This is a genomic window from Enterobacter cloacae complex sp. HYC074_NIDB, assembly GCF_056673345.1.
Genome location: NZ_CP114214.1, coordinates 1486997 through 1543629 on the forward strand (window position 1 = coordinate 1486997; position 56633 = coordinate 1543629).

Annotated in this window: 55 protein-coding genes, 1 pseudogene and 1 riboswitch (2 of these 57 running past the window's edge); of the genes and pseudogenes, 28 read left to right on the plus strand and 28 right to left on the minus strand. The window is 56.9% G+C overall.

The annotated features are described in order from the left end of the window. The 3 genes from O1724_RS07320 to hutH form a co-directional block, all read left to right on the plus strand. Positions 1–134, plus strand: partial view of a histidine utilization repressor gene (locus O1724_RS07320; RefSeq protein WP_003858534.1) — the final stretch only. 601 nt of this gene lie to the left of the window's left edge; the window shows 134 of its 735 coding nt (coding positions 602–735); its start codon lies off the left edge, out of view; its stop codon occupies positions 132–134. Between the two features lie 127 nt (positions 135–261). Then, positions 262–1950, plus strand: a complete 1689-nt coding sequence (gene hutU / locus O1724_RS07325; RefSeq protein WP_003858533.1) for a urocanate hydratase — start codon at positions 262–264, stop codon at positions 1948–1950. Further along, positions 1947–3467 carry a histidine ammonia-lyase gene (gene hutH, locus O1724_RS07330; RefSeq protein ID WP_126296951.1) on the plus strand — a complete coding sequence of 507 codons (1521 nt, stop codon included), beginning with the start codon at positions 1947–1949 and terminating at the stop codon, positions 3465–3467. Before hutU ends, hutH begins: the two co-directional genes overlap by 4 nt. A gap of 66 nt (positions 3468–3533) precedes the next feature. Here the strand turns inward: hutH and O1724_RS07335 are convergent, their stop codons facing one another. Together O1724_RS07335 and bioA are read right to left on the minus strand one after the other, a co-directional pair. After that, complete coding sequence (locus O1724_RS07335) at positions 3534–4010, minus strand: kinase inhibitor (protein ID WP_003858531.1); 477 nt, start codon at positions 4008–4010, stop codon at positions 3534–3536. A gap of 47 nt (positions 4011–4057) precedes the next feature. Then, positions 4058–5347: an adenosylmethionine--8-amino-7-oxononanoate transaminase gene (gene bioA / locus O1724_RS07340; RefSeq protein ID WP_032628176.1), complete on the minus strand. Its 1290-nt coding sequence runs from the start codon at positions 5345–5347 to the stop codon at positions 4058–4060. Between the two features lie 86 nt (positions 5348–5433). On the opposite strand from bioA, the gene bioB reads away from it, so the two are divergent. The 4 genes from bioB to bioD are packed head-to-tail and all read left to right on the plus strand — an operon-like array spanning position 5434 to position 9061. Next, complete coding sequence (gene bioB / locus O1724_RS07345) at positions 5434–6474, plus strand: biotin synthase BioB (protein WP_479983950.1); 1041 nt, start codon at positions 5434–5436, stop codon at positions 6472–6474. Continuing rightward, positions 6471–7628 carry an 8-amino-7-oxononanoate synthase gene (bioF, locus tag O1724_RS07350; protein WP_032608892.1) on the plus strand — a complete coding sequence of 386 codons (1158 nt, stop codon included), beginning with the start codon at positions 6471–6473 and terminating at the stop codon, positions 7626–7628. Before bioB ends, bioF begins: the two co-directional genes overlap by 4 nt. Beyond that, positions 7612–8367 carry a malonyl-ACP O-methyltransferase BioC gene (gene bioC, locus O1724_RS07355; protein ID WP_058658425.1) on the plus strand — a complete coding sequence of 252 codons (756 nt, stop codon included), beginning with the start codon at positions 7612–7614 and terminating at the stop codon, positions 8365–8367. Before bioF ends, bioC begins: the two co-directional genes overlap by 17 nt. Further along, positions 8360–9061 (plus strand): dethiobiotin synthase, encoded by a 702-nt coding sequence (bioD, locus tag O1724_RS07360; RefSeq protein ID WP_003858523.1) that lies wholly within the window; start codon positions 8360–8362, stop codon positions 9059–9061. Before bioC ends, bioD begins: the two co-directional genes overlap by 8 nt. Here bioD and O1724_RS07365 read toward each other — a convergent pair. After that, a complete protein-coding gene (locus O1724_RS07365; protein WP_023315665.1) occupies positions 9024–9746 on the minus strand; it encodes an ABC transporter ATP-binding protein in 723 nt (240 codons plus the stop codon). The genes bioD and O1724_RS07365 overlap by 38 nt on opposite strands. Positions 9747–10495: 749 nt before the next feature. On the opposite strand from O1724_RS07365, the gene uvrB reads away from it, so the two are divergent. Continuing rightward, positions 10496–12511, plus strand: a complete 2016-nt coding sequence (gene uvrB / locus O1724_RS07370; protein ID WP_003858519.1) for an excinuclease ABC subunit UvrB — start codon at positions 10496–10498, stop codon at positions 12509–12511. Positions 12512–12590: 79 nt separating this feature from the next. Here uvrB and yvcK read toward each other — a convergent pair whose 3' ends face one another. After that, positions 12591–13499: a uridine diphosphate-N-acetylglucosamine-binding protein YvcK gene (gene yvcK, locus O1724_RS07375; protein WP_023299636.1), complete on the minus strand. Its 909-nt coding sequence runs from the start codon at positions 13497–13499 to the stop codon at positions 12591–12593. Between the two features lie 226 nt (positions 13500–13725). Beyond that, a riboswitch (molybdenum cofactor riboswitch) is annotated at positions 13726–13859 on the plus strand. On the opposite strand from yvcK, the gene moaA reads away from it, so the two are divergent. The 6 genes from moaA (at position 13847) to O1724_RS07405 (ending at position 17320) form a co-directional block, all read left to right on the plus strand. Continuing rightward, complete coding sequence (gene moaA / locus O1724_RS07380) at positions 13847–14836, plus strand: GTP 3',8-cyclase MoaA (protein ID WP_003858516.1); 990 nt, start codon at positions 13847–13849, stop codon at positions 14834–14836. (Overlaps the previous riboswitch by 13 nt.) 24 nt (positions 14837–14860) lie before the next feature. Next, a complete protein-coding gene (gene moaB / locus O1724_RS07385) occupies positions 14861–15373 on the plus strand; it encodes a molybdenum cofactor biosynthesis protein B (protein ID WP_126296949.1) in 513 nt (170 codons plus the stop codon). A gap of 3 nt (positions 15374–15376) precedes the next feature. Then, the gene (gene moaC / locus O1724_RS07390; protein WP_003858511.1) at positions 15377–15862 is read left to right on the plus strand and encodes a cyclic pyranopterin monophosphate synthase MoaC; all 486 of its coding nucleotides are present in this window, start codon (positions 15377–15379) and stop codon (positions 15860–15862) included. Continuing rightward, positions 15855–16100, plus strand: coding sequence for a molybdopterin synthase sulfur carrier subunit (gene moaD / locus O1724_RS07395; RefSeq protein WP_003858510.1), 246 nt, complete (start codon positions 15855–15857; stop codon positions 16098–16100). The genes moaC and moaD overlap by 8 nt, the downstream gene beginning before the upstream one ends. A gap of 1 nt (position 16101) precedes the next feature. Next, positions 16102–16554: a molybdopterin synthase catalytic subunit MoaE gene (moaE, locus tag O1724_RS07400; RefSeq protein WP_003858509.1), complete on the plus strand. Its 453-nt coding sequence runs from the start codon at positions 16102–16104 to the stop codon at positions 16552–16554. 58 nt (positions 16555–16612) lie between these two features. Next, complete coding sequence (locus O1724_RS07405) at positions 16613–17320, plus strand: Bax inhibitor-1/YccA family protein (protein ID WP_003858508.1); 708 nt, start codon at positions 16613–16615, stop codon at positions 17318–17320. Positions 17321–17414: 94 nt separating this feature from the next. Here O1724_RS07405 and O1724_RS07410 read toward each other — a convergent pair whose 3' ends face one another. The 3 genes and pseudogenes from O1724_RS07410 to O1724_RS07420 form a co-directional block, all read right to left on the minus strand. Further along, positions 17415–18377, minus strand: a complete 963-nt coding sequence (locus tag O1724_RS07410; protein WP_003858505.1) for a lysylphosphatidylglycerol synthase domain-containing protein — start codon at positions 18375–18377, stop codon at positions 17415–17417. Then, positions 18377–19614: pseudogene (gene clsB, locus O1724_RS07415) on the minus strand (cardiolipin synthase ClsB). The gene O1724_RS07410 and the pseudogene clsB overlap by 1 nt, the downstream one beginning before the upstream one ends. Continuing rightward, positions 19611–20372 carry an endonuclease/exonuclease/phosphatase family protein gene (locus tag O1724_RS07420; RefSeq protein WP_023315668.1) on the minus strand — a complete coding sequence of 254 codons (762 nt, stop codon included), beginning with the start codon at positions 20370–20372 and terminating at the stop codon, positions 19611–19613. Before O1724_RS07420 ends, clsB begins: the two are co-directional and overlap by 4 nt. Positions 20373–20505: 133 nt before the next feature. On the opposite strand from O1724_RS07420, the gene O1724_RS07425 reads away from it, so the two are divergent. Further along, positions 20506–20916: a YbhQ family protein gene (locus O1724_RS07425; RefSeq protein WP_126296948.1), complete on the plus strand. Its 411-nt coding sequence runs from the start codon at positions 20506–20508 to the stop codon at positions 20914–20916. Here the strand turns inward: O1724_RS07425 and O1724_RS07430 are convergent. From O1724_RS07430 to cecR, 5 genes are read right to left on the minus strand one after another with little or no spacing between them, the layout of a single operon-like run. After that, positions 20878–21984 carry an ABC transporter permease gene (locus O1724_RS07430; protein ID WP_008501150.1) on the minus strand — a complete coding sequence of 369 codons (1107 nt, stop codon included), beginning with the start codon at positions 21982–21984 and terminating at the stop codon, positions 20878–20880. The two genes, O1724_RS07425 and O1724_RS07430, sit on opposite strands and share 39 nt — an antisense overlap. Positions 21985–21993: 9 nt before the next feature. Next, a complete protein-coding gene (locus O1724_RS07435; RefSeq protein WP_063158611.1) occupies positions 21994–23127 on the minus strand; it encodes an ABC transporter permease in 1134 nt (377 codons plus the stop codon). After that, the gene (locus O1724_RS07440) at positions 23117–24856 is read right to left on the minus strand and encodes an ATP-binding cassette domain-containing protein (protein ID WP_126296947.1); all 1740 of its coding nucleotides are present in this window, start codon (positions 24854–24856) and stop codon (positions 23117–23119) included. The genes O1724_RS07435 and O1724_RS07440 overlap by 11 nt, the downstream gene beginning before the upstream one ends. Beyond that, positions 24849–25844, minus strand: coding sequence for a secretion protein HlyD (gene hlyD, locus O1724_RS07445; protein WP_023315672.1), 996 nt, complete (start codon positions 25842–25844; stop codon positions 24849–24851). The genes O1724_RS07440 and hlyD overlap by 8 nt, the downstream gene beginning before the upstream one ends. Further along, positions 25841–26518, minus strand: coding sequence for a transcriptional regulator CecR (gene cecR, locus O1724_RS07450; RefSeq protein ID WP_003858489.1), 678 nt, complete (start codon positions 26516–26518; stop codon positions 25841–25843). The genes hlyD and cecR overlap by 4 nt, the downstream gene beginning before the upstream one ends. A gap of 204 nt (positions 26519–26722) precedes the next feature. Here cecR and rhlE point away from each other — a divergent pair, with 204 nt between their 5' ends. Then, entirely contained in the window at positions 26723–28105 is a 1383-nt protein-coding gene (gene rhlE / locus O1724_RS07455) for an ATP-dependent RNA helicase RhlE (protein WP_003858487.1), read from the plus strand. A gap of 97 nt (positions 28106–28202) precedes the next feature. Then, complete coding sequence (gene dinG / locus O1724_RS07460) at positions 28203–30380, plus strand: ATP-dependent DNA helicase DinG (protein ID WP_414539642.1); 2178 nt, start codon at positions 28203–28205, stop codon at positions 30378–30380. Here the strand turns inward: dinG and O1724_RS07465 are convergent. From O1724_RS07465 to O1724_RS07485, 5 genes are all read right to left on the minus strand, one after another. After that, complete coding sequence (locus O1724_RS07465) at positions 30367–30870, minus strand: fimbrial protein (RefSeq protein WP_109948654.1); 504 nt, start codon at positions 30868–30870, stop codon at positions 30367–30369. The two genes, dinG and O1724_RS07465, sit on opposite strands and share 14 nt — an antisense overlap. A 5-nt stretch (positions 30871–30875) precedes the next feature. Continuing rightward, positions 30876–31865 carry a fimbrial protein gene (locus tag O1724_RS07470; protein WP_023292952.1) on the minus strand — a complete coding sequence of 330 codons (990 nt, stop codon included), beginning with the start codon at positions 31863–31865 and terminating at the stop codon, positions 30876–30878. 22 nt (positions 31866–31887) lie between these two features. Then, the gene (locus O1724_RS07475) at positions 31888–34431 is read right to left on the minus strand and encodes a fimbria/pilus outer membrane usher protein (protein ID WP_139158032.1); all 2544 of its coding nucleotides are present in this window, start codon (positions 34429–34431) and stop codon (positions 31888–31890) included. Between the two features lie 26 nt (positions 34432–34457). Continuing rightward, positions 34458–35132: a fimbrial biogenesis chaperone gene (locus tag O1724_RS07480; RefSeq protein WP_126296945.1), complete on the minus strand. Its 675-nt coding sequence runs from the start codon at positions 35130–35132 to the stop codon at positions 34458–34460. Between the two features lie 69 nt (positions 35133–35201). Next, positions 35202–35738, minus strand: a complete 537-nt coding sequence (locus O1724_RS07485) for a fimbrial protein (protein WP_003858476.1) — start codon at positions 35736–35738, stop codon at positions 35202–35204. A 255-nt stretch (positions 35739–35993) separates the two neighbouring features. On the opposite strand from O1724_RS07485, the gene ybiB reads away from it, so the two are divergent. Beyond that, a complete protein-coding gene (gene ybiB, locus O1724_RS07490) occupies positions 35994–36956 on the plus strand; it encodes a DNA-binding protein YbiB (RefSeq protein ID WP_023315678.1) in 963 nt (320 codons plus the stop codon). Between the two features lie 116 nt (positions 36957–37072). Here the strand turns inward: ybiB and ybiJ are convergent, their stop codons facing one another. The 3 genes from ybiJ to mcbA form a co-directional block, all read right to left on the minus strand. Continuing rightward, positions 37073–37333 carry a DUF1471 family protein YbiJ gene (ybiJ, locus tag O1724_RS07495; protein WP_003858474.1) on the minus strand — a complete coding sequence of 87 codons (261 nt, stop codon included), beginning with the start codon at positions 37331–37333 and terminating at the stop codon, positions 37073–37075. Between the two features lie 285 nt (positions 37334–37618). Next, positions 37619–37885 (minus strand): DksA/TraR family C4-type zinc finger protein, encoded by a 267-nt coding sequence (locus tag O1724_RS07500; RefSeq protein ID WP_060579544.1) that lies wholly within the window; start codon positions 37883–37885, stop codon positions 37619–37621. Between the two features lie 123 nt (positions 37886–38008). Next, positions 38009–38272 carry a DUF1471 family periplasmic protein McbA gene (gene mcbA, locus O1724_RS07505; protein ID WP_023315679.1) on the minus strand — a complete coding sequence of 88 codons (264 nt, stop codon included), beginning with the start codon at positions 38270–38272 and terminating at the stop codon, positions 38009–38011. A 242-nt stretch (positions 38273–38514) separates the two neighbouring features. Between mcbA and rlmF the strand changes: the two genes are divergently transcribed. After that, entirely contained in the window at positions 38515–39426 is a 912-nt protein-coding gene (gene rlmF / locus O1724_RS07510) for a 23S rRNA (adenine(1618)-N(6))-methyltransferase RlmF (protein ID WP_023315680.1), read from the plus strand. Between the two features lie 43 nt (positions 39427–39469). On the opposite strand, the gene ybiO is transcribed toward rlmF, so the two are convergent. The 6 genes from ybiO to rhtA all read right to left on the minus strand — a co-directional run bounded on the left by ybiO (position 39470) and on the right by rhtA (position 46067). Next, positions 39470–41680 carry a mechanosensitive channel protein gene (ybiO, locus tag O1724_RS07515; protein WP_023315681.1) on the minus strand — a complete coding sequence of 737 codons (2211 nt, stop codon included), beginning with the start codon at positions 41678–41680 and terminating at the stop codon, positions 39470–39472. A 120-nt stretch (positions 41681–41800) separates the two neighbouring features. Beyond that, complete coding sequence (gene glnQ / locus O1724_RS07520) at positions 41801–42523, minus strand: glutamine ABC transporter ATP-binding protein GlnQ (protein WP_126296944.1); 723 nt, start codon at positions 42521–42523, stop codon at positions 41801–41803. After that, complete coding sequence (gene glnP, locus O1724_RS07525; protein ID WP_003858462.1) at positions 42520–43179, minus strand: glutamine ABC transporter permease GlnP; 660 nt, start codon at positions 43177–43179, stop codon at positions 42520–42522. Before glnP ends, glnQ begins: the two co-directional genes overlap by 4 nt. A gap of 93 nt (positions 43180–43272) precedes the next feature. Next, positions 43273–44016 carry a glutamine ABC transporter substrate-binding protein GlnH gene (gene glnH / locus O1724_RS07530; protein WP_003858455.1) on the minus strand — a complete coding sequence of 248 codons (744 nt, stop codon included), beginning with the start codon at positions 44014–44016 and terminating at the stop codon, positions 43273–43275. 361 nt (positions 44017–44377) lie between these two features. Beyond that, entirely contained in the window at positions 44378–44881 is a 504-nt protein-coding gene (dps, locus tag O1724_RS07535) for a DNA starvation/stationary phase protection protein Dps (protein WP_000100801.1), read from the minus strand. A 298-nt stretch (positions 44882–45179) separates the two neighbouring features. Then, a complete protein-coding gene (rhtA, locus tag O1724_RS07540) occupies positions 45180–46067 on the minus strand; it encodes a threonine/homoserine exporter RhtA (protein WP_022650655.1) in 888 nt (295 codons plus the stop codon). Between the two features lie 354 nt (positions 46068–46421). Here rhtA and ompX point away from each other — a divergent pair, with 354 nt between their 5' ends. Next, positions 46422–46940 (plus strand): outer membrane protein OmpX, encoded by a 519-nt coding sequence (gene ompX, locus O1724_RS07545; RefSeq protein ID WP_003858450.1) that lies wholly within the window; start codon positions 46422–46424, stop codon positions 46938–46940. A gap of 115 nt (positions 46941–47055) precedes the next feature. Here ompX and O1724_RS07550 read toward each other — a convergent pair whose 3' ends face one another. Beyond that, positions 47056–48639 (minus strand): phosphoethanolamine transferase, encoded by a 1584-nt coding sequence (locus O1724_RS07550; protein WP_032608903.1) that lies wholly within the window; start codon positions 48637–48639, stop codon positions 47056–47058. A 268-nt stretch (positions 48640–48907) separates the two neighbouring features. Next, positions 48908–49036, minus strand: a complete 129-nt coding sequence (gene mntS / locus O1724_RS07555; protein WP_017384915.1) for a manganase accumulation protein MntS — start codon at positions 49034–49036, stop codon at positions 48908–48910. Positions 49037–49219: 183 nt separating this feature from the next. On the opposite strand from mntS, the gene mntR reads away from it, so the two are divergent. The 8 genes from mntR to O1724_RS07595 all read left to right on the plus strand — a co-directional run. Beyond that, entirely contained in the window at positions 49220–49693 is a 474-nt protein-coding gene (gene mntR / locus O1724_RS07560) for a manganese-binding transcriptional regulator MntR (protein WP_022650657.1), read from the plus strand. Next, a complete protein-coding gene (locus O1724_RS07565; protein WP_023315683.1) occupies positions 49690–50799 on the plus strand; it encodes an anion transporter in 1110 nt (369 codons plus the stop codon). Before mntR ends, O1724_RS07565 begins: the two co-directional genes overlap by 4 nt. Before the next feature lie 101 nt (positions 50800–50900). Then, the gene (locus O1724_RS07570; protein WP_023324361.1) at positions 50901–51995 is read left to right on the plus strand and encodes an HlyD family secretion protein; all 1095 of its coding nucleotides are present in this window, start codon (positions 50901–50903) and stop codon (positions 51993–51995) included. Further along, positions 51992–53563, plus strand: coding sequence for a DHA2 family efflux MFS transporter permease subunit (locus O1724_RS07575; protein ID WP_015571056.1), 1572 nt, complete (start codon positions 51992–51994; stop codon positions 53561–53563). Before O1724_RS07570 ends, O1724_RS07575 begins: the two co-directional genes overlap by 4 nt. Then, positions 53563–55086, plus strand: coding sequence for an efflux transporter outer membrane subunit (locus O1724_RS07580; RefSeq protein ID WP_023324362.1), 1524 nt, complete (start codon positions 53563–53565; stop codon positions 55084–55086). The genes O1724_RS07575 and O1724_RS07580 overlap by 1 nt, the downstream gene beginning before the upstream one ends. A 164-nt stretch (positions 55087–55250) precedes the next feature. After that, entirely contained in the window at positions 55251–55619 is a 369-nt protein-coding gene (locus O1724_RS07585) for an NlpC/P60 family protein (RefSeq protein ID WP_126296942.1), read from the plus strand. After that, complete coding sequence (locus O1724_RS07590) at positions 55619–56116, plus strand: YqhG/Tai3 family protein (RefSeq protein ID WP_022650661.1); 498 nt, start codon at positions 55619–55621, stop codon at positions 56114–56116. Before O1724_RS07585 ends, O1724_RS07590 begins: the two co-directional genes overlap by 1 nt. A 150-nt stretch (positions 56117–56266) precedes the next feature. After that, positions 56267–56633, plus strand: the start of a protein-coding gene (locus O1724_RS07595) for a glycoside hydrolase family 1 protein (protein WP_045894927.1). It continues 1010 nt past the right edge of the window; 367 of the gene's 1377 nt are visible here — the first part of the coding sequence; the start codon lies at positions 56267–56269; the stop codon falls past the right edge of the window.

Below are 56633 nucleotides of genomic sequence, written 5' to 3' on the forward strand. Positions count from 1 at the left end.
TGTTGCGTATTAAAGAGCACGATCCCTGCCTGCTGATCCGCCGTCGTACCTGGTCGTCCTCACAAATTGTGTCGCATGCGAAGCTGCTGTTCCCGGGAAATCGCTACCGGTTGCAGGGCCACTTTATGTCATAAGTTTTATAAGCGTGATCGCTAACGCAATATAGCAAAATTGTATCTTTTTTGTTAAATCCGACCTTGTGTGTGCTTGTCTATACAAGTATATCTAAATGCATCATCTGTCCCTTATGAGGAACACACAATGTCGTCAGATAAATACCGCAAGCAGGATGTCCGCGCCGCGCGCGGCACCACGCTCACCGCAAAAAGCTGGCTCACCGAAGCACCGCTGCGCATGTTGATGAACAACCTTGATCCTGAGGTAGCAGAAAATCCCCACGAGCTGGTGGTCTACGGCGGCATTGGCCGCGCCGCACGCAACTGGGCGTGCTATGACGCGATTGTCGAGTCTTTGACGAATCTCGAAAACGACGAAACGCTGCTGGTGCAATCCGGCAAACCGGTTGGCGTATTCAAAACCCATAAAAATGCGCCCCGCGTGCTGATTGCCAACTCCAACCTGGTGCCGCACTGGGCGACGTGGGAACACTTCAACGAGCTGGACGCAAAAGGGCTGGCCATGTACGGCCAGATGACCGCCGGTAGCTGGATCTACATCGGCAGCCAGGGGATTGTGCAGGGCACCTATGAAACCTTCGTGGAAGCGGGCCGTCAGCACTATAACGGCTCACTGAAAGGCCGCTGGGTGCTCACCGCCGGACTGGGCGGCATGGGCGGCGCGCAGCCGCTGGCCGCGACGCTGGCGGGCGCGTGCTCCCTGAACATTGAGTGCCAGCAGAGCCGCATCGATTTCCGTCTGCGTACCCGCTATGTCGATGAACAGGCCGACAACCTCGATGACGCGCTGGCGCGCATCAAAAAGTACACCGCTGAAGGCAAAGCCGTGTCGGTTGCCCTGTGCGGCAACGCGGCGGATATTCTGCCGGAACTGGTGGCGCGCGGCGTGCGTCCGGATCTGGTCACCGACCAGACCAGCGCTCACGATCCGCTCCACGGCTATCTGCCAAAAGGCTGGACATGGGAAGACTACCAGCAAAAAGCAGAAACCGATCCTGAGGGCACGGTACTGGCGGCTAAACGCGCCATGGCGGAACATGTCTCCGCGATGCTGGCCTTCAGTAAGATGGGTATTCCGACCTTTGATTACGGGAATAACATCCGCCAGATGGCGAAAGAGATGGGTGTGAATAACGCCTTTGACTTCCCCGGCTTCGTGCCCGCCTATATTCGTCCGCTGTTCTGCCGCGGCATCGGGCCGTTCCGCTGGGTTGCCCTGTCCGGCGATCCGGAGGATATCTACAAAACCGATGCCAGAGTGAAAGAGATTGTCGCCGATGACGAACACCTGCATCGCTGGTTGGATATGGCGCGCGAGCGCATTAACTTCCAGGGCCTGCCGGCGCGTATCTGCTGGGTCGGGCTGGAGTGGCGGCAAAAACTCGGCCTCGCCTTTAACGAAATGGTGCGCAGCGGCGAAGTCTCCGCGCCGATCGTCATTGGCCGCGACCACCTGGACTCCGGCTCTGTCGCCAGTCCGAACCGTGAAACCGAAGCCATGCGCGACGGCTCGGATGCGGTCTCCGACTGGCCGCTGCTGAATGCCCTGCTGAACACCGCCAGCGGCGCGACCTGGGTGTCGCTGCACCACGGCGGCGGCGTCGGGATGGGCTTCTCCCAGCACTCCGGGATGGTCATCGTCTGTGACGGAACTGATGAAGCGGCCGCGCGTATCGCTCGCGTGCTGCACAACGACCCGGCAACCGGCGTGATGCGTCACGCGGATGCGGGTTACGAGATTGCCATTGATTGTGCCAAAGAGCAGGGCCTGAACCTGCCGATGATCCCCGCCACACAAGGAAAGCCTGCATGAACGCGTTAACACTTACTCCCGGCTCGCTGACGCTCAAACAGCTGCGTCACGTCTGGCGTCAGCCGGTGACACTCTCCCTTGATGAAAGCGCCCACCGTGCCATTAACGACAGCGTGGCCTGCGTGGAGGCGATTGTGGCGGAGGGGCGCACCGCCTACGGCATCAATACCGGGTTTGGCCTGCTGGCGCAGACCCGCATCGCCACGCACGATCTGGAGAATTTACAGCGTTCGCTGGTGCTGTCGCACGCGGCGGGGGTTGGCCAGCCGCTGGACGATGAGATCGTCCGCCTGATGATGGTGTTGAAAATCAACAGCCTGGCGCGTGGGTTTTCCGGCATTCGTCTGAGCGTGATCCAGGCGCTGATGGCGCTGGTCAATGCGGAAGTTTATCCGTGGATCCCGGCGAAGGGCTCCGTCGGCGCCTCCGGCGATCTGGCGCCGCTGGCGCATATGTCGCTGCTCCTGCTGGGTGAAGGCCAGGCGCGCTGGCAAGGGGAGTGGCTGCCTGCGAAAGAGGCGCTGAAAAAAGCCGGTTTAACGCCGATCACCCTCGCGGCAAAAGAGGGGCTGGCGCTGCTCAACGGCACGCAGGCGTCGACCGCTTTCGCGCTGCGCGGTCTGTTTGAAGCGGAAGATCTGTTCGCCTCGGCGGTGGTGTGCGGTGCACTGAACACTGAGGCGGTGCTCGGCTCGCGTCGTCCGTTCGATGCCCGCATCCACGAGGTGCGCGGCCAGCGCGGTCAGATTGATGCCGCTGCCATGTACCGCCACGTACTTACCGATACCAGCGACATTGCCGAATCACACCATAACTGCGAGAAGGTGCAGGATCCGTATTCCCTGCGCTGCCAGCCGCAGGTGATGGGCGCATGCCTGACTCAGCTGCGCCAGGCGGCAGAAGTGCTGCTGGTGGAGGCCAATGCGGTGTCCGATAACCCGCTGGTGTTTGCCCAGGAAAACGAGGTGGTTTCTGGCGGCAACTTCCACGCCGAGCCGGTGGCGATGGCGGCAGATAATATCGCGCTGGCGATTGCCGAAATCGGGGCGCTGTCTGAGCGTCGAATCGCGCTGATGATGGATACGCACATGTCCCAGCTGCCACCATTCCTGGTGCGTAACGGCGGCGTGAACTCGGGCTTTATGATCGCCCAGGTCACCGCCGCGGCACTGGCAAGCGAGAACAAGGCGCTGTCGCACCCGCACAGCGTGGACAGCCTGCCAACCTCAGCCAACCAGGAAGATCACGTGTCGATGGCCCCGGCTGCCGGGCGTCGTCTGTGGGAGATGGCCTCTAACACCCGCGGCGTGCTGGCGGTGGAGTGGCTGGCGGCGTGTCAGGGTATTGATTTGCGCGAAGGGCTAACATCCAGCCCGCTGCTGGAGCAGGCGCGTCATACGCTGCGCGAGCACGTTACGCACTACGATGACGACCGCTTCTTTGCGCCGGATATTGATAAGGCGATGCAGCTTCTGGAAGAAGGGCGGCTGGTGGGGTTATTGCCTTCCGTGCTGTGATTTTTACCCTCACCCTAACCCTCTCCCTGTGGGAGAGGGCCGGGGTGAGGGCATCAGCCCGCACGATTACGAATACATCGCCGTAATCGACGCGCTACCCAGCGAATGGAAATGCACGTTAAAGCCTACCATCGCGCCGCTCGCCCCTTCGTCGACCTCAATCTTGTCCACATCCAGCGCGTGCACGGTGAAGATATAGCGGTGCGTTTCCCCTTTTGGCGGCGCCGCGCCGCCGTAGCCCGCTTTGCCAAAGTCAGTGCGCGTCTGAATCGCACCGTCAGGCAGAGCAACCAGATCGGAACCGGAGCCCTGCGGTAATACGCGCGTGTCGGCGGGCAGGTTTGCCACGATCCAGTGCCACCAGCCCGACCCGGTTGGCGCATCCGGATCGTAGCAGGTCACAACAAAACTTTTGGTTCCCGCTGGCACATCGTCCCACGCCAGATGGGGAGAGATATTATCCCCCTGATAACCCATCCCGTTAAACACGTGACGTTCCGGCAGCTTTTCGCCGTCGCGCAAATCTTTACTGATGATTTTCATCCGATTTTCCTCGTTACTCACTCATTCAGAAAGTGTAACGCATGGGGTTAAATCGCGAAATGCGCTGAAGTGTTAACGGCTTCAACCACTGCCCCGGTCAGCTTGCGGAGCTGATCCGCAGAAATGCTGTACGGCGGCATGAGGTAAATTAGCTTACCGAAAGGTCGCACCCACACGCCCTGGTCAACGAAGAAGCGCTGCAACGCGGCCATGTTCACCGGATGCGTTGTCTCGATTACCCCGATGGCGCCCAGTACGCGGACGTCCGCGACGTATTCCGCCTCCGCCGCCGCGCTTAACTGCTGCTTCAGCTGCGCCTCAATCGCCGCCACCTGCGTCTGCCACGCGCCGCTCTCCAGAATGGCGAGGCTTTCGCTTGCCACGGCGCAGGCCAGCGGGTTGCCCATAAACGTCGGGCCGTGCATAAAGCAGCCCGCGTCACCGTCGCTGATGGTGTCGGCAACCTGGCGCGTGGTAAGCGTGGCGGAGAGCGTCATGGTGCCGCCGGTGAGCGCTTTCCCCAGGCACAGAATATCCGGCGCGATCCCCGCATGCTCGCAGGCAAACAGCTTCCCGGTACGGCCAAAGCCGGTGGCGATCTCATCGGCAATCAGCAAAATTCCTTCGCGGTCGCACATCTTCCGAATGCGCTTCAGCCACTCGGGGTGATAGATCCGCATTCCGCCCGCGCCCTGCACAATCGGTTCGAGAATAACGGCGGCAATCTCGTGGCGATGGGCCGCCATCAGCCGCGCGAAGCCCACCATGTCCATCTCGTCCCATTCGCCGTCGAAGCGGCTCTGCGGGGCTGGCGCAAACAGGTTTTCCGGCAGGTAGCCTTTCCACAGGCTGTGCATGGAGTTGTCCGGATCGCACACCGACATCGCCCCGAAGGTGTCGCCGTGATAGCCGTTGCGGAAGGTGAGGAACCGCTGGCGCGTTTCGCCCTTCGCATGCCAGTACTGCAACGCCATTTTCATCGCTACTTCCACGGCCACCGAGCCGGAGTCGGCCAGGAAAACACACTCCAGCGATTCAGGCGTCATCGCTACCAGGCGACGGCATAAATCCACCGCGGGCTGGTGCGTGATCCCGCCAAACATCACGTGTGACATCTGGTCAATCTGCGCTTTCATCGCCGCGTTCAGACGCGGGTGGTTGTAGCCATGGATCGCCGCCCACCAGGAGGACATCCCGTCAACAAGCCGCTCGCCGCTGGCGAGATGCAGCTCGCAGCCGTGGGCAGAGGCTACCGGATAGACGGGAAGGGGGCGGGTCGTGGAGGTGTAAGGGTGCCAGATATGCTGCTTGTCGAAGGCGAGATCGTCCTGGGTCATAATCGACTTGTAAACCATTTTGAAAAGTTTTAGGTTTACAAGTATAAACCGAACCGACAATTAACAAAACCCTTTGGAGAAGCCCGATGGCTCACCACGCACGCTGGACGATGTCGCAAGTCACTGAATTATTCAATAAACCTTTCCTGGAGCTGATGTTTGAGGCGCAACAGGTGCACCGCCAGCACTTCGATCCGCGTCATGTTCAGGTCAGCACGCTGCTGTCGATCAAAACCGGGGCTTGCCCGGAAGACTGCAAATATTGCCCGCAAAGCGCGCGCTATAAAACCGGTCTCGAATCCGAGCGCCTGATGGAAGTCGAGCAAGTGCTCGACTCCGCGCGCAAGGCCAAAAACGCTGGCTCGACCCGCTTCTGCATGGGCGCGGCGTGGAAAAATCCGCATGACCGCGACATGCCCTATCTGGAGCAGATGGTGAAGGGGGTGAAGGAGATGGGGCTTGAAGCCTGCATGACCCTGGGTACGCTGAACGAAGAGCTGGCGCAGCGTCTCTCGGCGGCGGGGCTGGATTACTACAACCACAACCTTGATACCTCGCCGGAGTTCTACGGCAACATCATCACCACGCGTACCTATCAGGAGCGTCTGGACACGCTGGATAAAGTGCGTGATGCGGGGATCAAGGTCTGTTCCGGCGGGATCGTGGGACTGGGCGAGACGGTAAAAGATCGTGCCGGCCTGCTGTTACAGCTGGCAAACCTGCCGACCCCGCCGGAAAGCGTGCCCATCAACATGCTGGTGAAGGTAAAAGGCACGCCGCTGGCGGATAACGAGGACGTGGATGCCTTCGATTTCATCCGCACCATCGCGGTGGCGCGCATCATGATGCCGACCTCTTACGTTCGCCTCTCTGCCGGTCGTGAGCAGATGAGCGAGCAGACCCAGGCGATGTGCTTCATGGCCGGGGCCAACTCCATCTTCTACGGCTGCAAACTGCTGACCACGCCAAACCCGGAAGAGGACAAAGATGTCCAGCTGTTCCGCAAGCTGGGGCTGAACCCACACCAGACCGGGGTACAGGTGGGGGATAACGAGCAACAGCAGCAGCTGGAGCAGCAGATTTTTAACGCCGACACCGACCAGTTCTACAACGCGGCAGCCGTATGACCTGGCAGGCACGTATCAGGACCGCGCTCGACGAGCGGCGGGCGGCGGATGCGTTTCGGGTGCGCAGGGTAGTGGAAAACGGTGCAGGCCGTTTTCTCACCCGGGAAGGAGAGCGGTTCTGTAATTTCTCCAGCAACGATTATCTGGGACTGAGCCAGCACCCGCAGATCGTTCGCGCCTGGCAGCAGGGCGCGGATCGTTACGGCGTGGGCAGCGGCGGCTCCGGGCACGTCAGCGGCTACACCACGGCGCATCAGGCGCTGGAGGAAGAGCTGGCCGACTGGCTGGGCTACCCGCGGGCGCTGCTGTTTATCTCCGGTTTTGCCGCGAATCAGGCGGTGATTGCCGCCCTGATGGGCAAAGATGACCGCATCGTCGCGGACCGCCTGAGCCACGCGTCTCTGCTTGAAGCGGCCAGTCTCAGCCCGGCGCAGCTGCGGCGTTTTGCCCATAACAATGCCTCTCAGCTGAACGTTCTGCTGGGTAAACCCTGTTCTGGGCTTCAGCTGGCGGTGACGGAAGGGGTATTCAGCATGGACGGCGACAGCGCGCCCCTTGCCACCTTGCATGACGTCGCAAAACAGCAGAACGCCTGGCTGCTGGTCGACGATGCCCACGGCATTGGCGTCACCGGCGAGGAGGGGCGCGGAAGCGCGCACCAGCAACGCGTCAGGCCGGAACTGCTGGTGGTCACCTTCGGCAAAGGCTTCGGCGTCAGCGGCGCCGCGGTGTTGTGCAGCGAGCCGGTGGCCGATTACCTGGTGCAGTTCGCCCGTCACCTGATCTACAGCACCAGCATGCCCCCGGCGCAGGCCGTGGCGCTCTCTGCGTCGCTTGCGGTGATCCGCGGCGAAGACGGCGCTGAACGCCGGGCGCGCCTGGCCGACCATATTCAGCGTTTTCGCCGGGGGATAAGCGAGCTGTCTTACCGGCTTACCGACTCGCACAGCGCCATTCAGCCCGTAATTGTGGGTGAAAACCATCGGGCGCTGATGCTGGCACAGGCGCTACGAGAACGCGGGCAGTGGGTCACGGCGATCCGCCCACCCACCGTGCCACCAGGCACCGCGCGCTTGCGTCTGACGCTCACGGCAGCGCATGAACCGCAGGATATCGATACGCTTCTGGAGGCACTGTATGTCTCCCGTCAATAAACAGGCCGTTGCCGCCGCGTTTGGCCGGGCAGCGCAAAGCTATTCACAGCACGATGAGCTGCAACGCCTGAGCGCCCGCGGGCTGCTGGCCGCGCTCGGTGACGGGCGTTTTGCGCAGGTGCTCGACGCAGGCTGCGGGCCAGGCGGCAATAGCCGTTACTGGCGCGCAACAGGTAGCCACGTCACGGCGCTGGATTTATCCGCGCAGATGCTGGATGAAGCCCGCCAGCAGCAGTCAGCAGACCGTTATCTGGTGGCCGATATCGAGGCCATCCCGCTGGAGGATGCGCTGTTTGACCTCGTCTGGAGCCATCTGGCGGTGCAGTGGTGCGCCAGCCTGCCGCAGGCCCTACGCGAGTTATACCGCGTGGCGCGGCCCGGCGGAGCGGTGGCCTTTACCACCCTGCTGGAAAGTTCGTTGCCGGAGCTGAATCAGGCGTGGAGGGCAGTGGATGCACAGCCTCATGCCAACCGGTTTCTCTCGCACGAACAGGTCACTCAGGCGCTGGCAGGCTGGCGCTATCGCAGCGTGGTCCAGACCGTCACCCTCGAATTTAGCGATGCGTTAAGCGCCATGCGATCGCTTAAGGGCATAGGCGCGACGCACCTGCACGCCGGACGGGAGAAGAAACCCCTTACCCGCGGCCAACTCCAGCGTCTCGAGCTGACCTGGCCGCAGGAGCGGGGCCGGTTCCCGCTCTCTTATCATCTTTTTCATGGGATTATTGAACGTGACTGAACGTTATTTTGTTACCGGCACGGACACTGAAGTCGGTAAAACGGTTGCCAGCGCCGCGCTGTTGCAGGCGGCGCGTCTGCTGGGGAAAACAACTGCCGGGTATAAGCCCGTAGCCTCCGGCAGCGAGATGACGCCGGAAGGCTTACGCAATACCGATGCGCTGGCGCTACAGCGTAATAGCAGCCTTGCGCTGGCCTATTCTGCGGTGAACCCCTATACCTTTGCTGAACCCACCTCGCCGCACATCGTCAGCGCCGATGAAGATCGTCCGATTGATTTTTCGGTGCTCTCTTCCGGGTTACGCGACCTGGAAACGCAGGCCGACTGGGTGCTGGTGGAGGGGGCTGGCGGCTGGTTTACCCCGCTGTCCGACGAGCAGACATTTGCTGACTGGGTGCAGGCCGAGCAGCTTCCGGTCATTCTGGTGGTCGGCGTGAAGCTTGGCTGTATCAATCACGCCATGCTGACCGCTCAGGCCGTGCAGCAGGCCGGGTTGCGTCTGGCAGGGTGGATTGCCAATGACGTGGTTGCGCCGGGTAAACGTCATGCTGAGTACCTGGCGACGCTGAAGCGGGGGCTGCCTGCGCCGTTTCTCGGCGAGATCCCGTGGCTTGCCGACGGCGCAGAGCAGGCGGAAACCGGACGCTATCTTGACCTTAGCGCCTTATGTCCCGCGCCATCCAGTGCGCAATAAGGTCGTCATCCAGCTCGTTAACGTGGCCCTGTGCCACGTTACGCCCGCGATAGAGCATGCAGAAACGATCCGCTACCCGGCGGATAAACGACAGCTGTTGCTCAGCTAACAGCACCGTCATTCCCAGCTCCCGATTCAGCCGCACCAGCAACTGCCCCAGCCTGCGCGCGAAACCATGCCCTGCGCCATACATGGGCTCATCCAGAATCAACACGCGCGGGCGATTAACCAGCGCACTGGCGAGAGCCAGCTGATACTGGTCGTCGGGGGACAGCGCAGAGGCACGGCTCTGTCGCAGCGGATAGAGCTCCGGAAACAGGGCGTACACGTCATTTTTTGATGTCGGGTCGGATTTCCCCGTCGCCCGCATAGCGATATGCAGATTTTCATCGACGGTCAGCTGGGAAAATATCCGCCGATCCTGCGGGACGTAGCCTATCGTCGGCGGCGCCGGGAATGCTGACGCAGGGTTGAGCAAGTTATGCGGCGGCGCGCCAGCCTCATGCCAGATGATGGTGCCGCTCTCAACGGGCACCTTTCCGGTAATGCAGTTCATGAGCGTGGATTTACCCATGCCAGGCAGGCCAACAATGCCCGTACAGATGCCTTGCGGGAAATCGATATTCACGTTCCATAGCGTATGTTGGCTTCCGTAAAACTGATTTACAGCACGCAGACTCAACATCTTTCTCTCCTTAAAAATGTGTGGGGGTGATGCACAGAGTGATGTCTGCAAAACGCCTGCCAGGAACTTCATAATGATTAAAAAAAGGCCATTTTTAGGAATAACTCACTATCAAAAGCAGTACGTTTATACGAAATGCACATTCCCGGTGCCGCGTATGTCGAATCGTGGTGCAGGAGAAATGACAGAATTGTGATTAAGATCTCGCCAGTTGCTTATGAAAAAATGAACGTTTTCCAGGCAAAAAAGAGTGATAAAAATTTTTTACTGCCGCTTCGTGGGAAAAACCGGGAATTTGCTGAAGTGCATGCTGTACGGGCTGGAGGCAGTTATCCACTATTCCTGTGGATAACCTTGTGCATTAGAGTTAGAAAACACGCGATAAGCGAGAAAATACGCGGGTTACGACCAAATTGATGGGAAACGCGGCTTAATAAATTAGTCTTTATTTTTTAACGAATTAGATAAAAGCAATTCCCTCAACGCCAGCGACACCTGTTGCCATAAAACTTTCATAACCGCCCTTGACAAATGTTAAAAAAGTAATAGTTCTGGGGATAACCCCCTGAGGCTGGTGTTTTATTTTGTCACAGTCGAAATTTGGCTCGCGAACGCACTAATCCTCTCTGCGCTACGCTAAATATCCTGACACGCTACTGGTTTTTCATCCAGTGTTTTTTACTGGCAATCCTGGCCACAACGAGTAAAATTACTCACCTGCCGCTTATTCTGTCATCAGGTCGTCGCCCATGAGTAAACCGTTTAAACTGAATTCTGCTTTCCGTCCTTCCGGGGATCAGCCCGAGGCTATTCGTCGCCTGGAAGAGGGGCTGGAGGACGGGCTGGCGCACCAGACTCTGCTGGGGGTTACCGGTTCGGGCAAAACCTTCACCATTGCCAACGTCATTGCCGATCTCCAGCGTCCGACGATGGTCCTCGCGCCGAACAAAACGCTGGCGGCGCAGCTGTATGGTGAGATGAAAGAGTTCTTCCCGGAAAACGCGGTGGAGTATTTCGTCTCCTACTACGACTACTACCAGCCGGAAGCCTACGTTCCCAGCTCCGACACGTTTATCGAGAAAGATGCCTCGGTGAACGAACATATCGAGCAGATGCGTTTGTCGGCGACCAAGGCGCTGCTGGAGCGTCGTGATGTGGTGGTGGTGGCCTCGGTGTCGGCGATCTACGGCCTGGGCGATCCGGATCTCTATCTCAAGATGATGCTGCACCTGACGCAGGGGATGATCATCGATCAGCGGGCGATTTTGCGCCGTCTGGCGGAGTTGCAGTACACCCGTAACGATCAGGCGTTCCAGCGCGGGACCTTCCGCGTGCGCGGCGAGGTGATTGATATCTTCCCGGCGGAATCGGACGACATGGCGCTGCGCGTGGAGCTGTTCGACGAAGAGGTTGAACGCCTGTCGCTGTTCGATCCGTTGACCGGTCACGTCGAGTCGGTGATCCAGCGCTTCACCATCTACCCGAAAACGCACTACGTGACGCCACGCGAGCGTATCGTGCAGGCGATGGAAGAGATCAAAATTGAGCTGGCGGACCGCCGCAAGGTGCTGCTGGCGAACAATAAGCTGCTGGAAGAGCAACGCCTGAGCCAGCGTACCCAGTTCGATCTGGAGATGATGAACGAGCTGGGCTACTGCTCCGGCATCGAAAACTACTCGCGCTACCTATCCGGGCGCGGGCCGGGCGAAGCGCCGCCGACGCTGTTTGACTACCTTCCGGCGGACGGCCTGCTGGTGATCGACGAATCACACGTTACGATCCCCCAGATCGGCGGGATGTACCGCGGTGACCGCGCGCGTAAAGAGACGCTGGTTGAGTACGGGTTCCGACTGCCGTCAGCGCTGGACAACCGTCCGATGAAGTTTGAAGAATTTGAGGCGCTTGCTCCGCAGACCATCTACGTATCGGCGACGCCGGGCAACTACGAGCTGGAAAAATCCGGTGATGACGTGGTGGACCAGGTGGTGCGTCCGACCGGGCTGCTGGATCCGATTATCGAGGTGCGTCCGGTGGCGACGCAGGTGGACGATCTGCTCTCGGAAATACGTGCCCGTTCCGCCATCAACGAGCGCGTGCTGGTTACCACGCTCACCAAACGTATGGCGGAAGATTTGACGGAGTATCTGGAAGAACACGGCGAGAAGGTGCGGTATCTGCACTCGGATATCGATACCGTGGAGCGTATGGAGATCATCCGCGATCTGCGTCTGGGCGAGTTCGACGTGCTGGTAGGAATTAACCTTCTGCGAGAAGGTCTGGATATGCCGGAGGTGTCGCTGGTGGCGATTCTGGACGCGGACAAAGAGGGCTTCCTGCGTTCCGAGCGCTCGCTGATCCAGACCATTGGCCGCGCCGCGCGTAACGTCAACGGGAAGGCGATCCTGTACGGGGATAAAATCACCCCGTCGATGGCCAAAGCGATTGGCGAAACGGAACGTCGTCGCGAGAAGCAGCAGCGCTATAACGAAGAGCACGGCATCACGCCGCAGGGGTTGAACAAGAAGGTGGTGGATATCCTGGCGCTGGGTCAGAACATTGCGAAGACTAAAGCGAAAGGCCGCGGCAAGGCCCGTTCAGTGGTGGAAGAGGATACCGTCGCGCTGACGCCGAAAGCGTTGCAGCAGAAGATCCACGAGCTGGAAGGGCAGATGATGCAGCATGCGCAGAACCTGGAGTTCGAAGAGGCTGCGCAAATCCGCGATCAGCTGCATCAGCTGCGGGATCTGTTTATTGCGGCATCGTGAATTTTTTGCCCGGTGGCGTTTTCTCCCTCTCCCTGTGGGAGAGGGCCGGGGTGAGGGCATCAGGCCGCACAAAACGAACCTAACCTAATGCCTGAATCGCCTTCTCCAGCGCCTCGCGTAGAAGATGGCGGTCGTGGCGATATTTAATATCGCTGGCTTCCAGCGGCTCCTGTACCACCACGCGATCGCCAATCCCTGATACATCCACTTTCGGTCCGACCACGACACCATCGATAATTTTCTTACCAACGTACTGTTCCATCAGGTCCAGCTTATCCGCCAGCGACAGGCTTGCCGCCGCCGGGCTGAGTTCGCGGCCTAAATTACCGATATAGACCATGGGCGCAGGCGTTCTGCGCAGCGCCTGCGCCAGCTCTTTCACCAGCAGGATCGGCATCAGGCTGGTGTAAAAACTTCCCGGCCCAATCAGGATCAGATCGGCCTCGCCAATCGCTTCTACCGCTTCACGCGTTGCGGGTACGCTGGGGTAGGTCATCAGCTCTTTTGGCGGCAGAAGAAGCTGGTCGATATTCACTTCACCATACACTTCGTGATCGTCAGCATCGATCGCCATCAAATCTACCGGCTGTTCGGACATTGGGATCAGGAACGCATCCACTTTTAGCAGGTTACGAATTAAATTGATCGCTTCCAGAGGGCGCACGCTCAGGTGATCCAGCGCCTTTAACATCAGATTTCCAAGGTTATGGCCTGAAAGTTCGCCATTCCCGCCAAAACGGTACTCAAACATCGCCGAGGCCACGCTTGGCTCAGTGATGAGCTGGTTGAGGCAGTTGCGCATGTCGCCCCAGGCTATCCCGCCTTCAGCACGTCGGATCCGCCCGGTTGAGCCGCCGTTGTCCGTTGTTGTCACGATGCCCGTCAGGCGTGAGCCCAGTGACGATAACGACGACATAACCCGTCCCAGCCCGTGACCTCCGCCAAGAGCGACCACGCGGTCCAGATCCGCAAAAGTGCGATTGCGCATACCTATTCCTTATCCTGTTAAGCTTGCGTCACAGTAACGCAACTACTCCTAAAAGACGATGCCTCTCACAATCCATAATGACGTATATCAATGCGAAAGCGCTGTTTTTGCGTATTCTGTAGTGAAAATGCACGATAACATCGTTATGTATAAATTTATATAGCGAAAAGCGACAATGGCGAAGTGGCGATTTCCACGCTACTATCGCCATAACCACGTTTTCAAAACTGAAAACATACACTCTAGCCCTGGCGCCTGTGTCGAGAGATATGGCGCCCTGGCCGTGGCGGATTTGCCACCAGGGTACAGAAAGAAATGACTGTGCCTCCCGATCTGGAAAGGTGTACATGGCTTCACAACTTACTGATGCTTTCGCGCGTAAGTTTTACTACTTGCGTCTGTCGATTACCGATGTGTGCAACTTCCGTTGCACCTACTGCCTGCCCGATGGCTACAAGCCGGGCAGCGTCACCAATAATGGCTTTCTCTCCGTGGATGAAGTACGCCGCGTTACGCGTGCGTTCTCGGAACTCGGCACGGAAAAAGTGCGTCTTACCGGGGGAGAGCCCTCCCTGCGTCGTGATTTCCCTGACATTATTGCCGCCGTGCGTGAAAACGAACGTATCCGCCAGATCGCGGTGACCACCAACGGTTACCGCATGGCGCGTGACGTGGCGTACTGGCGCGATGCGGGGCTGACGGCGATCAACGTCAGCGTGGACAGCCTTGATGCCCGGCAGTTTCACGCCATTACCGGTCAGGACAAGTTCCGCCAGGTGATGGACGGCATCGATGCGGCGTTTACCGCCGGGTTCGAAAAAGTCAAAGTCAACACGGTGCTGATGCGCGACGTAAACCACCATCAGTTGGACACCTTCCTGGCGTGGATTAAATCCCGTCCCATTCAACTGCGTTTTATCGAGCTGATGGAAACGGGCGAGGGCAGCGAGCTGTTCCGCCGTCACCATATTTCCGGCATGGTGTTGCGCGACGAGCTGCTGAAACGCGGCTGGATCCATCAGATCCGCCAGCGCAGCGATGGCCCGGCGCAGGTTTTTTGTCATCCGGATTATGAAGGCGAAATCGGCCTGATCATGCCCTATGAAAAAGACTTCTGTGCCAGCTGCAACCGCCTGCGTGTCTCCTCCGTTGGCAAGCTCCATCTTTGCCTGTTCGGGGATGGCGGCGTCGATCTGCGCGATTTGCTGGAAGATGACGCTCAACAGGACGCGCTTGAAGCACGCATTTCCGAGGCGCTGACGCACAAAAAGCAGACCCATTTCCTGCATCAGGGCAACACCGGCATTACTCAGAACCTGTCCTATATCGGCGGGTAATCAGGCTTTAGAAGGAACCAGAAGATGAGTCAAGTAAGCGCGGAATTTATCCCGACACGCATTGCTATTCTTACCGTTTCCGAACGTCGTGGTGAAGAGGATGATACCTCCGGCCACTGGCTGCGCGAGGCGGCACACGAAGCCGGACACCAGATTGTTGATAAAGCGATCGTCAAAGAAAACCGTTACGCCATTCGCGCTCAGGTCTCACAGTGGATTGCGAACGATGACGTCCAGGTGGTGCTGATCACTGGCGGCACCGGCTTTACCGCAGGCGACCAGGCGCCGGAAGCGCTGCTCCCGCTGTTCGATCGCGAAGTGGAAGGCTTCGGCGAAGTGTTCCGCATGCTCTCATTTGAAGAGATTGGCACCTCTACGCTCCAGTTCCGTGCCGTAGCGGGGGTAGCGAACAAGACGCTGATCTTCGCCATGCCAGGGTCGACCAAAGCCTGCCGCACCGCGTGGGAAAACATTATTGCCCCACAGCTGGATGCTCGTACCCGTCCGTGTAACTTCCATCCCCATTTAAAGAAATAAGCTATGTCACAACTGACCCACATAAACGCCGCTGGCGAAGCGCATATGGTGGATGTCTCCGCCAAAGCCGAAACGGTGCGCGAGGCGCGTGCTGAAGCGTTCATCACCATGCTGCCGGAGACGCTGGCGATGATTATCGACGGCAGCCATCACAAGGGTGATGTGTTTGCCACCGCCCGTATCGCTGGTATTCAGGCCGCTAAACGTACCTGGGACCTCATTCCGCTCTGCCATCCGCTGATGCTCAGCAAAGTGGAGGTAAATTTGCAGGCGCAGCCGGCGCATAATCGCGTGCGTATCGAGTCCTTGTGCCGCTTAACCGGGAAAACCGGCGTGGAGATGGAGGCGTTGACGGCGGCCTCCGTGGCGGCGCTGACCATCTACGACATGTGTAAAGCGGTGCAGAAAGATATGGTGATTGGCCCGGTGCGTCTGTTGGCAAAAAGCGGCGGCAAATCCGGCGATTTTAAGGTAGAAAGCCATGATTAAGGTGCTTTTTTTTGCCCAGGTCCGTGAGCTGGTCAATACCGACAGCCTGACGCTGGACGGCTCTTTCGAAAACGTCGCCGCCCTGCGCGCGCATCTGGCGGCGCAAGGCGACCGTTGGGCGCTGGCGCTGGATGAAGGCAAACTGCTGGCCGCCGTGAATCAGACGCTGGTGGAGTTGACCCACCCGCTGGCCGATGGGGACGAAGTGGCCTTCTTCCCGCCGGTCACAGGGGGTTAAGATGACGGAAACCCGAATTCTGGTCGGCCCTGAGCGCTTTAGCGTCGGTACCGAATACAGCTGGCTGGCAGAGCGCGATGAAGACGGCGCGGTCGTGACGTTTACCGGAAAAGTGCGTAACCACAACCTCGGCGACAGCGTAAAAGCGCTGACGCTGGAGCACTATCCGGGGATGACCGAAAAATCACTGGCGGCCATTGTCGAAGAGGCGCGAGGCCGCTGGCCGCTGGGACGCGTTACGGTTATCCATCGCATCGGCGAAATGTGGCCCGGCGAAGAGATTGTGTTTGTCGGCGTCACCAGCGCCCATCGCGGGAGTGCGTTTGCGGCGGGGGAGTTCATCATGGATTATCTTAAAACCAAAGCGCCGTTCTGGAAACGTGAAGCGACGCCGGAAGGTGAGCGCTGGGTGGAATCACGCGACAGCGATAAGCATGCCGCCAGCCGTTGGTAACAGGTTTACGTGGATGTGTTAGTCTTAACGTGTGTGTTTACTTAATCAGGAGTGAATCATGGACCGATTTCCGCGTTCCGATTCGATAGTTCAGCAGACCCGTAGCGGGCTGCAAACCTACATGGCTCAGGTATATGGCTGGATGACGGTTGGCCTGCTGCTTACCGCGTTTATCGCGTGGTATGCGGCAAACACGCCTGAACTGATGATGTTTATCTTCTCCAGCAAAATCACCTTCTTTGGGCTGATTATTGCGCAACTGGCGCTGGTATTTGTGCTCTCCGGGCTGGTGCACAAGCTCAGCTCGGGTATGGCGACCACGCTGTTTATGCTCTATTCGGCGCTGACCGGGCTGACGCTTTCCAGTATTTTCATCGTTTACACCTACTCCTCCATCGCCAGCACCTTTGTGGTGACCGGCGGGATGTTCGGTGTGATGAGCCTGTACGGTTACACCACCAAACGTGACCTGAGCGGCTTCGGCAACATGCTGTTTATGGGGCTGATTGGGATTGTGCTGGCGTCGCTGGTGAACCTGTGGCTGAAAAGTGACGCGCTGATGTGGGCGGTGACCTATATCGGGGTGGTGATCTTCGTGGGCTTAACCGCCTACGACACCCAGAAGCTGAAAAACATCGGTGAGCAAATTGATGTTCGTGACAGTTCAAACCTGCGCAAATACTCGATTCTGGGCGCGTTGACGCTTTATCTGGACTTCATCAACCTGTTCCTGATGCTGCTGCGTATCTTCGGCAACCGTCGTTAGTGAGGGTGGCGCTGTCTGATGCCCTCACCCTGACCCTCTCCCACAGGGAGAGGGAACAAACCCTAAAAACGGCAACGAAGTTGCCGTTTTGCTTTTATTTTGCCATTGCCTTCTCGTTCTTCGCGCGCAGCTTCTTCGCCCGACTCTCCAGCACCAGATAACAGACCGTTGCCAGCGCCAGCGGCAGGAAGTAGTAGATCATGCGGTACGCGAGCAGGGCGGCGATAATCGTCCCGTGAGACACATGCTCCCCCGCAAGCAGCGCGATAAACACCGCTTCCAGTACGCCAATACCCGCCGGAATATGCACAATCACCCCGGCAATACTGCTTACCAGCAACACGCCCAGCACGAAGAAGTAATTCACATCTTCGCCAATTAACAGCCAGATAATAGCCCCCATCGCCATCCAGTTGGCGCTGGAAACCACCATTTGCAGGACGGCAAACTTCCATGACGGCAGCACCAGCTTCTGGCCTTTAATGGTCATGTGACGACGTTTGGCAAAGGCGCAGGCCCACAGGTAGGCCGCGATGATCAGCAGCAGTACGATGCCCAGAATGCGCAGAGTGGCCTCATCGATGTACCAGTGCGCAGGCAGCTGCACCACGCCGATGGTGAAAATCACCCCGCCCAGCAGAATATACCCCAGCCAGTTGGTGGTTATGCTTAAGGAGAAAATACGCGTAATGGTGCCGCCCGGTAAGCCAAGGCGGGAGTACAGGCGATAGCGCATACCAATCCCGCCCACCCAGGTGCTCAGCGTCAGGTTAAAGGCGTAGCAGATGAATGACACCAGCATAACCTGCCGTTTGGCAAGCTTATGCCCGCAGTAGGCGCGTCCCAGCAGGTCATAGCAGCCGTACATCAGGTAGCTCACAATCACCAGCCCAACGGCACCCAGCAGGACTGTCCGGTTGTAGTTGCGAATAACTTTCCACACCTCTTCCCAGTCCACCTTCTGGGCATACACCACCAGCAGGACCGCGACGGCAATAAAGAACAGCCAGGTCAGGATTTTTTTCGCCAGCCGCCAGCGAGGATGAGATTTCGACATCAGGTTTTCCCTCCATCTTCCGCCTCTACGCGGTCCTGGGTTTCCATTTCGGGTTGCACAGGCGGATCCACCAGCGCCAGTTTCGGCGTATGCGCGGGCAGCCAGCCCACCATGGCCGGGAAGTGGCGCAGGAAGTGGAACACCACCACGCCGATGCCCACGTTCCACCAGCTCCGTTTCGGCACCATGGACTCATCCACACGCACGCAGTCTTTATTAATAAGACCCTGAAGGTTATCGCGCAGGGTGTGATTAAACTGGCGATCGTGGATGATGAGGTTCGCTTCCAGATTCAGCGATAAGCTCAGCGGATCGAGGTTGCTGGAGCCGACGGTCGCCCAGTGGTCATCCATCACGGCGACTTTGCCGTGCAGCGGGCGGCGGCGATATTCATAGATCTGCACGCCGCTTTTGACCAGATAGCGATAGAGCAGACGCGCGCCCACCTTCACAATCGGCATATCGGGCTCACCCTGCACGATAAGCTTCACGCTCACGCCGCGTCGGGCCGCGTTGCGCATGGCATGCAAAATCCGGTAACCGGGGAAGAAATAGGCGTTGGCGATAATCACCTCGCGCTTCGCGTTCGCCAGCATCTTCAGGTAATGACGCTCGATATCGTCCCGATGCTCCTCGTTATCACGCCAGACGAACAGGGCCTGCGCCTCGCCGGGCTTGCGGTTCTCCTCCGGGCGGTGACGGCGTCGCCACCAGCGGCGGACGGCCTCCTTGCCGGGTAAGTTTTCCAGCACGAACAGCTGGATGTCCTGCACTACCGGCCCTTCGATACGGATCGCGTAGTCCTGTTTCGCTTCGGGACCGTAATCCGACATATGCTCGGCGGAGTAGTTAATGCCGCCCACGAAGGCCACCGTTTCATCCACCACCACAATTTTGCGGTGCATACGGCGGAACAGGTTGGTGCGCATGCCGAACAGACGCGGGCCGGGATCGTAATAGCGGAACACCACCCCTGCGGCGGTGAGCTCGTTAACAAATTCGTCGCTGAGATCCGGCGAACCATATCCGTCGAGCAGGACCTCGATTTTTATACCGCGACGAGCGGCATGCAGCAGTGCGCTATGCAACTGCCTGCCCACGTCATCTTCAAACCAGATAAACGTTTCCAGAAAGACTTTCTGCTGTGCGTGGCTAATCGCCTCAAAAACCGCCGATAATAGTTATCGCCATTTTCCAGCAGCGTAATACGGTTACCTTCCTGCCATGTGCATTTCATAAGTGGATCTCCGCGCTGAGTGGGGCATGGTCGGAGAGATGTCGCCAGTTGAGCAAGGCCAGCGCCGTCGGGCTACTGGCGTGGGCATTTTTTACGTAGATGCGGTCAAGGCGCAGCAGGGGGAAGCGCACCGGAAACGTTCGCGCGGGACGACCGCGTGCGCGGGTAAAAATCTCCTCCAGCCCCGCATTCACCTTCAGCGGATGGTTGGCACGCTGTCGCCAGTCGTTGAAATCACCGGCCACCACCACGGGCTCGCCCTCCGGCAGCGCATTTGTCCAGTCTGCCAGCATCTGTAGCTGGGCCTGACGGTGGGCTTCACGCAGGCCAAGATGAACACAGCCTACATGAATGGGAAAATCGAGCTCTGGGGGGGTGATACGACAGTATAACAGCCCGCGTTTTTCACTCTCGCCAACGGAGACGTCCCGGTTCTCATAATGCTCGATAGGAAAACGCGACAGCACCGCGTTACCGTGATGCCCCTCCGGGTAGACCGCATTGCGCCCGTAGGCGTAATCGCTCCACATGGTATCCGCCAGAAACTCGTAGTGGGGCGTGTCGGGCCAGTTTTCGAAATGCATCGGGTGCACTTCATGCGCGCCCATGACCTCCTGGAGGCAGACAATATCGGCGCTGACGGTGCGCACCGCGTCGCGCAGCTCCGGTAAAATGAAGCGGCGGTTAAATGCTGTGAAGCCCTTATGAATGTTTATCGTCAGCACCTTAAGCGAGAAATGCTGCGTTTTTTTGCTCATAAACACCTTCCTGGGTGACTATCCCGATGAAAATAAAGTGTAGTAGGCGTCACAAAAAGATGCGGCGTTACGGAATTTTCCGTAAAGTGCGGTAGTCTGAATTAGCAGAGAAAAATCCTTCAGGAGAGAAGCCATGAAGTGGCAACAACGCGTTCGTGTCGCAACCGGTTTGAGTTGCTGGCAGATAATGTTGCATTTACTGGTCGTGGCCGTACTGGTGATGGGCTGGATGAGCGGCACGCTGGTGCGTGTTGGCTTAGGGTTATGCGTGGTTTACGGCGTGACCATGCTGTCGATGCTGTTTTTACAGCGTCATCACGACGCGCGCTGGCGCGAAGTGGGAGATGTGCTCGAAGAGCTCACCACCACCTGGTATTTTGGTGCGGCAATGATCGTCCTGTGGCTGTTGTCACGCGTGCTGCAAAACAACCTGCTGCTGGCCCTGGCGGGTCTGGCTATCCTCGCAGGACCCGCGGTGGTGTCGTTGCTCACCAAAGAGAAAAAGCTACGCGATGTTTCGTCTAAACATCGCATAGGCCACTGAGCCCGTAGTGGCCGCGATGACCAGTAGCGGCCACAAACTTCCCCACACAATATCCAGACTCGCATCCTTCAGATAGATTTGCTTGGTGATATCCGTGAAGTGACGAATCGGGTTTATCCACGTCAAATCCTGTAACCACACCGGCATGTTCTCCACTGGCGAAACGTACCCAGAAAGCAAAATCGCCGGCATCATAAAGACAAACACCCCAATAAACGCCTGCTGCTGCGTTGAGCATAGCGCGGAAATCAGCAGCCCAAACCCCACCAGCGACAGGCCGTAAATCACCATCGTGAAGTAAAACAGCGCCAGCGATCCGGCAAACGGGATCTGGTACGCCCATATTCCCACCCCCAGCACGATGGTGGCCTGGAACGTCGCGACAATCAGTGCCGGCACCGCCTTGCCGACAAATATCTGCCAGGTGGCGAGCGGCGAGACCAGCAGCTGATCCAGCGTGCCCTGTTCGCGCTCGCGGGCGACGGAGAGAGAGGTCACAATCATCACTCCGATGGTAGTGATCATGGCGATCAGCGACGGCACCACAAACCACTTGTAGTCCAGATTTGGGTTATACCAGTTGCGCACCACCAGTTCGCTGTTGTTGGGCTTCGGTTTGCCGTCCATCAGCTCCTGCTGGTAATCCTTCACCACCTGCTGGAGGTAGTTGGCTGCGATCTGGGCGCTGTTGGAGTTACGCCCGTCGAGGATCAGCTGCATCGGCGCGGTCTGGAAGGTATCCAGATTGCGGGAGAAATCCGCCGGGAAGCGCACCAGCAGCAGCGCTTTTTGCGTGTCGATGGTGGGCTGAATGTCCTGCGGGCTTTTCAGCAGCAGGATGTGGGTAAAGGCTTTCGCACGCGCAAAGCGCTGCGTCAGCTCGACGGAGTGTTTGCCGTTGTCTTCGTTGTAAATGGCAATGGTGGCGTTGGTCACCTCAAGGGTGGCGGCAAACGGGAACAGTAAAACCTGGATCAGCACCGGCAGCACCAGAATGGCGCGGGTCTGCGGCTCGCGCAGTAGGGATTGCAGCTCTTTGCGTATTAACGTCCATAAACGGTGAAACATGCGCGCTCCTTAATCTAACCGCCGTTTGGTTTTCATCCACGTCAACCCGATAAACATCACCGCCGACGCCATTAAAAACAGCGTGTTGATAATCAGCACTACCGGAATATTCCCCGCCAGGAACAGGCTTTGCAGCGTGCTCACGAAGTAGCGCGCCGGGATAATGTAGGTCACGGCGCGGATGACGGCAGGCATACTGTCTATCTGGAAGATAAACCCTGAGAGCATTATTGACGGCAGGAAAGCGGCGTTCAGCGCCACCTGCGCGGCGTTAAACTGGTTGCGGGTGATGGTGGAGATGAGCAGCCCCATCCCCAGCGTGCTGAGTAAAAACAGGCTTGTGATAAAGAACAGCACCACCAGCGAGCCGCGGTACGGCACGCCGAGGATAAAGACGGACACCAGCATGCAGAGCAGCATCGCCAGCATGCCGAGGAAGTAGTAGGGGATCAGCTTGCAGAGCAGCAGCTCGACGCGCGTCACTTCGGTCGAGAGCAGCGCCTCCATGGTGCCGCGCTCCCATTCGCGGGCGATCACCAGCGAGGTCAGAATCGCGCCGATCACCGTCATAATAATCGTTACCGCGCCCGGAATAATAAAGTGCTGGCTGATGGCGGCGGGGTTAAACCAGTAGCGTGTCTGCACGTCAATCAGCGGTTCAAACTTTTCCCCCCGGTTCTCGGCGCGCTGCATCTGCCAGAGCTGCCAGATCCCCTCCGCGTAGCCCTGCACAAAGTTCGCGGTGTTCGGCTCGCTGCCGTCGGTAATCACCTGGATCGGCGCATCGGCGCCCGGGCGCGCCATGTTGGCCGCGAAATCCACCGGAATGACGATCAGGCCGCGAATTTTCCCGGCCTGCATTTTCTGGATCAATTCCTGCCGGCTGTCGCTGATGGTGGCATCGATGTAGGGCGAGCCGGTCATGGCGTGGGTGAAGTCCAGCGCCTCTTCGCTCTGCTGCTCCAGCAAAATCCCGACCCGCAGCTTGCTGGAATCGAGGTTAATCCCGTAGCCGAAAATAAACAGCAGCAGCAGGGGGATCACCACCGCAATCAGCCAGCTGCTGGGGTCGCGCACAATCTGCCGCGTCTCTTTGACGCACAGGGCGCGCACCCGGCGCCAGGAGAGGGCGTTACTGCGCATGAGTATTCTCCTTATCCCAGTCGTGAATGAGGGTGATAAACGCCTGCTCCATGGTCGGGTCTGGCTGCGCGTCGTCGGCGGCCTGCGCTTTCAGGTCATCCGGCGTGCCGTGGGCAATCAGCTTGCCGCGATAGACCAGCCCGATACGGTCGCAATACTCCGCCTCGTCCATAAAGTGGGTGGTGACCATCACGGTCACGCCTTTTTCCACCATGCTATTGATATGCAACCAGAATTCACGGCGGGTGAGGGGGTCCACGCCTGACGTCGGTTCATCAAGAAACAGGATATCCGGCTCGTGCATCAACGAGCAGGCCAGCGCCAGCCGCTGTTTGAAGCCAAGCGGCAGCGCGTCGGTCGCCTGCGAGGCGATATCGGTCAGGCCGAAGGCGTCGCACATGCGGCCGATCTTCTGGTTCTGCGCCCGTCCCCGCAGGCCATAGACGCCGGAGAAAAATCGCAGATTTTGCTCCACCGTAAGGTTGCCGTAGAGCGAAAACTTCTGCGCCATATAGCCCAGGTGCTGGCGCGCCTTGCCGGAGCTGACTTTGAGATCCATGTTCAGCACCAGCGCTTTGCCGGACGTCGGTACCAGCAGACCGCACATCATTTTAAAGGTGGTGGATTTTCCTGCGCCGTTCGGCCCGAGCAGGCCAAATATCTCGCCGCGCTTCACGGCAAAATTGACGTTATCGGTGGCGGCGAAATCGCCGAATTTTTTGGTGAGCGATTTCGCTTCTATGACCGTTTCGCCCGGCGTACCTTCCACCGTGTGCAGAATGGCGCCAAGCGGTGATTCTGAGGTTCCCGCCCCGCCCAGCAGATCGATAAACGCATCTTCAAAGCGCGGCGCGGTCTCTGTCATGTCGATCTCAGGCATCCCCTGCGCACGCCGGATATCGTCGGCGGTGGCCTCTTTTTTGAGGATCACGCGCACCGAACGGCCCTGAATCATCCCGTCGCTCACCTGGGGCAGCTTCAGCACCCGTTGCAGCAGCGTGCGGTTGGATTCCTGCGCGCTGTGCAGCAGAAAACTTCGCCCGGCCATGGTTTGCGTCAGCTCGGTGGGTTCGCCCTGATAGAGCAGTTCGCCTTCATTCATCAGCAGCACGTCGCGGCACTGTTCTGCTTCATCAAGGTATGAGGTACTCCAGAGGATCAGCATGCCGTCACCCGCCAGCTCGTGCACCATCTGCCACAGTTCACGGCGGGAAATCGGGTCCACGCCGACGCCGGGTTCATCCAGCAACAGCACCTTCGGTTCGCCCACCAGCGTGCAGGCCAGCCCCAGCTTCTGCTTCATCCCGCCGGAAAGTTTGCCCGCCAGCCGTTCGGTGAACGGGCCGAGGGAGGTGAACGCCAGCAGGCGCTCGAAGGTTTTCTGCCGGGTTTCGCCGGTGACGCTGCGCAGGTCGGCGTACAGGTTGAGGTTTTCCATTACCGTCAGATCTTCGTACAGACCAAACTTCTGCGGCATATAGCCGAGCATGCCGTGGAGCGCCGCGTCGTCTTTGATCGGATCGAGGCCAAGCACGCTGGCACTGCCTTCATCCGGCTTCAGCAATCCCGCCAGCATCCGCATCAGCGTGGTTTTACCCGCGCCGTCCGGCCCCACCAGCCCGGTCACATAGCCTTTCTGAATCGTACAATTCAGCGGTGCGACCGCCGGTTTAGCCATTCCCGGGAAGCGTTTGACCAGATTGTTGAGCTGGATAACCGCGTCATTCATGTCGTTCCCCGTCGTTTAAGGTCACGGTAACAGGCATGCCCTGACGCAGCGCGTCGTCCGCATCGGTGACGATGATGCGCAGGCGATACACCAGGTCGGTACGCAGGTCCGGGGTTTCAACGGTTTTTGGCGTGAACTCGGCGGTAGGGGAGACGAAGCCCACTTTGCCGTGATAAGGCTTGTCCGGGCGACCGTCGGTATAGAGCAGCAGTTCGCGGCCCGGCTGCATCTGGCCAAGATTCGGCTCATCAATGTAAGCGCGCACCCACACCGGACGGGTTAAGGAGAGCGTTAACACGGTGCTGCCCGCGCTGAGCATGCTGCCCGGCTCCACGGCGCGGGTCATCAGCGTGCCGTCAGACGGGGCGATTAATGTGGTGTCGTGCAGATCCAGCTCCGCCTGGGCTAACTGCGCCTGCGCCTGCTCAAGGCTGGCCTTCGCCTGGGCAATGTCCTGCGCACGGTTACCGGTGCGGTACTGGCTTAGCTTATCCTGGGCAGATTTCAGCGTCGCCTGTGCCTGGTCGCGGGATGAGCGCGCATTTTCCAGGTCGTTGGCGGAAATAGTACGGCTTTTCCATAAGCCTTGCTGACGGTTATAAAAATTCTGCGCATAGTCATAGGCGGCTTTTGCCTGCTTAACGGCAGCGGCCGCCTGGGAGATCTCTTCGTCGCGATAGCCCGCCAGCATCAGGTCGTATTGCGCCTGTGCGACGGAGACGCCTGCTTTTGCCTGCATCAGCGCGTTCTCAAACGGGGCTTTGTCCAGCATCCCCAGCGTCTGCCCGGCTTTGATGGCATCGCCTTCGTCAACGTTCAGCGAGGCAAGCCGTCCGCCAACGCGGAAGCTCATGTTCACGGTGCGGATATCCACGTTGCCATACAGCGTCAGGCCACGATCCTGCTGGCTCTGATACCACAGCCAGCCGCCTGTTCCCGCGGCAAGCAAGACAACAACCACCAGAATGATGGCGACAGGTTTTTTCATGACTTCTGGCTCCTTTGCGTTAAGCCTTGCAGGATCAGATCAACGTGACAGGTAATGACCTGGCTAATTTGCGCGGCTTTATCCTCATCGAATTGTGTCCAGCCCGTACGTAACAGGATGGTCTCACGCCCCAGACGGAAGGCGAGCACTTCGCCCAGCAGGGCGTGGGTATGCAAAATGGTGTCGGTATCGCTGGCGTCCCGTCCGGTATAGGCGGCGATCAGCCGGGTCAGATGGCTGTGCATCGGGGCGATCACCTGATCGTGCACCAGCTGGTACGCGGCAGTGGGGGAGAGCTGCTCGCGGGAGATAAATTTGCTCAGGTTCAGCGTATCGTCGTGCGTCAGCAGGCGGATCATGTTGTGACAGGCGTTAAGGATCAGCTGGCGGATGGCAGCCCGGTCAGGCTCTGGCTGGCTGAACAGCGCGGTGGCTTCTTCCACGTGCGGGCGAAAGCTGGTGCCGATAAAATCCGCGATCCACTGGGCGCAGGCGAGGTATAAATCCTCTTTTGAGCCAAAATAGTAGGTGATGGCCGCAATATTCTGCCCGGCCTGAGCGGCGATATCCCGCGTGGTGGCATGCAGACCATACTCGCCAAACTGCGCCAGCGCGGCGGCGATAAGCTGACTTTTCGCCTGTTCGCCTTTGGTTGTCGTTGGGGTTGTATTCATAGCAGCATTAAAAATTAATCAATCGATTGATTAAGATTATGCCTGATTTGCGCAAACGTCGAGTCATCGCCGGGGATATTTTATGCGCCACGTCACAAAAGCTGCTACACTCCGCACCTTCGCGACATTGTGGTTTTTGTCCTTCTATTCGTTATATCTCCCTGAAAACTACACCTGTGATGGTCGGGGCGGTTCGGAGTTTTTATGTCTTTTGATTCCCTTGGTCTGAACCCGGAAATTCTGCGCGCCATCGCAGAGCAGGGCTACGTTGAGCCAACCCCTATCCAGCAGCAGGCCATTCCGGCCGTTTTGCAGGGCCGTGACCTGATGGCAAGCGCGCAGACCGGTACCGGTAAGACCGCGGGCTTTACCCTGCCGCTGCTGGAGCTGTTGGTAAAAAACCAGCCGCACGCCAAAGGCCGTCGTCCGGTGCGTGCGCTGATCCTCACCCCAACCCGCGAGCTGGCGGCCCAGATTGGCGAGAACGTGCGTGAATACAGCCGCTACCTCAACATTCGTTCGCTGGTAGTTTTCGGCGGGGTAAGCATTAACCCGCAGATGATGAAGCTGCGCGGCGGCGTGGACGTGCTGGTGGCAACACCGGGACGTCTGCTGGATCTGGAACACCAGAACGCGGTGAAGCTCGATAACATCGAAATCCTGGTGCTGGACGAAGCCGACCGTATGCTGGACATGGGCTTCATCCACGACATTCGTCGCGTGCTGGCGAAGCTGCCGACGCGTCGTCAGAACCTGCTCTTCTCCGCGACCTTCTCCGACGAGATCAAGGCGCTGGCGGAAAAGCTGCTGCATAACCCGCTGGAAGTGGAAGTCGCGCGCCGCAACACCGCCTCCGAGCAGGTGACGCAGCACGTTCACTTTGTGGATAAGAAGCGCAAGCGGGAACTGCTCTCCCAAATGATCGGCCAGGGCAACTGGCAGCAGGTGCTGGTCTTTACCCGCACCAAGCACGGCGCCAACCACCTGGCGGAACAGCTGAATAAAGACGGCATCCGCAGCGCGGCGATCCACGGCAACAAGAGCCAGGGCGCGCGTACCCGCGCGCTGGCGGACTTTAAATCTGGCGACATTCGCGTGCTGGTGGCGACCGACATCGCCGCACGCGGTCTGGATATCGAAGAGCTGCCGCACGTGGTGAACTACGAGCTGCCAAACGTGCCGGAAGATTACGTTCACCGTATCGGCCGTACCGGCCGTGCGGCGGCAACCGGGGAAGCGCTCTCTCTGGTTTGCGTGGATGAACACAAGCTTCTACGCGACATTGAACGCCTGCTGAAGAAAGAGATCCCGCGCATTGAAACCCCGGGCTATGAAGTGGACCCGTCGATCAAAGCCGAGCCAATTCAGAACGGTCGTCAGGGTGGCGGACGCGGTCAGGGCGGCGGTGGTCGCGGTCAGCAGCCGCGTCGTTCAGAAGGTGGCGCGCCGAAATCTTCGGGCAAACCGCCGCGTCGTAATAACGACAGCAAACCAGCCGGTGAAAACCCGTGGCGTAGCGGCGAAGGGAAACCGGCAGGCGAGGGGCAGCGCCGACGCCGCCCGCGTAAACCTGCTAACCCGCAGTAATCTGGAAGCCCGGTCGTAAAGCCGGGCTTTTCTTTTTGCGGCAGCGGAGAGAAAGTGCCACAATAGTGGCTGTTTATACAGTATTTCAGGTTTTCCGATGGCTTTAACCGCTGCGCTGAAAGCGCAAATAGGCGCCTGGTATAAGGCGCTACAGCAGCAGATCCCCGATTTTATCCCCCGAGCGCCGCAGCGGCAGATGATTGCCGACGTGGCAAAAACGCTCGCCGGGGACGACGGGCGACATCTGGCGATTGAAGCCCCGACCGGCGTCGGGAAAACCCTGTCGTATCTCATTCCCGGCATCGCCATCGCGCGGGAGGAGGACAAAACGCTGGTGGTCAGCACCGCCAACGTGGCCTTGCAGGATCAGATCTTCAGCAAAGATTTGCCGCTGCTGCGCAAAATTATCCCCGATTTACGCTTCACCGCCGCCTTTGGTCGCGGGCGCTACGTCTGCCCGCGCAATCTGGCGGCGCTGGCCAGCAGTGAACCCGCCCAGCAGGATCTGCTCGCGTTTCTTGATGACGAGCTGACGCCAAACAACAAGGCGGAGCAGGAGCAGTGCGCAAAGCTGAAGGTCGATCTCGACAGCTACAGGTGGGACGGCCTGCGGGATCACACCAGCCAGGCGATCGGCGACGACCTGTGGCGCAGGCTCAGCACCGATAAAGCGAGCTGCCTGAACCGCAACTGTCACTACTACCGCGAATGCCCTTTCTTTGTTGCCCGGCGTGAGATTCAGGAAGCGGAGGTGGTTGTCGCCAACCATGCGCTGGTGATGGCCGCACTGGAGAGTGAAGCGGTCCTGCCGGAGCCCAAAAACCTGCTGCTGGTGCTCGATGAAGGTCATCATCTGCCCGACGTGGCGCGGGATGCGCTGGAGATGAGCGCGGAAATTACCGCCCCGTGGTTTCGCCTGCAACTGGATCTGTTCTGTAAGCTGGTGGCAACCTGCATGGAGCAGTTCCGCCCGAAAACCACGCCGTCGCTGGCGGTTCCGGAGCGGTTGAGCGAGCACTGTGAAGAGGTGTACGGCCTCATCGCCTCGCTGAATAACATTCTTAACCTGTATCTCCCCGCCACCCAGGAGGCGGAACACCGCTTTCCGATGGGGGAGTTGCCGCAGGTAGTGATGGAAATTTGTCAGCAGCTGGCGAAGCACCTTGAAAAGCTGCGCGGGCTGGCGGAGATGTTCTTAAATGATCTCAGCGAGAAAACCGGTACCCATGACGTGGTGCGTTTGCACCGCATTCTGCTGCAAATGAACCGCGCGCTGGGCATGTTTGAGGCGCAGAGCAAACTCTGGCGGCTGGCCTCAATGGCGCAGGCGTCCGGCGCGCCGGTGACAAAGTGGGCCACCCGCGAAGTGCGAGACGGGCAGGTACATCTTTTCTTCCACTGCGTGGGCATCCGCGTGGCCGATCAGCTGGAAAAGCTGATCTGGCGCAGCGTGCCGCACGTGGTAGTGACATCGGCGACCCTGCGTTCACTGAACAGCTTCTCAAGGTTGCAGGAAATGAGCGGCCTGAAAGAGAAAGCGGGGGACCGTTTTGTGGCCCTGGACTCGCCGTTCAACCACTGTGAGCAGGGCAAGCTGGTGATCCCGCGCATGAACTATGAGCCGCTTATCGATAACGAAGAGCAGCATATTGCGGAAATGGCGGCCTACTTCCGCGAGCAGGTTGAGAGTAAAAAATACCCCGGTATGCTGGTGCTGTTTGCCAGCGGCCGCGCGATGCAACGCTTCCTGGAGCACGTCACCGATCTGCGCTTGCTCCTGCTGGTGCAGGGCGATCAGCCGCGCTATCGGCTGGTGGAAACCCACCGTAAACGCATTGATAACGGCGAGCGCAGCGTGCTGGTGGGGTTACAGTCCTTTGCGGAAGGGCTTGATTTGAAAGGTGACTACCTGACGCAGGTGCATATCCACAAAATTGCCTTCCCGCCCATCGACAGCCCGGTGGTGATCACCGAAGGCGAATGGCTGAAAAGCCTGAACCGTTATCCGTTTGAAGTGCAAAGCCTGCCTGCGGCGTCGTTTAACCTTATTCAGCAGGTCGGGCGTTTGATCCGTAGCCACGGCTGCTGGGGCGAGGTGGTGATTTATGACAAACGACTGCTCACCAAAAACTACGGCCAACGGCTGCTGAATGCGCTGCCGATCTTCCCGATTGAGCAGCCAGAAGTGCCGGAGGTAAAAAAACGCCCGGCAAAACCCTCTGCCGGGCGTACAAAAAGCATCCGTGCGAAGAGGCGCGGTCCTACTGGTAAGTGAATGTCACCTGAATCACGCTGCTGAACGTCCCGGCAGTGACGGGCATTGAGGTGGCGTAGTAGCGCGCGGACAGGGGAAAGGTTGCCGTGTGGTCGCTCGGATTGATGGCGGCGTTAAAGGCGGCCTGCGGGGCAATCAGTATTTTGTCCTGCCGGTCTGCCAGCTCCAGCGCCAGCCCCTTTGCGCTGCCGATATTGGCGAATTTAGTGGGGTGCGTGCTGTCCGCCTGTCCATAGAAGTAGGCGGTGGCAAGCGCGAGGCTTGGCGGGCAGTGGGATACTGACAAGGAGAAGTCTTTCCACTCGCCGGTATCGCCCACGTCTTTAAAATCACCGGATGCCGCCTGACCTAAATCCACCGTCAGGTTCCGGCTGGCGCTGTCGATGATGCAGGTATTGGCGTAAATGTTACCCGTCATCTGGATCTGAATATCCTCGGCGTGTGCCTGGGCGATCAGCCCCAGCGCCAGAAACGCAATTATCTTCTTCATGTCAGTTACTTATAAGCAAGCGTGATGGTGGCAACGGTGTTGGCCGGACCGGGAGTGACCACGTCGCTGACCTGCTCGTAACGCACCTCAAACGGTATGGTCAGCGTTTCGTTGGCAATGGCTTCGCTTCGGGTGTTAACGTAGGTATCAAAGGTGGCGATATTGTCGTCGAACAGCATTCGGACACCGACGCCCGTCGCGACGCCGGTCTGCTGCGTGAGTTTCAGCACCCCTTCGAAGGCCGTTTCATAGCCGTTTGAGCTGGTAATTTTCACTTCAGGCTGTACGGTGCTGTTGCAGTTCACCGTGACGTCAAAGTTTCGTGCCGGGGAAGAGAGCATCCCCACGCTGATAAAATCGCTGACCGGGAAATCCCCCAGATTGACCGTCAGGTTTTTCGGCAGGACGGAGCAGGTGACCTCTTTCAGAATAACGTTGCCTGCATAGGAGATGGTGTTGGGATCGCCCAGCCCTTCGTGGTGATAAACCCCGATCCCAAAACGGGTCTGACTTTGATTCAGCGTGCCTGACGCTACGGTATCGCTGGTTTTGACCAACTCCAGCGTAACGTCGAAATTAAAGGTCTGTTTGCCATCGCTGGAAACATAACCCAACGGCGTTCCTGTGGAAATGCAGTTAACGCCTCCGGCTCCGCTGATGCGCTGCCCCTGATCGTTCATCAGGGCCACACCGATCCCAGGGACTCCCGAATCGTAGACACCCTTCAGGCCTGGAATCTCAGACCCAGTGCCGTAGTAACAAGAGACAATTTCCAGCCCCTTATCTTCCGCATTGTCACAATTACCGGCGATATGGGCGATTTGCTCTGTACCCGGGATCGTTTCGCCAACGGCCAGCGTCGTGGGAACGGAGATAGAGGCCACGTTGATCATTTTCGGCAGGTCTGGGGTAGTACAGGTCGCCTTCGCATGCGGCATAAATAACGCGGCGGTTCCCAGAACCAGTAAGAAAAAGCACTGTTTAATCATTTGCATAATCGTTAGCCTGAACGGTGGATCAGTGACACTGCGCGGCAGCGTTAATGATGCTGGTTTTCTCTTTCTCATCCGTTAGCGCATAGTCAGCGACGCAGTGCTCGTTCGCCCCCTGTCCCCAGGAAACGTAGAGATGCCCTTGCTGCGGCAGACCAGAGAGGTAGGTCTGGCCGTCATTCCCGACAATAAATTCGCTGTCCTTATCCTCGGTGGTGACCGTTGCGCCGAAGGGCAGCGGTTTACCCTTTTGCGTAAGCGTCATCAGGACGCGGTTACCCACGCGGGTGTTAAAGCTGGCGCGCACCACGGCCCCGCGGGTTGGCGTCACGATCTGCGCCGCGTGGGTGACGTCGGCGTTGTCCGGTAGCGTTTCGGTATCCAGCGCGATGGTGTTGCGGCGATACGCGGTAACAAACGGCACGACGGTGTAGCCGCGGAAGTCGGTCTCGACGCCCGTCTGGTTCGTGATATGGGTTCCGTGCGTGCCCGGCGCTTTCACCAGCGCGATGGTGTCACCGAGCGGCTGGCTCAGGGTTATTCCGTTCGCATGGGCAACCACGCCGCCCTGCAAACCGACGTTCAGGGTCTGCTGATACTTATCCTGACTGACGCCTGCGCTCACTTCGCCATAGGTCGCTTTGTAATCGGCGTTGATGCTGGTGGAGTTACCGCTGCCGGTGCTGCTCAGCCCTTCCTGGATGTTCCAGTTCAGGTTGTCCTCTTTCAGCGCCGTGCCGTTCAGGCCGATGTTCTGCGTCGTGCCGTCTTTGGTGTTGTTCAGGTTGTAGGTGGCCCAGGTGTTATGCATCCAGCGGTCCAGCGGCACCGAGACGCTCAGCGAGAACTGGTTGTCGTTTGTCACCTCGTTACCGTCTTCATCGCTGTCCTGGGTGTTTTTGTTCATGCTGTAGCTGAGGCTGTAGCTCACCCCGTGCCAGCTATTGTTGTAGCTGACGCTCATCGAGGTCATGTTCTGGCTCTGACTCCAGTACGTCTCTTTCACCATGCTCAGGGTGACGGATCCCCAGCCTTCCGGCAGCGTCTGGTCGATGGTGGTTTCGGTTCGGGCGCGGCGCTGCTGCGGTGCAGACCAGTTGTCGGAGCGGGTATATGACTCCATGGTGTCGTCCAGGGTGTAAAACCCTTTGCTGTTATAGCGATAGCCCGCAAGGGTAAAGTTGGTGCCCGAACCGGCGAAATCTTTGCTGTAACGGATGCGCCATGACTGGCCCTTGCTGGACTGCTGTTTTTTCAACAGAGCTCTGGCGCGGGTTACGTCAATGGAGAACGCCCCCAGATCGCCCATGTTTTTCCCGGCGCCAATCGCCTGTGACTGATAATGGTTACTCTGCTGCACGCCGCCGTAGACCGTGAAGCCGAAGGGTAAACCGTAGATGGCGCTTCCCTGGGCAAACGGGGTCTTTTCAACGTCTTTGTCATAAGAGCGATAACGCCCGGCGGTTACGCTGTAGCGCAGGTTTTTTTCACGCTGCAATACCGGCACGGAGGCAAACGGCACCACGAAGTGGCTTTCGCTGCCGTCTGTTTCTTTCACCGTGACCTGGAGGTCGCCGCTGCTGCCGGTGGGGTAGAGGTCGTTAATCTCGAACGCACCCGGCGCGACCGTATTCTGATAAATTACGTACCCGTTCTGGCGGACCATCACCAGCGCGTTGCTGTGGGCGCTGCCGCGAATAATAGGGGCATAGCCTTTCTCGCTGTCCGGCAGCATGTCGCTGTCGGATTTTAGCTCCACGCCGGTATAGGGGACGCTGTCAAAAACGTCGGAAGGTGAGGTGCTTTGGCCCACCGTCACGTCACTTTTCATCGCCACAATATCGCGTTGCGCATAGGTATAAACGGAGGTGAATTTCTGTTCCTCCTCATGACCCGTGGTGCTGCGATTCCAGGTGGAGTAGTTACGAACGCGCCATGCCCCGATGTTGAAGCCGGGACGCAGGTTAACGTACTGGCTGCTGCTATTCTCTTCACCCTGCTGGCGCGCATGGCTCTGGCTGGCGTTGACGCTGTAATTAAGCAGGCCCGCGTTGATCCCTTCGTCAAACTCTTTCGGGTCGATGTAACCGCGAGGAACCTGACCGAGCGCCTTTTGCGGAATGCTCAGCAGCAGCTGCTGATTGCGCACGCGAAAGGTCGCGGATGCCGAAGGGATGGCGTGTAGATCGGCGCACTGACCTTCTGCCCTCAGCTGCGGATATTTTTGCGTTTTGATCCCGAGGCTCTTTAATTCGTCCAGTGTAAAACAAGGCTGGAGCGTGCTGGTGCCCTGTGGATCTTTAACTAAGTTGAAGGTCACGTCGCGGGTATCAATTTTATTGTTATTGATAAAGATCGCGACCTGATATTTACCTGGCGCCTGGCCGGGACCTTTTTCATAGACAGACAGATCGGTCTTTCCCTGCTGCGGGTTATCAATGTCCAGCAGGGCAGGGTTAAAATAATCATCAGCCAAAACCTGCTGCGCAAAGATCGCCATTGCCAGGCAACTAATAGCCATCAGCAATGACGAAAATCGGCAGGTGAACGGCTTTTTATGGCTGTACATGATGATTTTATTACCGGGTAATACGATTAATGAACGGGTTTAGACCATGTCTGACTGATGCTGCCGTAATCGGTAATAATGGAATACGCGACGGTAGAACCTCCGACGTTGCCAGGTAAAGCAAAATGTGTTTCAGTTTTCGGCACAGCCCAGGTGGCTTTTTTGACTTTCTGACCATTCAGGGTGAGAGTCTGAAAATTCATATAGAAAGGTGTGGGATTATTCACCACTAAATCATTCCCTTCGCGATGCCATTCAAGTTTATCGGCCACATCTTCTGGTCTGCCTTTTACCGCTGACGGGCGATAGAGCAATTTAATGCGGGTATTAATGGCAATTTGCAGCGTATTTACCCCTTCGGCATGCTTCGAGGACGGGATCGCTTTAATATTCAGCCAGTACAGAGATTCCCTGTCTTCCGGTAAATTTCCTCCCGTACGGACTACGCGCAGGACGTTATCCTCTTTCGCATCCAGTCGAAAAAGCGGCGGGGTGATCAGGAACGGGGCTTTGGCCTGGTTTTTACCGCCAGAATCGACCCAGGAGTGCACCAGATAATCCGTGGTATCCGGGTTTGAAAGACCAAGAGAAGATTCCTTTTTATCTCCCTGATAGACCAGCCGGGTGCCATTAATCACGACCCCCGCCTGTGCCGAGGCTGCTACCAGTAAAAGAGTGCTCAGTAAATAACCGTGGCGCATAAAGATTTCTCAATAAAAAGATGAGATATTAATGCTCGCAAAAGCATTAATATCTCAGGATTGATAAGATCAGTTATAAATAACGGTGAAGGTTGATACAGAGTTAGCAGGGCCTGCGGTGACTGCCGCCTGGGTTTGAATATAACGCGCACCGAACTCCAGATCGTTAACCGCCGTGCCGGAGGCTAAAGGATATTGCTTCGAAGGGGTATACAGGCTGACAGGCTGCCCGGACGTGTCAACCAGCTGAATAGCCACACCGGTAGCCGCATCGGTATCGGGCGTTAACGCCAGCGCGGCATTATTATCCGCATCCGGGGTACCACCGAAGTTAATCGCTGCCGAGGTTACGGTTTCCGGACAATTGGTTAACTTAATATCAAACTTCGTTAATGTGCTGGTAGAGCCTGCGCCGGTAAATACCGTTTTAGATACTTTTCCCAACTGAACATCTAATGGATTACTTAATCCATTCACGACCTGGCAAGCAGAATCGATAATTTCTCCGGTGAAATTAATCTGCCCTTCACCGTTGGTTGCCGCAAATGCAGATGCAGAACATCCCACCGTTGCGGCGATAAACAACCCTAATGCAACCTTGTTCATAGTAAATCCCGATGTGTTTCTGGCAAAAACGTTGCCTGGACGTTTTCACCGTTGACCTTTAATGACTTTTCGATGTTTATTTAATCAAAAAAAGGACAGAGACGAATCTTTTGTCCCAATCACAAATATTGCAAATAATGCTTGAGTTTATTTTTTTATCTGAAAACAGCAGGTTGATAATGATCACAAAACACTATCGGGTGCGTGTCCATCGGGCTATATTGTTAACAAGATGATGCTGTCAGGAGAAATGTCGTGGATTACCGCAAAATTATCAAAGAGGTAGGGCGTGGGAAAAACCATGCTCGCGATCTGGACCAGGAAACGGCCCGTGCGTTGTACACGCATATGCTGAATGGCGACGTGCCGGAGCTGGAAATGGGCGGCATTCTGATTGCGTTGCGCATCAAAGGGGAAGGTGAGGCGGAGATGCGGGGTTTTTATGAGGCCATGCAGTCGCAGACGATGCGTTTAACCCCGCCCGTCACGAAGCCGATGCCGATAGTGATCCCGACCTACAATGGCGCGCGTAAGCAGGCAAACCTCACGCCGCTGCTGGCTATTCTGTTGCAGAAACTCGGTTTCCCGGTGGTGGTGCATGGCGTGAGCGAAGATCCAACGCGCGTGCTGACAGAAACCATTCTGGAATTATTAGGCATCGAACCTACTCTCCATGCTGGCCAGGCGCAGGCCAAACTGGAGGGGAACCAGCCGGTCTATATTCCCGTGCGCGCGCTCTGCCCGCCGCTGGAAAAGCAGCTGGACATGCGATGGCGAATGGGAGTACGTAACAGCGCCCACACCCTGGCGAAGCTGGCGACGCCGTTTGCCGAAGACGCCGCGCTACGTCTTTCCAGCGTCTCCCATCCGGAGTACGTGACGCGGGTCGGACAATTTTTTGCCGAAATCGGCGGGCGGGCGCTGCTGATGCACGGGACGGAAGGGGAGGTTTATGCCAACCCGCAGCGTTGTCCACAGCTGATGCTGATTGAGCCTGCCGGGACGCGGGTCGTACTGGAACGTGGGGAAGAGAACTGCGATGTGATCTTGCCCGAGTCAAAAGATCCGCAGGTCACCGCGCACTGGATCGTACAGTGTCTGGCCGGAAAGGTGCCGGTTCCTCAGTCGATCAAGCTGCAAATGGCCTGCTGCCTGCTGGCGGCAGGGGAAGTGGCATCCGTGGAAGCCGGATTGCAGCGCGTGGCACAGTCGTTTTAAGCAAAAAAAAGCCCGTCCAGTGGCGGACGGGCAAACAAGGGTAACAACAACAGGGTCAATGAGGGTTGGAGCATCTCACCAGAGGGTATGGTGAGGGTGGAGCATAATTCGTTCGATTACTTGTAGATAACCGCAGTACCGCTCAGTTTGTTATTACCGTTAGTGGACGTGATGGTGTATCCACTTGCGCCGGCAGCGGCTGCTTTTTCCGCCAGTTTGGCTTCCAGACCGTCCAGCGTGGTCGCGCCTTCAGCACTCACCACCCCGATTTTGTTCAGATCCTGTGCCTGAGTAGAGGAGACTGGCTCTACGGCGAAAGCGCCGAAAGAGAGAGCGGACAGGGCAACAGCGGCAACAGCATATTTGATGGTTTTCATAGGTGAATTCTCGCAGGTTATTCTGTTAAAGGGACGATGTTCCGTCGATGTGATAAGTATCACGGTTTTTAGCGGAAGATAAAATCGAAGAGAATTGACGTGGTTGCTCAAAAAAATTGAATGACAAATAACTTATTGATTATTAATAAATTCAGAAGCGGAATTGACACTTCTTGTGGATGCGCTTTACAGAAGCCATCGGAAGGGCACGATTTGCTACGCGTATCGCTAAAAGTCGTGAGCGTAAAGTAAACGGCTGGCGCGGTTAACTTCGGTAAAGGAAAGTCAACGTAACTGGCTGTCTTTCGATCCTCTGCGATTATATCCTGAATGTGTCGCATTTTTCGAATCTTTCTCCTGCTGACAGACAATACATAGCCGTACGCCAGGAATGGCTTTACGCCGTGCCTCAGGAATCGGATCTCCGCACTCTTCGCATTCCGTCAAACTTTCGCCGCGTGGAATTTCACCGCGAGCACGCGCGACCGCATCTTCAATAGTACTGTTGATCTGTTCGTTAACGGCGTCGTCATTCGCCCAGCCGGAAGCCATCATGTTCTCCTGATCTGTTTAAGCCATTCATCTTAATATGGGGTTAAAAAACGCACAGTCAAGGCGAAGGAAGGGAATGAGAACTGCATCTGCCTGGCAGATGCAGTGTGGGAAGGAAATCGATTATTTATAGATGGTCGCGGTGCCGTACATATGGTTATCGCCACCGGCAGCGTTCACCACGAAGCCTTTAGCCCCTTCCTGACGCGCTTTTTCGGCCAGCTTGTTCTGAAGGTCATCAAGGTTGCTTGCCCGGCTGACAGAGACCGTCCCCGCCGCACGTAGCTGGCTGGTGTCGTTGCTGTCGGTCAGAGGTTGAACGGACCAGGCTGAGAAAGATGCGCCTGCCAGCGCACCCGCAATAATAAAGGTCAGATATTTTTTCATAATCACATCCTCAGGGGAAACAACAGGTGATTCCTCTTAAGTTTAGAAGCCTGACGCGTGTGATTTAGCGCAAAAATTTGATGATGATCTGCTTATTTTTTGAACGATAAATTCTGACAATTTATTGACAGATCATAGACATACAGGTCGATGATTTTTGTCGTTTTTTTGTGCGACTCAGACAGATATTTACCCCCGCGCCGTCACAGGGTATCTTACGCGGCTGTTTAAAGGAGAATGCCATGACTTCCCAAAAGCCGGGATTGCACCCGCGTAACCGCCACCGTAGCCGCTACGACATGAAAGCCCTGTGCTTGAGCTGCCCCGAATTGCAGGATTTTATTGTTCAGACACCAGCCGGTGAACCGTCGGTAAACTTTGCCGATCCGCTGGCGGTTAAGACGCTGAACAAAGCGCTGCTGGCCCATTTTTATGGCGTTACGCACTGGGACATCCCGGATGGCTTTCTCTGCCCACCGGTGCCAGGACGTGCGGATTACGTCCATCATCTTGCCGATCTGCTGGCGGATGACAATGGCGGCGTGGTGCCAAAACAGGCCACCGTGCTTGATATCGGTACGGGCGCGAACCTGATCTACCCCCTGATAGGCGCACATGAATATCAGTGGCGGTTTACCGGCAGCGAGATCGGTGCTGAGGCCTTCGCCAGCGCGCAGGCCATTATCAACGCTAACCCGGGGTTAAGCCGGGCCGTTCGTCTGCGTCGTCAGAAGGATGCCGCTGCTATTTTCAACGGCATTATTCATAAGAACGAACAATATGATGCCACCCTGTGCAACCCGCCATTCCACGACTCCGCCGCCTCTGCTCGTGCGGGAAGTGAACGCAAGCGGCGTAACCTGGGCCAGGCTGAAGATGGCGCGCTGAACTTTGGCGGCCAGCAGCAGGAGCTGTGGTGCGAGGGCGGGGAAGTGGCATTTATTCTGCGCATGATTGCCGAGAGTAAGGGCTTCGGTCGTCAGGTGAAATGGTTTACCACGCTGGTCTCCCGTGGCGATAACCTGCCGCCGCTTTACCGCGCGCTGACCGACGTCGGCGCGGTGAAAGTGGTTAAAAAAGAGATGGCGCAGGGCCAGAAGCAGAGCCGCTTTATTGCCTGGTCCTTTATGGACGATAACAAACGCCGCAAATAATCGTTTCTCTGGCCGGGTAAGGCGAAGCCGCCACCCGGCTCGTTTACAGCGTCGGCTCCTGCGGAGGGAGCGGCGAAGCGGGCGGCGACAATACCTGATACGTCTGCACCGGCGCTCTCACGTTCGCCAGATCGAAGTGTTTTTTCACCATGCTGTCGAGGGCGAAGCGCACCGTCCACTGCTTCAGCGGCTGGGTGGTGAACGACACGCGCAGGGTAAAGGCAGTGTTCGTCAGCCCGACGATGCCCGCGAACGATGGTTCACCAATCACCAGCCCGCGAATATCCTCCATCTCCATCAGTTCGTTCACCGCATCCCGCAGCGCCTGCTTCGCCTTATCTGCATCTTCGTGACGATCGACATCATAATTCGCCACCACCGAACCAATGCCGCGCACAAAGTTGGCAAAGGTGGTGATCGATGACCACGGAATAATGTGGTACGCGCCGGTATCCTGACGCACACCGACGGAGCGAATGGACATCCTCTCGACCGTGCCGGTGAGCGGACCGATGGTCACCAGATCCCCGGTATTCATCCCGTTCTCAAACTGGATAAAAATGCCGGTGATAATATCCTTCACCAGCGTCTGCGAACCGAAGGAGATCGCCAGCCCCAGCGCACCGGCACCCGCCAGCAGCGGGGCGATATTCACGCCGATTTCCGACAGCACAATCATGATGGTGATGGTACTGATGATCACCGCCAGCGCGTTGCGGCACAGGGTTAGCAGCGTGCGGGCGCGGGCGCTCGGTAGCGGCCTGCCGTGGACATCCGACACCAGACGGTTTTCGATAAGGCTTGCCAGCAGCGTCCAGCCGACGGCGGAGAAAAACAGGATCAGCGCGATACGAATAAGAATATCAACGGTCTTTTCCCCCGCGCCGTTATGCAGCCAGTTCCAGAAATCAAACAGCCCCCACGCGTTCAGCAGCAGCATAATTGCCACGCAGACCGTCAGAATACGCGCCACCTTCAGGGATACGGTCATCCAGCCATTCACCCGCTTTTGCAGTTCCGGGTAGTTACGCTGAACCTGCGGCGACAGGGTGATCGTTTTCGACAGCCAGCGGGAAAGCAGGCCAGAGACAAAGGCCGCGATGCCGATAATCGCCAGGCTTTTGAACGTCGCCCCCATCATAAATTTCAGGCTATTGCCCGGGTCGAACAGGGAGAAGAAACAGAGCACAATAAAATAGGCGCTGGCCAGCCAGTGCCACACCAGCGCAAAGGCGCGAATAAAGAGGCTGAAAAAGGAGAGGGAGCGATCGGCCAGGTGCAGCAGGCTGTCGGTGATCGCTTTTTTATTGTGGAAGATGAGGTACAGCGCCCAGACGGTAATGCACAGCATGATCAGCACGTTCGCCAGCGCGCCGAACTGCACGTTAACCTGGTTGGAAATAATCGGCACGGCAACCAACAAGCCATAACCAATCAACCCGCTCAGCACGCTAAGCCGCACCGCCCAGTATTTGGCGCTCTGATCCGAAATGGCGAAGGGGCGAAGGTCCGGCACGCGTGGGCAGAAGATCAACCGCAGGAGGGCTTTAAAGAACTCAATCAGGGCAAACGCATTGAGGAACAGTCCCTGCTGAAACGCGATGGTTTTGTTTCCGGTATTAAGGCGGTCAGCCAGCAGCTGACCGACAAACAGCGTCAGGGCCAGCAGCAGCAAATCGATGACAAACGCCCCGGTAATCATTGCCGGAAGATGCAGCCAGCTGCTTTTATGCTGATTCTTTTTGCGTCCCCACTGTCCCATTTTCCGGTAAAGCGGCCAGACAGACAGGCGCAACAGCCAGTAAAAAATGAAGACGGCACCAGCCAGAATAGCAAACTGGGTGGCGGCGGCGGAAAAGGTGTGAGGATTAAAAGGCTTATGTGAGGTGCCAACCAGGTTGCGATAGAGCTGGGCAAAACGCGACGACAGGGCTTCCCCGTAGCGGCGACTGATGTCGGTGACGTTTTCCAGCACCGTTTTTTCTTCTTCGGCTTCCGGCGGCGCAATAGCAGGAACCGGATCCTGAGGCGGCGTGGCGGCCACCTTCCTCAGCTGATCGATCAGCTCCTGCCGGGACGTGTCGTTCTCAAGCACGTCGGCAAGCGCGCTGTAGGCAGCTTTTTTCTTTTCAGCATCCGGTTCTGGCGGCGCATTTTGCTGGGTGGCGGTGGCTCCGGTGGTGACGCCGGGAAGGGTTACGGCGAGCGACGGCGCGCTAAACAGGCTAAACAGGAGTAACAGGATCCACGGCACGGCGTCCTCCGACAAAAATATCGTGCAAAATGATAAGTATAGAGCGCGCGGAGCGGAGGGGAGTTTTTGGGAACAATCCGGCATAAAAAAGCCGGGCATGCCCGGCTCTGTGTGTGGTTATCAGGAGACGTGTTGCAGGAACTCCTGAAGGCGCTGGCTTGGTGGGTTCGCAATCAGCGTCTGCGGATTACCGTCTTCCGCGATGCGGCCCTTATCAATGAAGATCAGACGGGACGCCACTTTTTCGGCAAAGCCGATTTCGTGGGTAACGATGACCATCGTCATGCCTTCTTCCGCCAGATCCTGCATAACTTTCAGCACTTCGTGACGCAGCTCCGGGTCGAGTGCCGACGTTGGCTCATCGAACAGCATCATCTTTGGCTTCACCGCCAGCGCACGGGCAATGGCCACGCGCTGCTGCTGGCCGCCGGACAGCTCGGAAGGATAGTGGTGGGCACGCTCCGCCAGACCAACCTTCGCCAGCAGATCTTTTGCCTGCGCTTCCGCTGCCGCTTTGCTGGCCCCGCGCACGCGCAGAGGACCAAACATCACGTTTTCCAGCGCCGTGAGGTGCGGGAACAGGTAGAACTGCTGGAACACCATGCCCGCTTCCTGGCGGATCAGGCGCTCGTCCACTTTCGGATCGTTAACCTTCAGACCGTCGACGATCAAATCGCCGCTGGTGATCTCCTCAAGCTTGTTAATGCAGCGCAGCAGGGTGGATTTACCGGAACCGGACGGCCCGATGATCACCACCACTTCGCCCTGCCTGATGTTCAAATCGATATTGTGCAACACCTGGGTTGGGCCAAAGTGCTTGGAAACGTTTTTAAATTCAATCACAGGATTTTCATCCTTCTTTCAAGACGACGCAGAACAAAGCTCAGGACAAGCGTGATAATCAGGTAGACAACGGCGACCGCACTCCAGATTTCCAGGGCGCGGAAGTTACCCGCGATGATCTCCTGGCCCTGACGGGTCAGCTCGGCCACGCCGATAACAATAAACAGCGAGGTGTCTTTGATGCTGATGATCCACTGGTTACCCAGCGGCGGCAGCATGCGGCGCAGCGCCAGCGGCAGGATCACGTGACGGATGGTTTCGCGACGGGAAAGACCTAACGCCAGGCCAGCTTCACTGAACCCTTTATGAATCGACAGCACCGCACCGCGGGTAATTTCCGCAATGTAGGCGCCGGAGTTGATCATGATGGTGACAACGGCGGCGCTGAACGGGTCGATGCGCAGGTCGGTGAAGGCCATCGGCAGGGCGAAGTAGATGAACATGACCTGCACCACAATGGGTGTGCCGCGGATCACTTCGATGAAAACCAGTGCGATGTGATTTGCAATCCAGCCACCATAGGTGCGGGCGAAACCGGCGACAAGACCGATAATCAACCCGCCAACCAGACCGAGGACCGAAATCCACAGGGTCATTTTAGCGCCTTCAAGCAAGAGTGGAATGGCAGGCCAGATGGCGCTCCAGTCAAACTGCATGATGTATTCCTGTATACCGTGGTGAAAAACGAAAAACGTAGGCCCGGTAAGCTTAAGCGCCACCGGGCGTTACAAACCTGAAGTCAGGTGAAATTATTTAGGCTCGGTACCGAACCATTTTTTGTAGATTTCGTTATAGGTGCCGTTCTCTTTCAGGGTTTTCAGCGCGCCGTTAACTTTGTTACGCAGGTCGTCGCTGCCTTTCGGGAATGCAATACCGTACTGCTGAGCTTCCAGAGAATCACCTACCGCTTTGAACTTGCCGTTACCGGCAGTTTTGATGAAGTAAAGGATGTTAGGCGTATCGTGCAGCACCGCATCCGCGCGGTTGGTGCCCAGTTCCATGTAAGCGTTGTCGATGTTCGGGAACTGACGCAGGTCTTTGGTTTTGATGTTGGCTTTCGCGTAATCAACTGAGCCAGTGCCGCTCTTCACGGCGACCACTTTACCGTCGAGATCTTTCACGCTTTTCACATCGTTGTTATCCGCTTTCACCATCACCAGCAGGCCGCTTTTGTAGTAGCCGTCAGAGAAATCGATGGCCTTTTTACGCTCTTCGGTAATGGTGATGCCTGCCAGCGCCAGGTCAACGTTTTTGGTTTGCAGTGCCGGGATAATGCCGCTGAAGTCCATTGGCTTCAGGGTGTAATCCAGTTTGAGTTCTTTTGCGACAGCGGCCCACAGATCCACGTCAAAACCAACGTATTTATCACCCTGTTTAAATTCAAACGGTACGAACGCCGTGTCCGTCGCCACAACCAGTTTGTCGGCAGCCTGCGAGGACACCGCAAACGCCAGGGTAAGTGCAGCCAGTGAAACTTTTAATACAGACTTCATAGCATTTCCTCTTATATCCACGGGGCGATCCCCTGCGAGAACCTCAGGCACAATGAAAAAATCGTGCCAATTTTACAAGCTGTTGTTTTGCAAAGGGGATGATGTCACGCATTGCACGAAAAGCGTGGCAATTCTGCCAGGTTGCACCAGAATGGAGCACCGTTTTGGTGCGCTTCGTTAAGGTCTTCTGACAGGGGGATATTTAGCGCAGAATCTGACGAAAAAACAATCTTCCGTTAACGGTTGTGTGAGGTGATTATTACATTTTATTCACTTTTGCGGCCGTTGCGGGCAAAAGTGCGCACCATAAATGTGCAAAACCCCCGCCAGGGGCGAGGGTTATTCGGAAAATCCGCAGGGATTATTCGATGTTGGACTCAATAAACCACAGGAACTGATCCAGGTCGCGTGATGCGGCAGTGAAGATATCAGCAGTATCTTCATCTTTGGCTTCGCCAATCGCTTTACGAACATCGTTCGCCACAATCGCGTAGCGGTCCGCCAGCTCTTTCAGGTGATCCTGAACGGTATGGATATCCAGCGGATAGCTTTTCAATGGCGTTTTGCTGTTGATCACCTGTGTGGTACCCAGTGCCACGCCACCCAGCTGTACGGCACGTTCGGCCATGGTATCCAGGTGAGTCACCAGTGCTGTGCGGAACCCATCCAGCATTTCATGAACGGCAATAAAGTTTGCACCGCGCATATTCCAGTGAGCCTGTTTGGTGATCAGCGAAAGATCGATGAACTGGACCACCTGGCGATTCAGCAGCTCAATGGTCGCTTTTTTATCGCTATCCGATACATCGTTACGGGTATAAAGCAGATTAGACGCTTTCGTTTTCACCAGTTTAGCGGTACTCATAATCTCATATCCTCTTGATGTTTGTGTCCCAGGTAATTACGGGACTAAGTATAGCACCGGATTTTTTCTCTGCGGTTTGGCTCTGCCTATTGGTTTAATAGTGAAAGGAAGGTTGTATTATCAACTGATTGAAAAATAAGTGGTTTATTAAAGTTGATACAGATCAATCTTAATTCATTCTTCGGGAAGCCGGGCAGGTGAAATATTTTGGCAATACAAGACAGTTTGTAAGAAATTATTTGAAGTACTGACGAGGCGTATATTCTGCATGGCGGGTTAGCCATGCAGAATTTAAGGCTTAGTTGAGATCGATTTTTTGCACTTTAGGTTCCGGGCGCATGGTCAGGGTGGAGCCCATTGACGCCGCGATAATGGAACAGAGCGCCAGCGTTTGTACCAGGGTCAGGGTTTCACCGAGGAAAATCATTCCTGAGATGGCGGCCAGCGCGGGCTCCATGCTCATGAGCGTACCAAAAATGCGCGTGGGCAGGCGCGTCAGGGCGATCATCTCCAGAGAGTAGGGCAGGGCCGTAGAGAGAATGGCAACCGCCAGACCAACCGGCAGGATTGACCACTGCCATATTGAGTCTGTCGCTTGTGCCATTCCGATTGGGACAAAGATTACGGCGGCAATTAGTGAGCCTAAGGCGACCGTCGCGGGGCCGTGCTCTTCGCCCGCACGCTGGCCAGTGAGAATATACACCGCCCAGCACGCCCCCGCGCCCAGCGCCAGAGCTGCCCCTGTCAGATCGATTTGTGAAACGCTTTGCCCGAGCGGCAGCAGGAACCATAGCCCCAGCACAGCCAGTATGACCCAGATAAAATCTACCGGACGACGAGAAGAGAAGAGGGCAACCGCCAGCGGGCCGGTAAATTCAAGCGCGACCGCGATCCCCAGCGGGATAGTCTGAATAGAGAGATAGAACATGTAGTTCATCCCTCCCAGTGCCAGCCCATAAAAAAGCAGTGGCAGTCGCTGCTCCTTTTTAAACCGTAGCCGCCAGGGTTTAAAGATAACCACGAGGATCAGGGTGCCTAATGCGATACGCAGCGCCGTGACGCCGGGCGCACCAACCAGCGGAAACAGCGATTTTGCCAGCGACGCGCCGCTTTGTATGGACATCATCGCGATAAGTATGACTGCCACCGGCATCCAGACCGACGATTTACGGGGTAAACCTGGCATCCTTTCTCCTGTCAATTTATGTCAAATGAGGTAAAAGTCGCAGTGTAATGGAAATATGCTGCAACGGTTGAGCTACTGTTGAAAAAAATCCAGGGAAAATCCGTAAAATGAGAAAACGTTGATGATTTTATCGCCTGAAAGATTAGGAATAATCTGGATGAACTAAATGGCGATGACGCGCACTATTAGCATTTACAGGTGAAAATCTGGAGTTATTTGAACGAGATAGCTGGTGCTGGAAATGTTCTGTTACAGGAAAGGTCGCATTAGACATCGTGAATGACAAAGAGTTTCACAGATTTTTTTGATATATTTAAAACTTACGGACTTACTTGAAGCACATTTGAGGTGGTTATGAAAAAAATTGCATGTCTTTCAGCACTGGCAGCTGTTCTGGCTGTTTCCGCAGGTACCGCTGTAGCGGCAACTTCTACTGTAACTGGTGGTTACGCTCAGAGCGATATGCAGGGCGTGATGAACAAAACCAACGGTTTCAACCTGAAGTACCGTTACGAGCAAGACAACAACCCGCTGGGTGTGATCGGTTCTTTCACTTACACCGAGAAAGATCGTACTGAAAATGGCTCTTACAATAAAGGTCAGTACTACGGCATCACCGCGGGTCCTGCTTACCGCCTGAATGACTGGGCAAGCATCTACGGTGTTGTAGGTGTTGGCTACGGTAAATTCCAGCAGACCGAAAACCAGGGTCTGAACCGTACTGCAAGCAACAGCGACTATGGTTTCTCCTATGGCGCAGGTATGCAGTTCAACCCAATCGAAAACGTTGCTCTGGACTTCTCCTATGAGCAGAGCCGTATCCGCAACGTTGACGTTGGCACCTGGATCGCGGGCGTAGGTTACCGCTTCTAATCACTTCGGTGAGCCAGTAAAAAATCCGCCCTTTGAGGCGGATTTTTTTGTTTGTACCCTCTCCCCGTGGGAGAGGGCCAGGGTGAGGGCATTAGCCCGCACGAAACGGCAGAAATTACTTACTCTTAATATCGAAAATATCCGTCCCAAGATGGTTATAGTCGACTTTCTGTAACTTAAAGTTGGTAATGTAAACTGGCGGGCCCTTCTTCCCGGAGATAAACGGGTAATCATTTTTTATCTCTTTCGCCTTAATCCCCGTCCATTGTGAGAAGAATTTCAGGAAATCGTTCGCGGAACGGCGCGCTTTTATAATGCGATGCGTTTTGTCATCACTCGACAGCACCATAAACGGTACCTGGAAGTTCTGCTGGAACTTGTCATCGTGGGCCAGATACTGCACCTCTTTTCCGCGCTCCTTAAACGCCAGGCCGTGGTCAGAGAAATAGACCATCGAGAAGCTGTCGCCGCTGTTGCGCAGCTGCCCGTACAGCTTGCTGAGCAGATCGTCGGTTTGCGTCATGGTGTAGAGGTAGCAGGACGTCTCTTTGGATTGCACAAACTCCGCATATTTTCCCCCGGTACGATCGCATGCCTGCGGGTGTGACCCCATCAGGTGCAGGACAATCAGCTGCGGCTGGGTGCGCTGAGTAGCAAAGACCTGCGCCGTCATTTTTAGCAACGCTTCATCTTTTGTGTTTTTATCGGCTTCGAAATCACCGCTTTTCAGGAACTGTACCTCGTCGGCACGCTTCGCGATGCTGGCGATGGCGGTATCATATTCGCCGATCTGTCCCTGGTTAGAGAACCACCATGTCTGAAAACCTGCCCGGTTGGCCAGGGTGACAAAATTATCCTGAAACTGCGGTTTTCCATCCACCACGCGGTTGAGCGTCAGACCGAGTGATTTCTGCGTCGAGCCGCTGGCCGCCACGTAGTCGGTAAACAGCGTACCGTTAACGGCGCTGGCAAACGGCGTGTTATCCCAGTGACCGCCAAACGCGCCGAGCGCATCGCGACGCGCGCTTTCTCCGATCACCACCACGTAGGTGTGATACTTCGGTTTCACCGCCAGCACGTTCCAGGTGTCTTTCATGGTGGAAAGCTCGGCCATACGTGCCTGCTCGTCGAGCACTTCCTCGTTATTCACCACCACGTCTTTAACGAAGCGAAACACCGGATACCCGGTATCTTTAAGCTTAAACACGCCGCCCCAGGCCAGATTTTGTACCGGCGCAACAAAAAACGTCACCACGCTAAAGGCCAGGCACAGGCTTTCAATTTTACCCCATGCTTTTTTCCCGACGGGCTTACGGCGAACCGCAATCACGCCGAGGGCAAAAATGAAAAGGCCAACCACGTAGTTGTACCACGGAAAGATCGTCAGGATCTCTGTGGACTCTTCCATATTGGTGGAGTGGAGCGCCAGCAGGGTATTAAAGTTTGGCGCGCCATAGGCCTGGCCAAACGGGAAATAGGCGGCAGCAACCAGAGAACAGATCCCGATAAGCACCTTCTGCATGCGCGGTGCGCTTCGCCAGAGAAGGTGAAGAATACAGGTGAACCCGACGGCATAAAGCAGGCTAAAGGGGTAGCCAAGAGCAAAGTTAATCAACAGCGATTGCAAAAAATAGAATCCCGTCCACGGGCTTAAGCCCCGGCTGCGGGTAACAAGTGTATCAATCAGGGTTACGTTCATAGATCACTATCACGAAAACGCCATGTGCTCACCCTGGCGTCAAGGGTCAAAGCCTGCCGGACAGTGCGTGGAAAGGGAATGAGAGGTCCGCTTCAGCGAGCCGCAAATTGTGCAGGCTGCAAGAAGATAGTGCGAGCGTGAATTAAGGTCAACAGTTGCTAAACAGATGTTTTGCGAAGGGGGCTGCAAATACGCAAAAATAATCGGGAACAGGCAAGCTTACAGCGAAAGTGTGACAGGAAAATGAAGCGGCGTACCGCGACGCCGCTTAGTGGGAAGAGTTGTCGTCCTGCTGGGGTTTGGCGTTAAACATATCGCACAGCATGTTCAACAGCATCAGGCGCACTTTAAAAGGAGAGTGGGTAAACACGTTCATACACCTCTTGAATTCGTTCATAAGACCTCCTGATTCATGATCCCTTCGATCCGTGAAGGGTGACTGCATTACATACAGATATAGCACAGGCTATATTGTATAGCTATGGCTAATTCGTTAATTTTTTGTGCTTGTAGAGCTATGGTTTACAATGTGCGCTCCGTTACAGGGCGCTGGAAGCGTCAACCCCATTGAGGAAGCACAATGAACCGTCGCGCAGGTAAGCCAACAACAAAAAAAACGACGCAACTGGTGAACGTTGAAGAGCATGTGGAAGGCTTCCGCCAGGTGCGCGAGGCGCATCGCCGGGAGCTGATTGATGATTATGTCGAACTGATCTCTGATCTGATTCGTGAGGTTGGAGAAGCGCGCCAGGTGGATATGGCCGCACGCCTTGGGGTGTCGCAGCCAACCGTTGCCAAAATGTTAAAACGTCTGGCGTCGGTCGGGCTGATCGAGATGATCCCCTGGCGCGGGGTGTTTCTCACCGCTGAAGGCGAAAAACTGGCGCAGGAGAGCCGCGAGCGCCATCAGATCGTCGAGAATTTTTTACTGGTACTGGGCGTCAGCCCGGAAATTGCCCGTCGGGATGCCGAAGGTATGGAACACCACGTCAGCGAAGAGACGCTGGTGAAGTTCCGCGAATTTACGCTCAAATACGGTCCCTCCGCTGAATGAACATCCCCGGCTTGCAGGCCCTGAAACGCGATCGCTTTTTCCATCTTTTACTTATCACTGGCGTTGGGCTCAGCGTCTTTGTGCCCTTCACGCCGCACACCTGGCCGGCGGCCATAGACTGGCGCACCATTATTACCCTGAGCGGTTTGATGATGCTCACCAAAGGCGTGGAGCTGAGCGGCTATTTTGACGTGCTGGGGCGCAAAATGGTGCGCCGCTTCGCCACCGAGCGCAAGCTGGCCCTGTTCATGGTCTTTTCGGCGGCGCTGCTGTCGACGTTTCTCACTAATGACGTGGCGTTGTTTATCGTGGTGCCGCTTACGCTCACGCTGCGTAAGCTGTGCGAAATACCGGTTACCCGTCTGATTATCTTTGAAGCGCTGGCCGTCAATGCGGGCTCGCTGCTCACGCCGATCGGTAACCCGCAGAACATTCTGCTGTGGGGACGCTCCGGCCTGTCGTTTACCGCATTTACCGGGCAGATGGCGCCGTTGGCGCTGGCGATCGTGGCGTCGCTGCTGGCGGTGGGCTGGTTTGCTTTCCCGAATAAATCGTTGCAGTACCACAGCGGTACAACCGGGCCCCAGTGGCAGCCGCGTCTCGTCTGGAGCTGCCTGGGGCTGTATATCGTTTTTCTTATCGCGCTGGAGTTAAACCAGGCGCTGGCTGGCGCGCTGCTGGTGGCGTGTGGCTTCCTGTTCCTCGCCCGGCGGGTGCTGGTGAGCGTTGACTGGACGCTGCTGCTGGTGTTTATGGCGATGTTTATTGACGTCCATCTGCTGATCCAGCTCCCGGTATTGCAGAACGTTCTCCATAGCGTTGGCGGTCTGTCGCAGCCGGGATTATGGCTGACGGCGATTGGTCTCTCGCAGGTGATCAGTAACGTGCCGTCCACCATTTTGCTGCTTAACTATGTTCCCCCTACGGTACTGCTGGCGTGGGCGGTCAACGTCGGCGGCTTTGGGCTGCTGCCCGGCTCGCTGGCTAACCTCATCGCCCTGCGGATGGCCAACGATCGCCGCATCTGGTGGCGCTTCCATTTATGGTCAATCCCGATGCTGCTCTGGTCAGCGGCGGTCGGTTTCGGACTATTCCTTCTCATATAGTGCGCAATTTGTCAGTTTTTCCTGGCAAATGTATAGCAACGTCCTAGCTTTAGTGAACGGCATAGTGTGATGCCGCTCACTGACAGGACCGTTGCTGAACTATGGCAGAAGATCAAAACCCACCTGCTGACGAGCAGGATCAAAACAATAACGAGCGCAAGCGCCCGGGGAAAAAACCGTTAATCATCCTTGGTATCGTGGTCATCGTGATGGTGATTGTGGCGCTGGTCTGGTGGTTTTTAACTCGTAACGAAGAGACCACCGACGACGCCTTTACCGATGGCGACGTAGTGACCATTGCCCCAAAAACGGCAGGCTACGTCACAGAACTTCGCGTACGGGATAACCAGCGCGTGAAAAAAGGGGATGTGCTGGTGGTGATCGATCCGCGTGATACCACCGCCCAGCGCGATCAGGCTCAGGCCCAGCTTGGGCTGGCGCTGGCGCAGCTGCATCAGGCGCAGGCGCAGCTGGCGCTCTCGAAGGTGCAATATCCCGCCCAGCGTGATGAAGCCAAAGCCCAGGTACTTAAAGCCCAGGCGGATATGGCCAACGCGCAGGCGGAGTACCGCCGTCAGCGCGGCGTTGACCCGCGCGCGACCACGCAACAAAGTATCGATGCCGCGAACGCTCAGCTGCGCAGCGCGCAGGCGGGGCTGGCCAGCGCCCAGGCGCAGCTGGAGGTGGCGGAGCAGGTCCAGCTGCAAATCCGCCAGCAGGAGACCAACGTCGAAGCCCGCGAACGGCAGGTCGATCAGGCCAGAGCGCAGCTGGAAACCGCCAACCTGAACCTCTCTTATACCGAAGTCCGCGCCCCGTTCGACGGTTTCGTCACTAAACGCAACGTCCAGCCCGGTACGCTGGTGCAGGCCGGCACGGCGCTGTTCTCGCTGGTTTCCCCGAACGTGTGGGTGGTGGCGAATTTCAAGGAGTCGCAGCTTGAGCGCATGAAGCCGGGCGACAAAGTGACCGTGTCCGTCGATGCCTGGCCGGATATGGAGCTGGAAGGCCATATCGACAGCATCCAGCAGGGCAGCGGCTCGCGCTTCTCCGCCTTCCCGTCGGAAAACGCCACCGGTAACTTTGTGAAGATCGTTCAGCGCGTACCGGTGAAAATCGTGATTGATAAAGGGCTGGATCCGAACAAGCCGCTGCCGCTGGGGCTGTCGGTTGAACCGAAGGTCACCGTGGAATGACGGATCACAGCCACGATAACTGGAAGCCCGCCAGTAACCCGTGGGCGGTGGCGATTGTGGTCACCCTGGCGGTGTTTATGGAAATTCTGGACACCACCATCGTCAACGTGGCGCTGCCCCACGTCGCGGGGTCGCTCTCGGCCAGCTATGACGAATCCACCTGGGTGCTCACCAGCTACCTGGTGGCGAACGGCATCGTGCTGCCGATTTCGGCCTTTCTCAGCCGCCTGTTTGGCCGCAAACAGTTCTTCCTGATCTGCATTGTGATGTTCACCATCTGCTCGTTCCTGTGCGGTATCGCCACCGAGCTATGGCAAATCATCCTGTTCCGCGTGATGCAGGGGTTCTTTGGCGGCGGGTTGCAGCCTACCCAGCAGTCGGTGCTACTCGACTACTTTAAGCCGGAGGACAGGGGCAAAGCCTTTGGCCTTTCATCCATTGCCATTATCGTCGCGCCGGTGCTCGGCCCCACGCTGGGGGGCTGGATCACCGATAACTACTCCTGGCGCTGGGTGTTCTTTATCAATATCCCGGTAGGGATTGTGACGGTGCTGGCCATCTATCAGCTGCTGGAAGATCCGCCGTGGGAGAAAAAGTCGGAAGAGAAGCTCACCGTCGACTGGACGGGGATCGGCCTGATCGCCCTCGGTCTTGGCTGTTTGCAGGTGATGCTCGACCGGGGCGAAGATGATGACTGGTTTTATTCGAACTTTATCCGCACCTTCGCAGTACTGACGCTGGTCGGTATTATCGGCGCGATCTACTGGCTGATGTATGCCAGAAAGCCGGTGGTGGATCTGCACTGTATGAAGGACCGCAACTTTGCGATCTCCAGCCTGCTGATGGCGGGGATGGCGATGATCCTGTACGGCAGTTCGGTGGTTATTCCGCAGCTGGCGCAGCAGGATTTGGGCTATACCGCCACCTGGTCCGGGCTGGTGCTCTCGCCCGGCGCGGTGCTGATTGTGCTGACCATCCCGCTGGTGCTGAAGCTGATGCCGGTGGTGCAGACGCGCTGGATCATCGCCTTCGGCTTTACCTGCCTGGCGGTGTCGTTCTTCTGGTCCCGCACGCTGACGCCGGATATCGATTTCGAAACGCTGGTGCTGTTCCGCAGCGCTCAGTCGATTGGACTGGGGTTCCTGTTTGTGCCCCTCACCACCATTGCTTTTATCTCGATCCCGAGGCGGCTTAACGCCGACGCGGCGGCGCTGTTTACCATGTTCCGCAACGTGGCCGGCTCGATTGGGATTTCGCTCTCGACGGCGGCGATCACCGAGCGCTCGCAGGCGCACAGCGCGCATCTGGCTTACCACGCTTCGCCGTTTAACGAGCAATTCCAGCTGGCGATTCGCGAAAGCGCCCAGGCGATCCAGAACTTCACCACTCAGGTGGGCGATCCGACCGGCATTGCCACCGGACGGATGTACCAGACGATGATCGAGCAGTCGCGCTTTCTGGCCTACATTGACGTCTTCACCATTCTGAGCGCGGTGGCCTTATTACTGATTCCGTTTTGTTTGTTGCTCTCGCCGGTTAAGAGCGAGGGGAGTGCAGGAGCACACTGATGATACACAGACGTTTACACCCCCTGATGATAATGATGCTGCTGGTGGGTTGCGCCGTCGGGCCGGACTACCAACAGCCTGCACCGCTCGCCACCACGCACTGGAACGATAAGGGCGACAGCGCGGTGAAATCGCAAACTTCCTCCGCCGCCACTAACCCGCGCTGGTGGAAAACCTTCGGCTCGCCGCAGCTCGACAGCCTGATTGAACGCGCCATCGCCGGAAATCTGACGCTACAGCAAACCGTATTACGCATTGCCGGGGCGCGCGAACAGATTAACCAGGCCGGCGGGGCGTTTTTCCCGTCGGTGAATGGCAATGTGCAGGCGACGCGCCAGCAGCTTGGGCTGGAAGGGGAGCTAAAATCCCACGGTGTGTACGACCAGTTGAATAATGTCGATCCTGAACTGCGGGGCGCGTTAGGCCCGCTGACGCAGCCGATTAACCTCTATCAGGGCAGCTTCGACGCCCAGTGGGAAATCGACCTGTGGGGCAAGGTGCGCCGTCAGGTAGAAGCGGCCGAGGCGCAGCAGCGGGCAGCGATCGAGCAGCGTAACGATGCGCTGGTCTCGCTGGAAGCCGAAGTGGCGCGGGCGTGGCTACAGCTGCGTGGGGCGCAGAGCATCATTGCCACGCTTAATACGCAAATTGAAAGCGCACAGCAGACGCTGGAGCTGACCGAAAGCCGCCAGCGGGGCGGGCTGTCGCCGCAGATGGACGTGGAGAACGCCCGGGCGCAGCTGGGCAATCTTGAAGCCCAGCTGCCGCAGTATCAGGCGCAGGAACGCCAGGCGATGAACGGGCTGGCGATCCTCCTTGGTAAGCCGCCGGGCGCGCTGGATGCCGAACTGCAATCCGTGCAGCCGATGCCTGCCCTGCCGGATATTGTGCAGACCGGTATTCCGTCCACCCTCGCACGCCGTCGCCCGGACGTGCGCGAAGCGGAGGCGAATCTCCATGCCGCCACGGCGCAGATTGGCGTCTCGGTGGCAGAGCTGTTCCCGAGCTTTACCCTCTCCGGGCAGTTTGGCTTGCGCAACAGCGAATCCAACTGGCTAACCGACTGGAGCAGCCACTTCTACAGCTTTGGCCCGCAGGTTTCCATACCGATTTTCCAGGGCGGACGGCTGGTCTCCAGCGTTAAGGTGGCGCGCGCGCAGCAGGGGGCGGCGGTGCTGGACTATCGTCAGACGGTGCTGACGGCGCTCGGCGACGTTGAAAACGCGCTGGTGAGCTATCGCACCGACCAGCAGCGTGAAGCGGGCCTGGCGAAAACCATCGACGCGCTGCAAAACGCCTTTGATCTCGCCAGCGACAGCTACCGGCAGGGGATCGCCAGCTTTATTGACGTGCTGGACGCCCAGCGTCAGCTCGCTCAGGCCGAACAGCAGCGGGCGCAGGCGCAGGTGCAGAGCGCGCTTGATCTGGTGGCGCTCTACAAAGCCCTCGGCGGCGGCTGGGAGCCGTATCAGCAGGTGCGGCTGCCAGACTACAGCGTCTTTGGCGACGCCCCGCGCGGATAATCTTTTAACAGCGATGACTCTGGCCGGATCCGCGCAGCGAATCCGGCCTTTTTATTGGGCGCGAAATTAATATTTTGGCCGGACAAATTTAAGCATTATTTAACCAACATCAGGTTAATGACTGGCACAATAATTCCGTTCTTACTTACTTAAGGGAACTAAGAATGAGTTGGAATAAAGATGTTGCTGTTTCACACCTCCGGTCACACGCTCTTGGTCGTTCGCATAACGAATGTGCGACTTTTACCAGAGAGGCTATAGCGGCAGGCGGCATTCGTCTGGAGAGAACGCTAAACGCAAAAGATTATGGGCCATCATTATTGCGGGCGGGATTTCGTGAAGTCCCGCCGGGTTCAACATTATTGAGCGGTGATGTCGCAGTGATCCAACCTTATCCGGGAGGAAACTCCAGTGGGCATATGACAATGTATGATGGGACACAATGGATCTCCGATTTCCGACAGCGCAGCATGTACCCTGGTCCAGGGTATCGCGCAGCTCAACCGACTTTCAAAATATACAGGATGAATTGATGCGAGCCGCAATAGTGTTAGGCGTATGCTTGCTCTCAGCTTGCTCAGTTAAGCCGGAACAGAGCGCGCCGACGCGAGTACATTCTTTTTACGCCACGTATCTGATGTCACTTACAAGTAGCGACAATGAATATTCGCCGTCTGATCTGCGCGTATATGTCTCTGCTGACACGATTAAGAGACTGGATGATATAGAGTCGATACCTGAACAAGACCTGCTTGGATCTGATTACTTCGCTTATGCGCAGGACTATGATCCCGCCTGGGTGTCGGCGTTAAATGTCGGGCCAGCCAAATCGTTTATGGGAGGTGAGGTTATGCCAGTCTGGATCGGGAGAGAAAACGGCGGAAAAGTAGAGTTGCAGGTATTCGTTCGTCGTGAGGCTGGCGCATGGAAGATATACAGGGTTCGTGATGTCACCGACAACTATGAGCATCCCATATTCAATGCCGGAGCAATTGCCCAGGCAAAAGTTGCAGCCGAAAGCGGGCTTTAAACGTTAAACAGGAACTTAGCCTCGGCAACTGCCGGGGCTTTTTATTTCCATCAACCTCACAAAAAACGATCCACACCTTTGATCGACATTTCATCTTCGCCTATATGACTAGTCATGAAATTTAAATGACTAGGCATAAAGGGAGCAACCATGAACAAATCACTGCCAGCCAACTTTTTATGGGGCAACTCGGTATCCAGCATGCAGACGGAAGGGGCCTGGAATGAGGGCGGGAAGGGGATGTCGGTGTATGACATTCGGGAAGCCGGTGAAAACATCTCTGACTGGAAAGTGGCGACCGACTCCTACCACCGCTACCGGGAAGATTTCGACCTGATGCAGGATCTGGGCATGAACTGCTACCGCTTCCAGATCTCCTGGAGCCGCATCTGCCCGCAGGGTGACGGCGAGTTCAACGACGAGGGCATCGCCTTTTACGACCGCTTTATTGACGATTTGCTCGCCCGCGGTATCGAGCCGATGGTCTGTCTCTACCACTTCGATATGCCGCTGGCGC

Bases quoted from the DNA above. Each gene is read 5' to 3' on its own strand.
- hutU (WP_003858533.1), top strand. From the start codon at position 262: ATGTCGTCAGATAAATACCGCAAGCAGGATGTCCGCGCCGCGCGCGGC.
- hutH (WP_126296951.1), top strand. From the start codon at position 1,947: ATGAACGCGTTAACACTTACTCCCGGCTCGCTGACGCTCAAACAGCTG.
- O1724_RS07335 (WP_003858531.1), bottom strand. From the start codon at position 4,010: ATGAAAATCATCAGTAAAGATTTGCGCGACGGCGAAAAGCTGCCGGAA.
- bioA (WP_032628176.1), bottom strand. From the start codon at position 5,347: ATGACCCAGGACGATCTCGCCTTCGACAAGCAGCATATCTGGCACCCT.
- bioB (WP_479983950.1), top strand. From the start codon at position 5,434: ATGGCTCACCACGCACGCTGGACGATGTCGCAAGTCACTGAATTATTC.
- bioF (WP_032608892.1), top strand. From the start codon at position 6,471: ATGACCTGGCAGGCACGTATCAGGACCGCGCTCGACGAGCGGCGGGCG.
- bioC (WP_058658425.1), top strand. From the start codon at position 7,612: ATGTCTCCCGTCAATAAACAGGCCGTTGCCGCCGCGTTTGGCCGGGCA.
- O1724_RS07365 (WP_023315665.1), bottom strand. From the start codon at position 9,746: ATGTTGAGTCTGCGTGCTGTAAATCAGTTTTACGGAAGCCAACATACG.
- uvrB (WP_003858519.1), top strand. From the start codon at position 10,496: ATGAGTAAACCGTTTAAACTGAATTCTGCTTTCCGTCCTTCCGGGGAT.
- yvcK (WP_023299636.1), bottom strand. From the start codon at position 13,499: ATGCGCAATCGCACTTTTGCGGATCTGGACCGCGTGGTCGCTCTTGGC.
- moaA (WP_003858516.1), top strand. From the start codon at position 13,847: ATGGCTTCACAACTTACTGATGCTTTCGCGCGTAAGTTTTACTACTTG.
- moaB (WP_126296949.1), top strand. From the start codon at position 14,861: ATGAGTCAAGTAAGCGCGGAATTTATCCCGACACGCATTGCTATTCTT.
- moaC (WP_003858511.1), top strand. From the start codon at position 15,377: ATGTCACAACTGACCCACATAAACGCCGCTGGCGAAGCGCATATGGTG.
- moaD (WP_003858510.1), top strand. From the start codon at position 15,855: ATGATTAAGGTGCTTTTTTTTGCCCAGGTCCGTGAGCTGGTCAATACC.
- moaE (WP_003858509.1), top strand. From the start codon at position 16,102: ATGACGGAAACCCGAATTCTGGTCGGCCCTGAGCGCTTTAGCGTCGGT.
- O1724_RS07405 (WP_003858508.1), top strand. From the start codon at position 16,613: ATGGACCGATTTCCGCGTTCCGATTCGATAGTTCAGCAGACCCGTAGC.
- O1724_RS07410 (WP_003858505.1), bottom strand. From the start codon at position 18,377: ATGTCGAAATCTCATCCTCGCTGGCGGCTGGCGAAAAAAATCCTGACC.
- O1724_RS07420 (WP_023315668.1), bottom strand. From the start codon at position 20,372: ATGAGCAAAAAAACGCAGCATTTCTCGCTTAAGGTGCTGACGATAAAC.
- O1724_RS07425 (WP_126296948.1), top strand. From the start codon at position 20,506: ATGAAGTGGCAACAACGCGTTCGTGTCGCAACCGGTTTGAGTTGCTGG.
- O1724_RS07430 (WP_008501150.1), bottom strand. From the start codon at position 21,984: ATGTTTCACCGTTTATGGACGTTAATACGCAAAGAGCTGCAATCCCTA.
- O1724_RS07435 (WP_063158611.1), bottom strand. From the start codon at position 23,127: ATGCGCAGTAACGCCCTCTCCTGGCGCCGGGTGCGCGCCCTGTGCGTC.
- O1724_RS07440 (WP_126296947.1), bottom strand. From the start codon at position 24,856: ATGAATGACGCGGTTATCCAGCTCAACAATCTGGTCAAACGCTTCCCG.
- hlyD (WP_023315672.1), bottom strand. From the start codon at position 25,844: ATGAAAAAACCTGTCGCCATCATTCTGGTGGTTGTTGTCTTGCTTGCC.
- cecR (WP_003858489.1), bottom strand. From the start codon at position 26,518: ATGAATACAACCCCAACGACAACCAAAGGCGAACAGGCGAAAAGTCAG.
- rhlE (WP_003858487.1), top strand. From the start codon at position 26,723: ATGTCTTTTGATTCCCTTGGTCTGAACCCGGAAATTCTGCGCGCCATC.
- dinG (WP_414539642.1), top strand. From the start codon at position 28,203: ATGGCTTTAACCGCTGCGCTGAAAGCGCAAATAGGCGCCTGGTATAAG.
- O1724_RS07465 (WP_109948654.1), bottom strand. From the start codon at position 30,870: ATGAAGAAGATAATTGCGTTTCTGGCGCTGGGGCTGATCGCCCAGGCA.
- O1724_RS07470 (WP_023292952.1), bottom strand. From the start codon at position 31,865: ATGCAAATGATTAAACAGTGCTTTTTCTTACTGGTTCTGGGAACCGCC.
- O1724_RS07475 (WP_139158032.1), bottom strand. From the start codon at position 34,431: ATGTACAGCCATAAAAAGCCGTTCACCTGCCGATTTTCGTCATTGCTG.
- O1724_RS07480 (WP_126296945.1), bottom strand. From the start codon at position 35,132: ATGCGCCACGGTTATTTACTGAGCACTCTTTTACTGGTAGCAGCCTCG.
- O1724_RS07485 (WP_003858476.1), bottom strand. From the start codon at position 35,738: ATGAACAAGGTTGCATTAGGGTTGTTTATCGCCGCAACGGTGGGATGT.
- ybiJ (WP_003858474.1), bottom strand. From the start codon at position 37,333: ATGAAAACCATCAAATATGCTGTTGCCGCTGTTGCCCTGTCCGCTCTC.
- O1724_RS07500 (WP_060579544.1), bottom strand. From the start codon at position 37,885: ATGGCTTCCGGCTGGGCGAATGACGACGCCGTTAACGAACAGATCAAC.
- mcbA (WP_023315679.1), bottom strand. From the start codon at position 38,272: ATGAAAAAATATCTGACCTTTATTATTGCGGGTGCGCTGGCAGGCGCA.
- rlmF (WP_023315680.1), top strand. From the start codon at position 38,515: ATGACTTCCCAAAAGCCGGGATTGCACCCGCGTAACCGCCACCGTAGC.
- glnP (WP_003858462.1), bottom strand. From the start codon at position 43,179: ATGCAGTTTGACTGGAGCGCCATCTGGCCTGCCATTCCACTCTTGCTT.
- glnH (WP_003858455.1), bottom strand. From the start codon at position 44,016: ATGAAGTCTGTATTAAAAGTTTCACTGGCTGCACTTACCCTGGCGTTT.
- dps (WP_000100801.1), bottom strand. From the start codon at position 44,881: ATGAGTACCGCTAAACTGGTGAAAACGAAAGCGTCTAATCTGCTTTAT.
- rhtA (WP_022650655.1), bottom strand. From the start codon at position 46,067: ATGCCAGGTTTACCCCGTAAATCGTCGGTCTGGATGCCGGTGGCAGTC.
- ompX (WP_003858450.1), top strand. From the start codon at position 46,422: ATGAAAAAAATTGCATGTCTTTCAGCACTGGCAGCTGTTCTGGCTGTT.
- O1724_RS07550 (WP_032608903.1), bottom strand. From the start codon at position 48,639: ATGAACGTAACCCTGATTGATACACTTGTTACCCGCAGCCGGGGCTTA.
- mntS (WP_017384915.1), bottom strand. From the start codon at position 49,036: ATGAACGAATTCAAGAGGTGTATGAACGTGTTTACCCACTCTCCTTTT.
- mntR (WP_022650657.1), top strand. From the start codon at position 49,220: ATGAACCGTCGCGCAGGTAAGCCAACAACAAAAAAAACGACGCAACTG.
- O1724_RS07565 (WP_023315683.1), top strand. From the start codon at position 49,690: ATGAACATCCCCGGCTTGCAGGCCCTGAAACGCGATCGCTTTTTCCAT.
- O1724_RS07570 (WP_023324361.1), top strand. From the start codon at position 50,901: ATGGCAGAAGATCAAAACCCACCTGCTGACGAGCAGGATCAAAACAAT.
- O1724_RS07575 (WP_015571056.1), top strand. From the start codon at position 51,992: ATGACGGATCACAGCCACGATAACTGGAAGCCCGCCAGTAACCCGTGG.
- O1724_RS07580 (WP_023324362.1), top strand. From the start codon at position 53,563: ATGATACACAGACGTTTACACCCCCTGATGATAATGATGCTGCTGGTG.
- O1724_RS07585 (WP_126296942.1), top strand. From the start codon at position 55,251: ATGAGTTGGAATAAAGATGTTGCTGTTTCACACCTCCGGTCACACGCT.
- O1724_RS07590 (WP_022650661.1), top strand. From the start codon at position 55,619: ATGCGAGCCGCAATAGTGTTAGGCGTATGCTTGCTCTCAGCTTGCTCA.